53 protein-coding genes, 2 pseudogenes and 1 riboswitch (2 of these 56 only partly in view) are annotated in these 55,671 nt (G+C 72.1%); of the genes and pseudogenes, 32 read left to right on the top strand and 23 right to left on the bottom strand.

The window, feature by feature from the left end; genetic code table 11:
- Nucleotides 1-695, bottom strand: partial view of a PQQ-binding-like beta-propeller repeat protein gene (locus tag IE226_RS23730; protein ID WP_190083417.1) — the 5' portion only. It extends 82 nt beyond the left edge of the window; the window shows 695 of its 777 coding nt (coding positions 1-695); it begins with the start codon at nt 693-695; its stop codon lies off the left edge, out of view.
- Between the two features lie 255 nt (nt 696-950).
- Between IE226_RS23730 and ypfJ the strand changes: the two genes are divergently transcribed.
- Nucleotides 951-1,841 carry a KPN_02809 family neutral zinc metallopeptidase gene (ypfJ, locus tag IE226_RS23725; RefSeq protein WP_190083339.1) on the top strand — a complete coding sequence of 297 codons (891 nt, stop codon included), beginning with the start codon at nt 951-953 and terminating at the stop codon, nt 1,839-1,841.
- A gap of 4 nt (nt 1,842-1,845) precedes the next feature.
- Here the strand turns inward: ypfJ and IE226_RS23720 are convergent, their stop codons facing one another.
- The 3 genes from IE226_RS23720 to IE226_RS23710 form a co-directional block, all read right to left on the bottom strand.
- Nucleotides 1,846-3,300, bottom strand: a complete 1,455-nt coding sequence (locus IE226_RS23720; protein WP_190083338.1) for a lysozyme family protein — start codon at nt 3,298-3,300, stop codon at nt 1,846-1,848.
- 88 nt (nt 3,301-3,388) lie between these two features.
- Entirely contained in the window at nt 3,389-4,525 is a 1,137-nt protein-coding gene (locus IE226_RS23715) for an alpha/beta hydrolase family protein (protein WP_190083337.1), read from the bottom strand.
- 138 nt (nt 4,526-4,663) lie between these two features.
- Nucleotides 4,664-5,368 (bottom strand): class II aldolase/adducin family protein, encoded by a 705-nt coding sequence (locus tag IE226_RS23710; RefSeq protein ID WP_190083416.1) that lies wholly within the window; start codon nt 5,366-5,368, stop codon nt 4,664-4,666.
- Between the two features lie 857 nt (nt 5,369-6,225).
- Between IE226_RS23710 and IE226_RS23705 the strand changes: the two genes are divergently transcribed.
- From IE226_RS23705 to IE226_RS23675, 7 genes are all read left to right on the top strand, one after another.
- On the top strand, nt 6,226-7,500 hold the full coding sequence (locus tag IE226_RS23705) for an inorganic phosphate transporter (RefSeq protein WP_190083336.1): 1,275 nt from the start codon (nt 6,226-6,228) through the stop codon (nt 7,498-7,500).
- Between the two features lie 9 nt (nt 7,501-7,509).
- A complete protein-coding gene (locus tag IE226_RS23700; protein WP_190083335.1) occupies nt 7,510-7,761 on the top strand; it encodes a hypothetical protein in 252 nt (83 codons plus the stop codon).
- A gap of 141 nt (nt 7,762-7,902) precedes the next feature.
- Nucleotides 7,903-8,055: riboswitch (cobalamin riboswitch) on the top strand.
- Nucleotides 8,056-8,177: 122 nt separating this feature from the next.
- Complete coding sequence (locus IE226_RS23695) at nt 8,178-9,116, top strand: cobalamin biosynthesis protein (RefSeq protein WP_190083334.1); 939 nt, start codon at nt 8,178-8,180, stop codon at nt 9,114-9,116.
- A complete protein-coding gene (locus IE226_RS23690; RefSeq protein ID WP_190083333.1) occupies nt 9,116-10,645 on the top strand; it encodes a cobyric acid synthase in 1,530 nt (509 codons plus the stop codon). Before IE226_RS23695 ends, IE226_RS23690 begins: the two co-directional genes overlap by 1 nt.
- Nucleotides 10,646-10,700: 55 nt before the next feature.
- Nucleotides 10,701-12,779, top strand: a complete 2,079-nt coding sequence (locus IE226_RS23685) for a putative cobaltochelatase (protein WP_190083332.1) — start codon at nt 10,701-10,703, stop codon at nt 12,777-12,779.
- Nucleotides 12,779-13,387, top strand: coding sequence for a cob(I)yrinic acid a,c-diamide adenosyltransferase (gene cobO, locus IE226_RS23680; RefSeq protein ID WP_190083331.1), 609 nt, complete (start codon nt 12,779-12,781; stop codon nt 13,385-13,387). The genes IE226_RS23685 and cobO overlap by 1 nt, the downstream gene beginning before the upstream one ends.
- A complete protein-coding gene (locus IE226_RS23675) occupies nt 13,381-14,748 on the top strand; it encodes a cobyrinic acid a,c-diamide synthase CobB (RefSeq protein WP_190083330.1) in 1,368 nt (455 codons plus the stop codon). The genes cobO and IE226_RS23675 overlap by 7 nt, the downstream gene beginning before the upstream one ends.
- Before the next feature lie 65 nt (nt 14,749-14,813).
- On the opposite strand, the gene IE226_RS23670 is transcribed toward IE226_RS23675, so the two are convergent.
- Nucleotides 14,814-15,545 carry a ZIP family metal transporter gene (locus IE226_RS23670; protein WP_190083329.1) on the bottom strand — a complete coding sequence of 244 codons (732 nt, stop codon included), beginning with the start codon at nt 15,543-15,545 and terminating at the stop codon, nt 14,814-14,816.
- A gap of 197 nt (nt 15,546-15,742) precedes the next feature.
- On the opposite strand from IE226_RS23670, the pseudogene IE226_RS23665 reads away from it, so the two are divergent.
- The 3 genes and pseudogenes from IE226_RS23665 to cobC form a co-directional block, all read left to right on the top strand.
- A pseudogene (locus IE226_RS23665) lies at nt 15,743-16,138 on the top strand (cobalamin biosynthesis protein); the annotation flags it as partial.
- A gap of 80 nt (nt 16,139-16,218) precedes the next feature.
- A complete protein-coding gene (locus IE226_RS23660) occupies nt 16,219-17,061 on the top strand; it encodes a sirohydrochlorin chelatase (protein ID WP_190083327.1) in 843 nt (280 codons plus the stop codon).
- Nucleotides 17,051-18,112, top strand: coding sequence for an Rv2231c family histidinol phosphate aminotransferase CobC (gene cobC / locus IE226_RS23655; RefSeq protein WP_190083326.1), 1,062 nt, complete (start codon nt 17,051-17,053; stop codon nt 18,110-18,112). Before IE226_RS23660 ends, cobC begins: the two co-directional genes overlap by 11 nt.
- Nucleotides 18,113-18,259: 147 nt before the next feature.
- On the opposite strand, the gene IE226_RS23650 is transcribed toward cobC, so the two are convergent.
- Nucleotides 18,260-19,201 (bottom strand): SCO1860 family LAETG-anchored protein, encoded by a 942-nt coding sequence (locus tag IE226_RS23650; protein ID WP_190083325.1) that lies wholly within the window; start codon nt 19,199-19,201, stop codon nt 18,260-18,262.
- Between the two features lie 320 nt (nt 19,202-19,521).
- Between IE226_RS23650 and IE226_RS23645 the strand changes: the two genes are divergently transcribed.
- Nucleotides 19,522-20,310, top strand: a complete 789-nt coding sequence (locus IE226_RS23645) for a 2-phosphosulfolactate phosphatase (protein ID WP_190083324.1) — start codon at nt 19,522-19,524, stop codon at nt 20,308-20,310.
- A gap of 135 nt (nt 20,311-20,445) precedes the next feature.
- Here IE226_RS23645 and IE226_RS23640 read toward each other — a convergent pair whose 3' ends face one another.
- The gene (locus IE226_RS23640) at nt 20,446-21,534 is read right to left on the bottom strand and encodes an amidohydrolase family protein (RefSeq protein ID WP_190083323.1); all 1,089 of its coding nucleotides are present in this window, start codon (nt 21,532-21,534) and stop codon (nt 20,446-20,448) included.
- 59 nt (nt 21,535-21,593) lie between these two features.
- Between IE226_RS23640 and IE226_RS23635 the strand changes: the two genes are divergently transcribed.
- From IE226_RS23635 to thpD, 6 genes and pseudogenes are all read left to right on the top strand, one after another.
- Nucleotides 21,594-22,715 carry a pyridoxal-phosphate-dependent aminotransferase family protein gene (locus tag IE226_RS23635; RefSeq protein WP_190083322.1) on the top strand — a complete coding sequence of 374 codons (1,122 nt, stop codon included), beginning with the start codon at nt 21,594-21,596 and terminating at the stop codon, nt 22,713-22,715.
- 366 nt (nt 22,716-23,081) lie between these two features.
- Nucleotides 23,082-23,619: pseudogene (locus tag IE226_RS23630) on the top strand (DinB family protein).
- Between the two features lie 333 nt (nt 23,620-23,952).
- Nucleotides 23,953-24,501: a diaminobutyrate acetyltransferase gene (gene ectA / locus IE226_RS23625; protein WP_190083321.1), complete on the top strand. Its 549-nt coding sequence runs from the start codon at nt 23,953-23,955 to the stop codon at nt 24,499-24,501.
- An 80-nt stretch (nt 24,502-24,581) separates the two neighbouring features.
- Nucleotides 24,582-25,853 carry a diaminobutyrate--2-oxoglutarate transaminase gene (ectB, locus tag IE226_RS23620; protein ID WP_190083320.1) on the top strand — a complete coding sequence of 424 codons (1,272 nt, stop codon included), beginning with the start codon at nt 24,582-24,584 and terminating at the stop codon, nt 25,851-25,853.
- A 53-nt stretch (nt 25,854-25,906) separates the two neighbouring features.
- Nucleotides 25,907-26,320: an ectoine synthase gene (locus IE226_RS23615; RefSeq protein ID WP_190083319.1), complete on the top strand. Its 414-nt coding sequence runs from the start codon at nt 25,907-25,909 to the stop codon at nt 26,318-26,320.
- 141 nt (nt 26,321-26,461) lie between these two features.
- Nucleotides 26,462-27,361, top strand: a complete 900-nt coding sequence (gene thpD, locus IE226_RS23610; protein ID WP_190083318.1) for an ectoine hydroxylase — start codon at nt 26,462-26,464, stop codon at nt 27,359-27,361.
- A gap of 74 nt (nt 27,362-27,435) precedes the next feature.
- Here the strand turns inward: thpD and IE226_RS23605 are convergent, their stop codons facing one another.
- Nucleotides 27,436-28,503 (bottom strand): alkene reductase, encoded by a 1,068-nt coding sequence (locus tag IE226_RS23605; RefSeq protein ID WP_190083317.1) that lies wholly within the window; start codon nt 28,501-28,503, stop codon nt 27,436-27,438.
- 131 nt (nt 28,504-28,634) lie between these two features.
- On the opposite strand from IE226_RS23605, the gene IE226_RS23600 reads away from it, so the two are divergent.
- On the top strand, nt 28,635-29,162 hold the full coding sequence (locus tag IE226_RS23600; RefSeq protein WP_190083316.1) for a MarR family winged helix-turn-helix transcriptional regulator: 528 nt from the start codon (nt 28,635-28,637) through the stop codon (nt 29,160-29,162).
- A gap of 236 nt (nt 29,163-29,398) precedes the next feature.
- Here IE226_RS23600 and IE226_RS23595 read toward each other — a convergent pair whose 3' ends face one another.
- The 7 genes from IE226_RS23595 to IE226_RS23565 form a co-directional block, all read right to left on the bottom strand.
- Nucleotides 29,399-30,412 carry a maleylpyruvate isomerase family mycothiol-dependent enzyme gene (locus tag IE226_RS23595; RefSeq protein ID WP_190083315.1) on the bottom strand — a complete coding sequence of 338 codons (1,014 nt, stop codon included), beginning with the start codon at nt 30,410-30,412 and terminating at the stop codon, nt 29,399-29,401.
- On the bottom strand, nt 30,412-31,014 hold the full coding sequence (locus tag IE226_RS23590) for an RNA polymerase sigma factor (protein WP_229871493.1): 603 nt from the start codon (nt 31,012-31,014) through the stop codon (nt 30,412-30,414). Before IE226_RS23590 ends, IE226_RS23595 begins: the two co-directional genes overlap by 1 nt.
- 69 nt (nt 31,015-31,083) lie before the next feature.
- Nucleotides 31,084-32,124 (bottom strand): aminotransferase class V-fold PLP-dependent enzyme, encoded by a 1,041-nt coding sequence (locus IE226_RS23585; RefSeq protein ID WP_190083313.1) that lies wholly within the window; start codon nt 32,122-32,124, stop codon nt 31,084-31,086.
- A gap of 70 nt (nt 32,125-32,194) precedes the next feature.
- Nucleotides 32,195-32,920, bottom strand: a complete 726-nt coding sequence (locus IE226_RS23580; RefSeq protein WP_190083312.1) for a DsbA family oxidoreductase — start codon at nt 32,918-32,920, stop codon at nt 32,195-32,197.
- Between the two features lie 100 nt (nt 32,921-33,020).
- Nucleotides 33,021-33,536 (bottom strand): GNAT family N-acetyltransferase, encoded by a 516-nt coding sequence (locus IE226_RS23575; RefSeq protein ID WP_229871492.1) that lies wholly within the window; start codon nt 33,534-33,536, stop codon nt 33,021-33,023.
- A 107-nt stretch (nt 33,537-33,643) separates the two neighbouring features.
- Nucleotides 33,644-34,252 (bottom strand): DUF1349 domain-containing protein, encoded by a 609-nt coding sequence (locus IE226_RS23570; protein ID WP_190083311.1) that lies wholly within the window; start codon nt 34,250-34,252, stop codon nt 33,644-33,646.
- Nucleotides 34,253-34,257: 5 nt separating this feature from the next.
- The gene (locus tag IE226_RS23565) at nt 34,258-35,787 is read right to left on the bottom strand and encodes an aldehyde dehydrogenase (NADP(+)) (protein WP_190083310.1); all 1,530 of its coding nucleotides are present in this window, start codon (nt 35,785-35,787) and stop codon (nt 34,258-34,260) included.
- Nucleotides 35,788-35,920: 133 nt separating this feature from the next.
- Here IE226_RS23565 and IE226_RS23560 point away from each other — a divergent pair, with 133 nt between their 5' ends.
- The 6 genes from IE226_RS23560 (at nt 35,921) to IE226_RS23535 (ending at nt 41,432) form a co-directional block, all read left to right on the top strand.
- The gene (locus tag IE226_RS23560) at nt 35,921-36,691 is read left to right on the top strand and encodes an IclR family transcriptional regulator (RefSeq protein WP_160504308.1); all 771 of its coding nucleotides are present in this window, start codon (nt 35,921-35,923) and stop codon (nt 36,689-36,691) included.
- A 21-nt stretch (nt 36,692-36,712) separates the two neighbouring features.
- On the top strand, nt 36,713-37,186 hold the full coding sequence (locus tag IE226_RS23555) for a GNAT family N-acetyltransferase (protein ID WP_190083414.1): 474 nt from the start codon (nt 36,713-36,715) through the stop codon (nt 37,184-37,186).
- A 120-nt stretch (nt 37,187-37,306) separates the two neighbouring features.
- Complete coding sequence (locus IE226_RS23550; RefSeq protein WP_190083309.1) at nt 37,307-37,915, top strand: hypothetical protein; 609 nt, start codon at nt 37,307-37,309, stop codon at nt 37,913-37,915.
- Nucleotides 37,912-39,192, top strand: coding sequence for a sensor histidine kinase (locus tag IE226_RS23545; protein ID WP_229871491.1), 1,281 nt, complete (start codon nt 37,912-37,914; stop codon nt 39,190-39,192). Before IE226_RS23550 ends, IE226_RS23545 begins: the two co-directional genes overlap by 4 nt.
- Nucleotides 39,189-39,857: a response regulator transcription factor gene (locus tag IE226_RS23540; protein ID WP_190083308.1), complete on the top strand. Its 669-nt coding sequence runs from the start codon at nt 39,189-39,191 to the stop codon at nt 39,855-39,857. Before IE226_RS23545 ends, IE226_RS23540 begins: the two co-directional genes overlap by 4 nt.
- 126 nt (nt 39,858-39,983) lie before the next feature.
- Nucleotides 39,984-41,432 carry a peptidoglycan D,D-transpeptidase FtsI family protein gene (locus IE226_RS23535; RefSeq protein WP_190083307.1) on the top strand — a complete coding sequence of 483 codons (1,449 nt, stop codon included), beginning with the start codon at nt 39,984-39,986 and terminating at the stop codon, nt 41,430-41,432.
- Nucleotides 41,433-41,496: 64 nt separating this feature from the next.
- On the opposite strand, the gene IE226_RS23530 is transcribed toward IE226_RS23535, so the two are convergent.
- From IE226_RS23530 to IE226_RS23495, 8 genes are all read right to left on the bottom strand, one after another.
- The gene (locus tag IE226_RS23530; protein WP_190083306.1) at nt 41,497-42,213 is read right to left on the bottom strand and encodes a hypothetical protein; all 717 of its coding nucleotides are present in this window, start codon (nt 42,211-42,213) and stop codon (nt 41,497-41,499) included.
- A complete protein-coding gene (locus IE226_RS23525) occupies nt 42,210-42,572 on the bottom strand; it encodes a PadR family transcriptional regulator (RefSeq protein WP_190083305.1) in 363 nt (120 codons plus the stop codon). The genes IE226_RS23530 and IE226_RS23525 overlap by 4 nt, the downstream gene beginning before the upstream one ends.
- A gap of 2 nt (nt 42,573-42,574) precedes the next feature.
- Nucleotides 42,575-43,333: a CPBP family intramembrane glutamic endopeptidase gene (locus tag IE226_RS23520; RefSeq protein WP_190083304.1), complete on the bottom strand. Its 759-nt coding sequence runs from the start codon at nt 43,331-43,333 to the stop codon at nt 42,575-42,577.
- Between the two features lie 142 nt (nt 43,334-43,475).
- Nucleotides 43,476-44,279 carry an HAD family acid phosphatase gene (locus IE226_RS23515; protein WP_190083303.1) on the bottom strand — a complete coding sequence of 268 codons (804 nt, stop codon included), beginning with the start codon at nt 44,277-44,279 and terminating at the stop codon, nt 43,476-43,478.
- Nucleotides 44,280-44,462: 183 nt separating this feature from the next.
- Nucleotides 44,463-45,077 carry a TIGR03086 family metal-binding protein gene (locus IE226_RS23510; RefSeq protein ID WP_190083302.1) on the bottom strand — a complete coding sequence of 205 codons (615 nt, stop codon included), beginning with the start codon at nt 45,075-45,077 and terminating at the stop codon, nt 44,463-44,465.
- A gap of 130 nt (nt 45,078-45,207) precedes the next feature.
- Nucleotides 45,208-46,569, bottom strand: a complete 1,362-nt coding sequence (locus IE226_RS23505; protein ID WP_190083301.1) for a S28 family serine protease — start codon at nt 46,567-46,569, stop codon at nt 45,208-45,210.
- A 103-nt stretch (nt 46,570-46,672) separates the two neighbouring features.
- Nucleotides 46,673-47,848, bottom strand: a complete 1,176-nt coding sequence (locus tag IE226_RS23500) for a hypothetical protein (RefSeq protein ID WP_190083300.1) — start codon at nt 47,846-47,848, stop codon at nt 46,673-46,675.
- Nucleotides 47,845-48,798: a 5-dehydro-4-deoxyglucarate dehydratase gene (locus IE226_RS23495; protein ID WP_190083299.1), complete on the bottom strand. Its 954-nt coding sequence runs from the start codon at nt 48,796-48,798 to the stop codon at nt 47,845-47,847. Before IE226_RS23495 ends, IE226_RS23500 begins: the two co-directional genes overlap by 4 nt.
- A 271-nt stretch (nt 48,799-49,069) precedes the next feature.
- On the opposite strand from IE226_RS23495, the gene IE226_RS23490 reads away from it, so the two are divergent.
- The 7 genes from IE226_RS23490 to IE226_RS23460 all read left to right on the top strand — a co-directional run.
- Nucleotides 49,070-49,879, top strand: coding sequence for an NAD-dependent epimerase/dehydratase family protein (locus IE226_RS23490; protein WP_190083298.1), 810 nt, complete (start codon nt 49,070-49,072; stop codon nt 49,877-49,879).
- A gap of 296 nt (nt 49,880-50,175) precedes the next feature.
- The gene (locus IE226_RS23485; RefSeq protein ID WP_190083297.1) at nt 50,176-50,946 is read left to right on the top strand and encodes a DeoR/GlpR family DNA-binding transcription regulator; all 771 of its coding nucleotides are present in this window, start codon (nt 50,176-50,178) and stop codon (nt 50,944-50,946) included.
- 135 nt (nt 50,947-51,081) lie between these two features.
- Nucleotides 51,082-52,446 carry an ABC transporter substrate-binding protein gene (locus tag IE226_RS23480; RefSeq protein WP_190083296.1) on the top strand — a complete coding sequence of 455 codons (1,365 nt, stop codon included), beginning with the start codon at nt 51,082-51,084 and terminating at the stop codon, nt 52,444-52,446.
- A complete protein-coding gene (locus tag IE226_RS23475) occupies nt 52,443-53,396 on the top strand; it encodes a carbohydrate ABC transporter permease (protein WP_190083295.1) in 954 nt (317 codons plus the stop codon). The genes IE226_RS23480 and IE226_RS23475 overlap by 4 nt, the downstream gene beginning before the upstream one ends.
- Entirely contained in the window at nt 53,393-54,262 is an 870-nt protein-coding gene (locus tag IE226_RS23470) for a carbohydrate ABC transporter permease (RefSeq protein ID WP_190083294.1), read from the top strand. Before IE226_RS23475 ends, IE226_RS23470 begins: the two co-directional genes overlap by 4 nt.
- Nucleotides 54,259-55,248, top strand: a complete 990-nt coding sequence (locus IE226_RS23465) for a zinc-dependent alcohol dehydrogenase family protein (protein ID WP_190083293.1) — start codon at nt 54,259-54,261, stop codon at nt 55,246-55,248. Before IE226_RS23470 ends, IE226_RS23465 begins: the two co-directional genes overlap by 4 nt.
- A gap of 191 nt (nt 55,249-55,439) precedes the next feature.
- Nucleotides 55,440-55,671, top strand: the 5' portion of a protein-coding gene (locus IE226_RS23460; RefSeq protein ID WP_190083412.1) for a TerD family protein. The gene runs 1,004 nt beyond the window's last position; the window shows 232 of its 1,236 coding nt (coding positions 1-232); its start codon is at nt 55,440-55,442; its stop codon lies off the right edge, out of view.

The raw sequence follows: 55,671 nt of genomic DNA, 5'->3' as shown, positions 1-55,671 counted from the left end.
GTTCGCCGGGGCACGAGCCGCCCGAGGTCGTCCACGGCGATCAGCTGTGAGGTCCACGGCGTCGAGGCGTCGCCGCAGGGCTGGGCGACCATCAGGGCGGCGCGGTGACGCACGGAACGGGCGGGCTCGAAGGCGCAGCCCGGTTCGGCGGGCAGCACCCAGCGCAGGTCCCCGTCGGCGCTGCGATAGGCGGCGATGCGCTGCGGGGTGATGACGGCGAGCATCCGGCCGCGGGGGTCGAGCCGGTTGAGGACTCCGGCGGCGCCGCGGGCGGCAGGGGAGCCGAGCCAGGCGGCGCTGCCGGGGATGGCCCGGTGCCAGCGGACGGCGCTGCCGTCGGTCCGCGCGGTGTCGGTGACCAGGCCGTCGTCCCAGAGCGTGACGGCGTGCCCGGTGGCGGTGAGCAGGGCGAGCGGCCGGGCTCCTTCGCGCGTGTAGGTCCAGCGCGGGCGGCCCGTCGTCCTGTCGTACGCCTCGACCGCGCGGCCCCTGGTCCGCAGGCCGGGGGCGGCCGTGCCGGTGTCCACGCGCGCGTGGACGCTGACGTGGTCTCCGTAGGGGGCCGGTCGCGAGTGGTGGGCGGCGGTGATGAGCGGCAGGGCGAGGAGGCCGAGGACCACCGGGAGCGCGAGCCGGGAGCCGCGGCGGGCGGGCGCGGGGCGCACGGGCCCGGCGCCGGACGCCTCGAACGGCATTACGGACACGACGCTCCCCCTCTTCGGCATCTCTGCCGGTACCTCTGTCCACGCAACAGGCGCAGAGCGTAGCGGCGGTGTCACCGTGCGGGCCCGGGCCATGGCCGCGACACGGCGCGCCGGTCGGCAGGGGTCCCCCGTTCGGACCCCCGTCCGGCGCCGCGCGGGGTGGGGCATATCAGGATGAAGGCGCCGGTATCTCGGCACAGGGCGGCACGACGCCGCCCCGGACGCGAGGCAGAGGGTGGTGCGCCCATGCGGTTCGACGACGACGCCGACCTGGACACGTCCGAGGTGCAGGACGTGCGCGGCAGCCGGATTCCCGGCGGCAGGGCGACGGTCGGCGGCGGCGTCGCGGGCCTGATCGCACTGGTCCTCGGGCTGCTCTTCGGGGTCGGCCCGGACCAGCTCGGCCTCTCGTCGGGCGACGAGGAGCCCGCCGCGACCTCCTCGTCCCTCGCACAGGTGCAGCAGGGCTGCCGTACGGGCCGGGACGCGAACGCCAAGGACGACTGCCGCATGGTGGCCGTGGTCAACAGCGTGCAGGACTACTGGCGCCCGGAGTTCCGGCGCAGGCAGGGCACCTACTCCGCCGCGCCGACCGTTCTGTACACGAGCCGGGTGGGCACGGCCTGTGGCGCCGCGTCGTCGGCGGTCGGCCCCTTCTACTGCCCCGGGGACCGGAAGGTCTATCTGGACCTGGGCTTCTTCGACGAGCTGCGGACCAAGTTCGGTTCGAGCGGCGGGCCGTTCGCGCAGGCGTACGTCGTGGCGCACGAGTACGGGCACCACGTGCAGAACCTGATGGGGACGCTGGAGCGCTCGCAGGACGGGCGTACGGGACAGAACAGCAACGCCGTGAAGGTGGAGCTGCAGGCCGACTGCTACGCGGGGGTCTGGGCGCGGCACGCGACCCGCACCCCCGACGACAGGACGGGCAGGCCGCTGATCACCAGCCTCGACGACGCGGACATCCGCGAGGGCCTGGACGCGGCGGCGGCCGTGGGCGACGACCGCATCCAGGAGAAGTTCCAGGGCCGGGTCACCCCCGAGTCCTGGACGCACGGCTCGGCCGAGCAGCGCCAGCAGTGGTTCTACCAGGGCTACCGGGCCGGCGACATGGCGCAGTGCAACACCTTCCGGTGAGCCGCTACACCCCGCCGGTGTGCACCTGGAAGGCCGCCCGGCGCACGGCCTTGGCGAGCGCCGGGTCGGGGTGGGCCGCGGCCAGCGCCACCAGGACCTGGACCGTGCGGGGGTGGCCGATGCGCCGGACCTCGTCCAGGAGCGCGGGCACCGTGGGCTGCACCGCGGACTCCAGGTGCCGTACGAGGAGATGGGTCTCCCCGTGGTCGGCGACCGCCGCGGCGGTGTCGACCCACAGCCACGTCGATTCGTCCCGGGTCAGGACGAGGTGGACGTCCTCGGGGTCGGCGCCCTCCTGCTCGGCGAGCCAGATGAGGGCGTAGGGCCGCAGGGGGGTCTCGTCCACGACGGCACGCACCTCCGCCTCGGCCGGGGCCCCGACGACGCGCAGGGCCTCGAAGGCGAGGCCGCGCAGGAGGGCGTCCTCGCCGCGGGCCGCCTCCAGGAGCTCGGCGACGGCGCTGCCGACGGGGCGGGCCGCGAGCCACGCGCGGTACTCGGAGCGGGCCGCGTTCGGGCGCAGGCGCGCGCAGCCGCGGAGCATGTCCTCCGCGGACTGCTCGATGTTCCCGGCCGGGCTCTGCGCGGCCACGCAGATCTGCTCCAGCTTGACCCAGACGGCCCAGCTGCCGAGCGGCGTGAGCGTGGCCTGTCCTTCGGCGTACGTCAGCGCGCCGACGGCGGCGAGGCCGCGCAGTGCCCAGTCGAGGAGGGTGGCGAGGGCCGGGGTCTCGGCCGGCGCGACCGGCTCGGCGGGCTCGGGCTGCGGGCCGTAGGGGATCTCGCAGCGTTCCGTGCGCAGTTCGGTGACGCGTTGCTCGAGGAGGTCGAGGAGCTGCGGCACGGGGACGGGGCCCGCGGAGAGCTGGAGCAGGGTGAGGAGCTGCGGCATGGCCTCGACGGTCTCGGCCACGATGGCGGGCGGCAGCTCACGGGAGGCCGCCTGCGTGAGCGACCAGGCGTCGAAGAGGGCGACCCAGCCGCGCAGCACGGCGGCGTCGTCGCGGTCCCAGGCGCGCAGCCGCCAGCCGGGGCGTGCGCTGTCGCCGTGCACCTCGATGAGACCGGCGAGCCGTGCGGTGTCCCAGTCGGCGCGTACCTGATCCGGGGTCAGCGCGAGTTCTTCCGCCGCGCGTTCGGCGGTGGCGGCGGAGAGGGTGCCCCTGCCGTCGCCCGTGGCTCCGGCGCGGCCGCGTCCGGGGCGCAGGGCGGTGTCGGCCCAGCGGGCGACCCGGACGGCGTCGGCGAGGCGTCCCCGCGCCATCCTGGCCAGCTCGCCCGGGGCGGGTGTGCCCTCGGGCGGCCGGGGTGCGGGACGGCGCGCACGCTGCTGTGTCACGGCGCCGGGGGCGGTCAGGGGCCGCGCTGTACCGCGCTCCGCCCCCGCTCGCCTCTCGGCCCTGGGGGATTGAGCGCGGACGAGTCGGAGCCTTGAGTCGCGCGGGATACGGGACGTCACGGGAGCAGTCTTCCTGTTGACGGTCCGAAAACCCAAACGGAATGCCCGTACGGGGCTTCGGAGGGCCGCGTCGACGGGCCCCGGGTCGCTACATGAGGGGCGTGAGGAAGCGCCGCAGCGCCTCTTCGTAGCCCACGGGGTCGGCGTTCCACATGGCTCCGTGGGGCGCATCCGGAACCGTGTGGAGGGTGACCAGTTCCGGGCGCATCTCCGCCAGTTGACGGGACGGCGCCCAGGGGGCGATCACGTCGTCGGGGCCGTGGAAGAGAAGGGTGGGGACCTTGAGCGCTCCGGGGTCGGCGGTCTCCAGGATGCGGTCGCCGCGCAGCCCTGTACGGCCCTGGGCGGCGCGCACCGCGAGCGGCAGAAGGAGCCCGGGCGTGCGCCGGGCGGCGGCGAGCGCGCGCAGGGTGGTCTCCCAGTTGAGCACCGGGGAGTCGAGGACGAGCCCGCTGATCCTCTCGCGCAGGGCCGAGTGCGCGGCGGCGTGCAGGACCATGGCGGCGCCGGTGGACCAGCCGTGCAGGATCACGTTCTGCGCGCCGTGCCGCACGGCGTAGCGGATGGCGGCGTCCAGGTCGTGCCACTCGGTCTCGCCGAGGTGGCCGAGGCCGTCCGGGGAGCGGGGCGCGCCGAGGTCGCCGCGGTAGGCGATGTCGAGCACGGGGAACTGCTGGTGGTGCAGGAAGTCCATGACGACCATGGGGTGCTCGCGGGTCGTGCCGAGGCCGTGCACGGTGATCACCCACGTGTCGCGGACGCCCGGCACGAACCAGGCGGGCAAACCGCCGAGTTCGCCGGGGATGTCGACGTCCGCGTGGTCGATGTCCAGGGCGGCGTACGGGTCGCCGATGTGGACCTGCGGGGTGAGCCAGACCTTCGCGCCGGGTTCCAGGGTGCCGTGCGTGACGCGTTCGAGTCGGCGTACGACGGTGTCCGCCTCGTGCGGCGCGGCGTCCAGGACGGGCCCGATCACGGCATGGCTGCCGTTGCCGCTCAGGCCGTACGTGCCGGGACGCAGGCTCGCGAGGGCGCGGGTCAGGGTGATCTGGCCGTCGGCGGCCGAGTGGACCGTGAGGCGGGGCTCGGTCGGCAGCGGGCGGCCCGCCGCCGGCTTCAGGGCCGCGTTGCTGGCGAACCGGCCCGCGGCGACGGCGGCTGCGCCGCCCAGGAGGGCGGTCGTGACGGCGGTGACGGCCGTTGCCGTCGCTTTGGCTGGGCGCACCTGCCCAGTCTCCGGCGAGCGAGTGGCCACGGCCAGTGGGCGTAGCCCGCGGGGTGACGTCATGCGGCCCCGCGTACCCGCGGGCGGTGCTCCGAATCCGTGTTCCCGCGGCGGAACCACCTCGGACGCGGCGGCCCCTCAGCGCTGGCCGTAGCCCCGCAGTCTGTCCTCCGCTTCCCGCAGCTGTCCCGGGGACAGGAGCGTCGGGGCGTGGCCCGGGATCGCGCTGGCCGTCAGCCAGAGGCGGCACATCCACTCCAGCTGGGCCGTGCGGTCATACGCCTGGTCCAGGGTGGTTCCGTAGGTGAGGGTCCCGTGGTTCTGGAGCAGGCAGCCCGTGCGTTGCCTGAGGGCCCTGAGCATGTGCTCGGCCAACTCGTCGGAGCCATAGGGCGCGTACCGGGCGACCCGGACCGGGCCGCCGAGCGCGGCCGCCATGTAGTGGATGGGCGGCAGTTCGGGGACGAGGGTGGAGACGGCGGTGGCGTGCACCGCGTGGGTGTGGACCACGGCTCCCGCGTCCGTGGTGCGGTAGACGGCCAGGTGCATGGGAAGTTCGCTGGTGGGAGCGAGGTCGCCGAAGAGCCGGTTGCCGTCCGCGTCGACGCCGACCGCGTCCCCGGGTCCGAGCCGGTCGTACGGCACTCCGCTGGGGGTGACCAGGATGGTGGCGCCGACGCGCACCGAGACGTTCCCCGAGGTGCCGACCACCAGGCCGTCCGCCACCGTTCGGCGGGCCGCGGCCACCAGCGCGTCCCACGCCCGCGCGATCGCGTCCTGCTGCCCCTGGCCCGCCTGCCCCGCCACGTTCCGCTGCCCGGTCACTTCCCACTGCTCCGTCATGCCCGGCCGCCCCGCCGCGTCCCGCTGCTCCGTCACGTCCCGCTGCTCCGCCGCGCCCGACCGCCCCGCCGCGCCCGGCTGTCCCGTCACCTTCCGCTGCCCCTCGCCCGGCTGTCCCGTCACGTCCCGCTGCCCCTCGCCCGACTGCTCCGTCCCGCCCGGCTTCGTCGTGTCCCGCTGCCCCGCCGCGCCCGGCTGCCCCGTCACGTCCCGCTGCTCCGTCATGCCGTGATCCTGTCAGTCCGGGCGGCGGGACCGTAGGACGGAATTCAGGAGTCGGAGGATGGCCCCTGACCGCCCGTGCCCTCCCACGACCGCCCGTGCCCGCACATAGACCGCCCGCCGTCCCGACGCGCCGCGCGCCCGCGTCATCGCGGCCTCGGCGGCGACTCATACACTTCTCCGGCCCCCGGACGGACCCCCTCGCCGAGATTCCGGTTTCGGGGCGGGCGAGGCGGAAGGGCATGACCTCTCCTCGTGCCGGAAGCACACCGTCCGGCGGTGCCGGGCACCTCGTCCCGCAGGAGGCCGGCCACGCATCGCGTCTCGCGTTCCGGCGGTACGAAAACGGCGGCGGCGGGCTGCCGGGTGATCAGGATCTCTTCGACGGCTCGCTGAACCAGCTGAGGCGATTCGCCCGCGGACAGTGCGAGGGTGGGCAGGGTGGAACGACACCCCGGAGGCCCGGATTCCGGGCCGCACCGCGCCGCTCGGGCCGGCCTTCGACGGGGGCGCGACGGAACCGGAGTGCGATTGCCTCGTATTGGGTCACCGCACGGCCCGACCCAGTTCACTTTCCGTTCACCCTGCTTGCTTACGTTCCACTTGCCACTGACGTCCAACAGAAGCCTGGGTAAATGGAACACATCACGCTTCTCCTCGGGATCGTGATCGTTACCGCTCTCGTGTTCGATTTCACGAACGGTTTCCACGACACAGCCAACGCGATGGCCACAACCATCTCGACTGGCGCCCTCAAGCCCAAGACGGCGGTGGCCATGTCCGCCGTGCTGAATCTCGTCGGCGCATTCCTGTCGGTCGAAGTCGCCAAGACGATCTCTGGCGGCATCGTCAACGAGGACGGACTGAAGACAGAGGTGATCTTCGCGGCCCTGGTGGGCGCGATCCTCTGGAATCTGTTGACCTGGCTGGTGGGCCTGCCCTCCAGCTCCTCCCACGCACTCTTCGGCGGCCTCATCGGAGCCGCGGTCATGTCGATGGGCTGGTCGTCGATCAACGGCGGCACCGTCGTCACCAAGATCCTGATCCCCGCGATCGCCGCGCCCCTCGTGGCCGGTATCGCCGCGACGCTGGCCACGCGCCTGACGTACCGCATCGGGCGCAACACCGACACCAAGGCGACCGCCAAGGGCTACCGCACCGGTCAGATCGCCTCCGCGGGCCTCGTCTCGCTGGCGCACGGCACGAACGACGCGCAGAAGACCATGGGCATCATCACGCTCGCCCTGATCACCGGCGGCGTCCTGAACCCCGGCGCCAACCCTCCGATGTGGGTCATCGTCTCGGCCGGCGTCGCCATCGCGCTCGGCACCTACCTCGGCGGCTGGCGCATCATCCGCACCATGGGCAAGGGCCTCACGGACCTCGCGCCGCAGCAGGGCTTCGCCGCCCAGACCAGCGCCGCGACCGCGATCCTCGCCTCCTCGCACATCGGCTTCTCGCTCTCCACCACCCAGGTCTGCTCGGGCGCCGTGATGGGCGCGGGCCTCGGCCGCAAGGGCGGCGTGGTCCGCTGGTCCACGGCGACCCGCATGTTCGTCGCCTGGGGCCTCACGCTCCCGGCCGCGGGTCTGGTCGGCGCGGGCGCGGAGTTCCTCACCAAGCAGGGCCCCTGGGGCGTCGGCGCGACCGCCGCGCTCCTGGTGATCGGCTCCGCCGTCATCTGGACGCTGTCCCGGCGCAACGCCGTGGACCACACGAACGTCGCCGACGACGAGATCGGCGCCGCTCCGGCCGCCGAGCCCGCCGGCGTCGTGACCACCGCGATGGCCGCCGTCACTCCGCCGCCCACCGGGTCGGCCGTGGCGAGCGCCGACGTCGACTTCGTCAAGGCCACCATCGCGTCCCCGACCGGCACCGCGGCGGACCCCGCCCGGCCCGCCACGGTGTAAGGACACAGCATGAACATCGACTGGGCAGCACTCGGCTCCGTCTTCGGAGTCAGCCTCGCGGTGACGGTGGCCCTGGTGGGCCTGTTCACCCTCGGCATCGTCGCCCTCTCCAAGCGAGAGACGGCAACATCCGGCGCCGCCACCCCGGCAACCGCTTCCTCCGCGGGCAGCGCTCCGATGGCGGCGCGCACGGGAGCGTACGTCTGCTTCGCACTCTGCGCGGCGGCCGTGGCGTACGGGATCTATCTGATCGTCGCCTGACATCTGACCTGACCGTCGCCCGACGATCACAGCTCAGGGCGGGGTGCGGGACGCTTCGGCGGCCCGCACCCCGCCTTTGTGCGTGGGCCGGGCTGTGGGCCTCGGCACACTCTCCCGCCCCAGGTCAACGGCAAGTTGACGGGCGTACGTGGGCGTGGTGGACTGCCGGAGCCATTACGGCGGCAGGTGAGGAAGCCGGTGCGAATCCGGCGCGGTCCCGCCACTGTCATCGGGGAGCCGGGTCAGCCGGACTCCCCGGGAGCCAGGAACTCTCGCCGCCGATCTCGTCGAATCAGGGCGCGGACACCCTGAGTGAGGACATATCGCCATGCGCGGCCGCCCGTTGCCGGTTCCTGTGCCCCTGCCCGCCCGGGCCGGGCGCCTCGCTCCCCTCCTCGTACCGGCCGGCTGAAGCCATGAGTGCCGATCGCGACTTCGCGTACGGCGCCGCCGCCGGCCTCCTCGGTGATCTGTTCCTCGGCGACCCCCGCCGCGGGCATCCGGTCGCCGTGTTCGGGCGAGGCGCGAGCGCTGTCGAGCGTCTGCTGTGGCGTGATCACCGCGGGTGGGGCGCCCTGCACGCCGTGGTGTGCGCCGGGGGTGCGGCCGGTGCCGCCGCCCTGGCCTCCTCCCTCGTACGCGACTCACGCGCCGCGTCCGTCGCGCTGACCGCCGCCGCCACCTGGGCCGTGGTCGGCGGGACCTCCCTGGGGCGTGAGGCGCGGGCCATCGGCGGGGCGCTCGCCGCCGGGGACGTCGAGGTCGCCAGGGAGCGCCTGCCGCATCTGTGCGGGCGTGACCCGCAGGCCCTGGACGCCGACGGCATCGCGCGGGCCGTGGTCGAGTCCGTCGCCGAGAACACCTCCGACGCCGTGGTCGGCGCCCTGGTGTGGGGCGCGCTCGGCGGGGTTCCCGGACTCGTCGGCTTCCGGGCCGTGAACACGCTGGACGCCATGGTCGGGCACAAGTCCCCGAAGTACCGGCGTTACGGGTGGGCCTCCGCGCGGCTCGACGATGTTCTGGGGTGGCCGGGTGCCCGGCTCACCGCCGTGCTCGCGGCCGCCGCCGGGGACTCGCCGCGCGGTGCGGTGCGGGCCTGGCGTGCGGACGCCGCGAAGCATCCGAGCCCCAACGCGGGGCCCGTCGAGGCCGCGTTCGCGGGGGCGTTGGGGGTACGGCTCGGGGGGAGCCTCTCGTACGGAGGGCGGGTCGAGCACCGGCCTGTCCTGAACGGGGACGGGCGGGGCGTCGAGGTCGCCGACATCGAACGGGCCGTGAAGCTGTCGCGCCGGGTGGGGCTGCTCGCCCTGGGGGTCGCGGCAGTGGTGAGCACTATGCGGAAGGGCGGGGCCTGATGAGTGGTGGGCTGCTCGTTGCCGGGACCACATCGGATGCCGGGAAGAGCGTGATCACCGCCGGGATCTGCCGGTGGCTGACCCGTAAGGGGGTCTCCGTCGCGCCGTTCAAGGCGCAGAACATGTCCCTCAACTCCTTCGTCACGCGCGAGGGCGCGGAGATCGGGCGGGCCCAGGCCATGCAGGCGCAGGCCGCCCGCGTCGAGCCGAGCGCGCTGATGAACCCCGTGCTGCTCAAGCCGGGCAGTGACCGCAGCAGCCAGGTCGTCCTGATGGGCAAGCCCGTGGGCGAGATGAGCGCGCGCGGCTACCACGGGGGGCGGCAGGAGCAGTTGCTCTCCACCGTCGTGGGATGCCTCGAAGAGCTTCGGGGCAGCTATGACGCCGTGATCTGCGAAGGCGCGGGGAGTCCCGCCGAGATCAATCTGCGGCGCACTGACATCGTGAACATGGGCATCGCGCGGGCCGCCCGCTTCCCCGTCCTCGTCGTGGGCGACATCGACCGCGGGGGCGTCTTCGCCTCCTTCTTCGGGACCACCGCGCTGCTGAGCGCCGAGGACCAGGAGCTGGTCGCGGGGTACCTCGTCAACAAGTTCCGCGGCGACGTCTCGCTGCTCGAACCCGGCCTAGACATGCTCAAGGACCTCACCGGGCGGCGCACGTTCGGCGTGCTGCCGTTCCAGCACGGCCTCGGCATCGACGAGGAGGACGGGCTCCGGGTCTCCCTGCGAGGCGCCGTACGGGAGTCCGTCGTCGCTCCCCCGGTCGGTGACGACGTGCTGCGCGTCGCCGTCTGTGCCGTGCCGCTGATGTCGAACTTCACGGACGTGGACGCGCTGGCGGCCGAACCCGGTGTCGTCGTGCGGTTCGTGGATCGGGCAGAGGAGCTCGTCGACGCCGATCTCGTGGTCGTACCGGGCACGCGCGGCACCGTCCGTGCTTTGCAGTGGCTGCGTGAGCGGGGTCTGGCGGACGCCATCGCGCGGCGCGCGGCGGAAGGGCGCCCCGTGCTCGGGATCTGCGGCGGTTTCCAGCTGCTCGGCGAGCACATCGAGGACGACGTCGAATCGCGGGCGGGAGCCGTGGACGGGCTCGGACTGCTGCCCGTGCGCGTCCGTTTCGCGCGCGAGAAGACTCTGGCGAGGCCGGTCGGCGAGGCCCTCGGTGCACCCGTCGAGGGGTACGAGATCCATCACGGCGTCGCCGAAGTCCTGGGCGGGGAACCCTTCCTGGACGGCTGCCGCGTCGGCGAGGTGTGGGGCACGCACTGGCACGGCTCCCTGGAGAGCGACGCGTTCCGGCGCCGCTTCCTGACCGAGGTGGCCAGCGCCGCCGGGCGCCGCTTCGTGCCCGCGCCCGACACCAGCTTCGGCACCCTGCGCGAGGAGCAGCTCGACCTGCTCGGCGACCTGATCGAGCACCACGCGGACACGGACGCGCTGCTGCGCCTCATCGAGACCGGCGCCCCGTCCGGCCTCCCCTTCATCGCACCCGGGGCGCCCGCACGACCGGCGGAGGGGAACGGGTGAAAGCCGCCGCTGCCGCTGCCCCCTGCCCCGCCCCGAACCACGTAATGGAGGCCTTGTGAGTACCCCCTATCCGTTCACCGCCCTCGTCGGGCAGGACGACCTGCGCCTCGCCCTGCTGCTCAACGCCGTCTCGCCCGCCGTCGGCGGCGTGCTCGTGCGCGGGGAGAAGGGCACCGCCAAGTCCACCGCCGTACGCGCGCTCTCCGCCCTGCTGCCGCAGGTGCCCGTCGTCGCGGGCTGCCGCTTCTCCTGCGACCCGGCCGCCCCCGACCCCGCCTGCCCCGACGGTCCGCACGACGCCGGCGGCGCGTCGGTGCGGGACGCGCGGATGGTGGAGCTGCCCGTCGGCGCCTCCGAGGACCGTCTTGTCGGCGCGCTCGACATCGAGCGGGCGCTCGCCGAGGGCGTCAAGGCCTTCGAGCCGGGACTGCTCGCCGACGCCCACCGCGGCATCCTCTACGTCGACGAAGTCAACCTGCTGCACGACCACTTGGTCGACCTGCTGCTCGACGCCGCCGCCATGGGCGCCTCGTACGTCGAGCGCGAGGGCGTGTCCGTGCGCCATGCCGCGCGCTTCCTGCTCGTCGGCACCATGAACCCCGAAGAGGGCGAACTGCGGCCGCAGTTGCTCGACCGGTTCGGACTCACCGTGGAGGTCGCCGCCTCGCGCGAGACCGACCAGCGGGTCGAGGTCGTACGGCGGCGGCTCGCGTACGACGACGACGCGGAGGGATTCGCCGCGCGCTGGCACGAGGACGAGTCCGCGCTGCGGGACCGGATCGTCGCGGCGCGCGCGCTGCTTCCCCGGGTGCGGCTCGGTGACGGCGCGTTGCGGCAGATCGCCGCCACCTGTGCGGCCTTCGAGGTCGACGGGATGCGGGCCGACATCGTGATGGCGCGTACGGCGACGGCGCTCGCCGCCTGGGCGGGGCGCGAGGGCGTGCTCGCGGAGGACGTACGGCAGGCCGCTCTCCTCGCGCTTCCGCACCGGCGGCGGCGCAACCCCTTCGACGCGCCGGGACTCGACGAGGACAAGCTCGACGACACGCTGGAGCAGAACGGCGACCAGGCCGACGACGGGGACGGCACGGACGGCGACGGCACGGACGGGGACGACGACCCCGACGGCCCCGGCGGAGGCGGGCAGCCGCCGCAGGACGGGCCCGACGCCCCCGAAGCACCCGAATCCCCCGCCCCCGACGCGCACGACGCCCCCGCGGCCGACACCGAGAGCGAGGTCGGGAGGGACGACGACGCCTCCCCCGCGCAGGCCCCCGCCGCGAGCGCCGGCGAGCAGCAGGCCGTGCGGGCCTCCGAGCCGTTCCGTACGAAGATGCTGAGCGTGCCCGGTCTCGGTGAGGGCGCCGCGGGGCGCCGCTCCAGGGCGCGCACCGAGCACGGGCGGACCACCGGGGCCCGGCGTCCGCAGGGCGCGCTCACCAAGCTGCACCTGGCGGCCACCGTGCAGGCGGCCGCCCCGCACCAGCGGGCGCGCGGTCGCTCGGGGCGCGGGCTCGTCGTGCGGCGGGACGATCTGCGGCAGGCGACGCGGGAGGGGCGTGAGGGCAACCTCGTGCTCTTCGTGGTGGATGCCTCCGGGTCGATGGCCGCGCGGAAGCGGATGAGTGCCGTGAAGGGCGCGGTGCTCTCGTTGCTGCTCGACGCCTACCAGCGGCGGGACAAGGTCGGGCTCGTCACCTTCCGGGGCGCCGATGCCGAGGTGGCGTTGCCGCCCACCTCGTCCGTCGACGCTGCCGCCGCCCGGCTTGAGACGCTGCCTACGGGCGGGCGTACGCCGGTCGCCGCCGGGCTGCTCACGGCGCACGAGGTGCTGCGGGTCGAGCGGCTGCGGGACCCGGCACGGCGTCCCCTGGTCGTGGTCGTCACGGACGGCAGGGCGACGGGAGGTGTGGATCCGGTGGCCAGGGCGGGGCGCGCCGCGCGGCTCTTCGGGGCCGCCGGGATCGCCTCGGTGGTCGTCGACTGCGAGGCGGGGCCCATCCGGCTCGGGCTCGCGGGGCAGCTGGCGGGCGAGCTCGGCGGGACCGCCGTGACCCTCGACGAGCTGCGGGCCGAGTCGATCGCCGGGCTCGTCAAGGACGTACAGGGAACACAGATGAGGAGCGTGGCCTGATGCCGCAGGGACAGCCGAACGTGGTGCCGGACGACGGGCTCACCACGCGTCAGCGGCGCAACCGGCCGCTGGTGATGGTGCACACCGGGATCGGCAAGGGAAAGTCCACCGCCGCTTTCGGGATGGCGCTGCGGGCCTGGAATCAGGGCTGGCCCATCGGGGTCTTCCAGTTCGTGAAGTCGGCGAAGTGGAAGGTCGGCGAGGAGAACGCCCTGAAGGTGCTCGGGGCGAGCGACGAGGGCGGGTCCGTCACCTGGAACAAGATGGGCGAGGGCTGGTCGTGGATCCAGCGGGCGCCCGCCGAGGGCGAGCCGAGCCACGAGGACAAGGCCCGCGAGGGCTGGGAGCAGGTCAAGCGCGACCTCGCCGCCGAGACGTACTCGCTGTACGTCCTCGACGAGTTCGCCTATCTCCTGCACTGGGGCTGGATCGACGTGGACGAGGTGGTCGAGGTCCTCCGGAATCGGCCGGGGCACCAGCACGTGGTCATCACCGGGCGCTACGCACCCGATGCGCTGGTCGAGTTCGCCGATCTCGTCACCGACATGTCCAAGGTCAAGCATCCGATGGACGCGGGGCAGAAGGGCCAGAGGGGCATCGAGTGGTAGCTCGGCTTGTCGTCGCCGCGCCGTCGTCCGGGAGCGGGAAGACGACCGTGGCCACGGGCTTGATGGCGGCTTTCGCGGCGGCGGGCCTCGCGGTGTCGCCGCACAAGGTGGGGCCCGACTACATCGATCCCGGCTATCACGCGCTGGCCACGGGCCGCCCTGGCCGGAACCTCGACGCCTTCATGTGCGGGCCCCAGATGGTGGCGCCGCTGTTCAACCACGGGGCGCGCGGCTCCGATCTCGCCGTGGTCGAGGGCGTCATGGGGCTGTACGACGGGGTCTCCGGGCAGGGTGAGCTCGCTTCGACCGCGCATGTGGCCAAGCTGCTGCGGGCGCCCGTGGTGCTCGTGGTCGACGCGTCGTCGCAGTCCCGCTCCGTGGCAGCGCTGGTGCACGGGTTCGCGTCCTGGGACCCCGAGGTGCGCATCGGGGGCGTGATCCTCAACAAGGTGGGATCGGCCCGGCACGAGGAGCTGCTGCGGGACGCGCTCGGCGAGTCCGGGGTGCCGGTACTCGGCGCGCTCGGCCGGGTGGGGCAGGTCCGCACGCCCTCGCGGCATCTGGGGCTCGTTCCGGTGGCCGAGCGGCAGACCGAGGCCGTCGACTCGGTGACCGCTCTGGCCGCCAGGGTGCGGGAGGGCTGCGATCTCGACGCGCTGCTCGCGCTGGCGCGCAGTGCGCCCGCGATGACCGGCGAGACGTGGGATCCGGGCGTGGGAGCCGCGCGTACGCCGGACGAGGCTTCGAGGCGCGAGGCACGCAGGCCGGTGGTCGCCGTCGCGGGCGGAGCCGCGTTCTCGTTCTCGTACACCGAGCACACCGAGCTGCTCACGGCCGCAGGCGCCGATGTCGTCGTCTTCGATCCGCTGCACGACGAGGAGCTGCCGCCCGGCACCGCGGGCCTGATCATCGGGGGCGGGTTCCCCGAGGTGTACGCGCCCGAGCTCTCCGCCAACGAACCGCTGCGCAAGGCCGTGGCCGAACTGGCGCTCAGCGGGGCGCCCGTCGCCGCCGAGTGCGCCGGTCTTCTGTATCTGACACGGGAACTCGACGGGAAGCCGATGTGCGGCGTGCTCGACGTCCGCTCCCGTATGTCGGAGCGGCTCACGCTCGGGTACCGCGACGCCGTCGCCGTGTCCGACAGCCCGCTCGCGGCGGCCGGGACCCGGATGCGCGGGCACGAGTTCCACCGCACCGTCGTCGAACCGGGCGCGGGGGCCGCGCCCGCCTGGGGGATGCACTCCCCCGAGCGGCGCGTCGAGGGGTTCGTGCAGCAGGGCGTGCACGCGAGCTATCTGCACACGCACTGGGCCGCCGAGCCCGGCATCGCCCGGCGGTTCGTGGAGAGGTGCGGGGGGTGAGACCGGTGCGTGGGGCCGGCGGGGCAGGGACGGCGCGCGGGGCGGAGCCGGTGCGCGCCGCGGCCTCACTCCGCGATGCCCACCACCAGCCAGATGAACGCCGCTCCCGCCACCGTGCACAGCAGCGTCGAGCGCGCCGGATGGTCGTGGTGCGCCTCCGGGAGGATCTCCGCTGCGGCCAGATAGAGCAGCGCGCCGCCGAAGAAGCCGAGATATCCGCCGAGCAGTTGCTCCGGAATGGTGAACAGGAGCGTCGAGGCGGCGCCCGCCACCGGGGCCACCGCGTCCGCGAAGAGCATCGCGAGGGCCTTGCGGCGGGCGTTTCCGTACAGGCTGGTGAGCGTGTACGTGTTGAAGCCGTCCGCGAAGTCATGGGCGACGACCGCCAGCGCCACCGCCACGCCCATGCCGCCGCCCACCTGGAACGCGGCGCCGATCGCGACGCCGTCCATGGCGCTGTGCCCGACCATCGCTCCGGCCGCCGTCAGGCCCACCTGCGGGACCCGGCCGCCCGCGTGCTCGTCCGCCCCGTGCCCGGCGTGGCGGCCCGCGAGGAGACGTTCCACCAGGTGCGCGGCGAGGAAGCCAGCGACGAACAGCAGGAGCGCCGCGGGTACGCCGAAGACCGGTCCGCCCGCGGCCTCCAGCGCCTCCGGCAGCAGATCGAGGCCGACCACGCCGAGCATCAGGCCGCCCGCGAGCCCGAGGACGAGGTGGCGCCGGTCGGTGACCCGCTGGGCCGTCCAGCCGCCCACCAGGGTCATCACGAAAGCGCCGAGCGCCACGAACACCGCCATGCGCCCTTGCTAGCCGATTGACCCCCTGTCCCGCACATCCACATCCGGTCGCGGGGCACACACCGACCCGTCCCTGTCCCGTACGAGAGGAGCCCCGGCCCATGGCCGACACCGAAGCCGCCACCGGTGGGGCGACCCCGGCGATGTCCCCCGAACAGGTGGCGGCCGTCCACGGGCCGGACGCCGGGAGCGGTGCGCCGAGCCTCGTGGTGGGCGTCGGAGCGGGCAGGGGCGCGCCGGCCGACGAGATTCTCGGCCTGGTGCAGGACACCCTGCGGGACGCGGGGCTCGCCCTGTCCTGCGTCGCCGCGCTGGCGACCATCGACGCGAAGGCCGAGGAGCCCGGCATCGTCGCTGCGGCGGCCGGGCTCGGGGTACCGGTCGTGGCGTACGCGGCCGACGAGTTGGCCGGTGTCGAGGTGCCCAATCCCGCCTACGCGCCGCTCGCCGCCACGGGTACACCTTCCGTGGCGGAGGCCTCCGCATTGTGCGGCGGCGGTGAACTCCTCGTGCCCAAGCGGAAGTCGGCGCCGGACGGGCGCGCGGCCATGGCAACCTGTGCCGTCGCGCGCCACGCGTCTCCCGTACGGGGCGCCACACGCGCCACCACCTCACCCGACACCTCGTCCGACACCTCATCCGAACGAACAGGCACAGCAACCATGGAGTCCCCGTGACCACCCCGCCCGCACTGCTCATCGCCGGCCACGGCATCCGGGACGAGGCCGGGGCGCACGCCTTCCGGGACTTCGTGCGGGACCTCGCACGCCGCGATCCGGGGCTCCCGGTCGCCGGGGGCGTCGTCGGCCCGTTGCCGCCGCCGTCGCTCGCCGAAGCGGTCGCGGACCTCGCGGCCCATGGGGCGGAACGTTTCACGGCCGTACCGCTGACGCTCGCGACGACCGGGCGTGCGGCAGCCGGCGTCGAGGCGGCGCTGCACGCGGCGCTCGGCAGCGCCGAGGAGCACCACCCCGGCATCTCGTACTCCCTCGGCCGCCCGCTCGGCCCGCACCCCTCGCTCCTGGACGTCATCGGCCGCCGCCTGGACGAGGCGCTCGGCGGGCCGGCCCGCGCGCCGGGCGACCGCGCGGACGTCATGGTGCTCCTGGTGGGCGAAGGCTCCACGGACCCGGAGGCCAACGCCGACGTGCACAGGGCGGCCCGGCTGCTGTGGGAGGGACGCGGTTACGCGGGTGTGGAGACGGCGTTCGTGTCGCTGGCCGCGCCGGACGTGCCCTCCGGCCTCGACCGCTGCGTGCGCCTGGGCGCGCGGCGGATCGTCGTCCTGCCCTACTTCCTGTTCACCGGCGCCGCGCCGGAGCGGATCAGCCGGCAGACGGAGGGCTGGGCGGCGGCGCATCCGGAGGTCGAGGTGCGCTCGGCGGGTGTGATCGGCCCCGCGGAGGAGTTGCTCGACCTCGTCATGGAGCGCTACCGGGAGTCGGCCGCCGACGGCGGCCCTTCGGCGAACCGTGACCACGCCACTCGCCCGGGGGCCCGCGCACATGTCCGCTGAGCGCGACGGCGGCGGCCCCGACCTGCGGCATCACGGGGATGCCGAGGTCCGCGGCGCCGCCGGTCTCACCGACCTCGCGGTGAACGTCCGCGCCAACACCCCGCCGGTCTGGCTCAAGCAGCGCCTCGCCGCCTCGCTCGACGGCCTGGCCGCCTACCCGGACGGCCGGGCGGCACGGGCGGCGGTGGCCGCGCGGCACGGCGTGACGCCGGACCGGGTGCTGCTCACGTCGGGCGCCGCGGAGGCGTTCGTGCTGCTCGCGCGCGCCCTGAAGGTACGTCAGCCGGTGGTGGTGCACCCGCAGTTCACCGAACCCGAGGCGGCGCTGCGGGACGCGGGGCACGCGGTGGGGCGGGTGCTGCTCCGGGAGGAGGACGGGTTCCGTCTCTCCGGGGCGACGGTCCCCGAGGGCGCCGACCTGGTCGTGATCGGCAATCCCACGAATCCGACGTCCGTGCTCCATCCCTCCGCATCGATCGCCGCACTAGCCCGCCCCGGACGGTTCCTGGTGGTGGACGAGGCGTTCATGGACGCGGTGCCCGGCGAGCGGGAGGCCCTCGCGGGCCGGACGGACGTGCCGGGGCTCGTGGTGCTGCGTTCCCTCACCAAGACGTGGGGCCTCGCCGGGCTGCGGATCGGTTACGTCCTGTCCGATCCGGAGACGATCGCGACCCTGGCGGGGGCGCAGCCGCTCTGGCCGGTTTCCTCCCCCGCTCTTGCGGCGGCGGAGGCGTGTGTGGCGCCCGCGGCGCTGGCGGAGGCGTCCGACGCGGCTCTGCGGATCGCCGCGGACCGGGCCCATCTCCTGGCCGGGCTGCGGGAGTTCGCCCCCTTCGGGGTGCGAGCCGTGGAGCCGGCGGAGGGTCCCTTCGTCCTGCTCCGGGCGCCGGGGGCCACTGCCCTCCGCGACCGCCTGCGGGAACGGGGCTTCGCCTTGCGGCGGGGCGATACGTTTCCGGGGCTCGGGGAGGAGTGGCTTCGGGTGGCGGTACGGGACACGGGGACCACGGATCGGTTGCTGGCGGCGGTGCGGGGAGCGCTGGGGCGCTGAAAGCGGGGTGCCGGTTGCCGTCATCACCGGCTCCGCCGAGTTCGTCCTCAACCGCCGGACGGGCTGTTGCCGTACGGGCTATCGCCGGACAGGCCTTGCCGGACGGGCTGTTGCCGGCCCGTCCGGCGGTCGAGGGCCGCCCCGCACTCAGCCCCTGCGCCCCCGGCGCGTCATCGCCACCGCGCCGCCCCCCGCGGCGAGCAGCACGACCGCGCCCCCCACCAGGTACGGAGTGGACGAGTTCCCCCCGGTCTCGGCGAGGTTCGCCTCCTGCGGCTTCTCCGCCACCGGCTTCTCTGCCACCGGCTTCTCCTCCTTGCCGCCCTGCGGCTCCACGGGAGCCGAGGGTTCGGGCTCGGCGGCCACCTCGGGCGTCCGGCACGACGCGCCCGCGAGCGTCACCGTCCCCTCCACCTCGGCGACGTTCAGCTTCAGGGGATTCACCGACACCTTCAGCTCCAGCGCGGTGGCCGCCGCCGTACGCGAGGTCGTGTGCGTCTTCGACAGGTCGAGCCGCACCTCTCCGACCCCCGGCACCGCCACTTGGGTCGTGCCGCCCGCCGAGAGCGTGACCTTCTTGCCGAGCACGGTCACCCCGCCCAGCAGATTCGCCTCGGCGACGGGCCGCTTGCCCGCCGCGCAGACCGCCTTGGACGTGACCTGGTCGACCTTGATCAGGGACAGCAGCGGCAGGCCCGGCACGTGCACCTCGGCCCGCGCGATGTTGCTGTGCCCCTCCGCCTTTCCGTCCTCGACGCTCGCCTTCGCGGTGGCGACGTCCGCGCGCAGCACGCTGAACGGCCGGCCCGCGTTGACACCGTCCAGCTTGGCGGTGAGCGCGGTCTTCTCGGCGCTGGCCGGCGCCTGCACTTCGTTGAGCGCGACCTTGAGCGGGACGTTCAGGGTCTTGTTGAGCAGGGACACGTCGAGCCCGGTGCGCAGCACGACGGCGTCGGCGTGGCCCTTGTCGCCGCCCGTCGCCGCAGCCGGTCCCGCGCCGGCGAGCGCCGCGGGGCCCGCGACGAGGGCCGTGGCGGTGGCGATCACGCCGAGGCGGCGTGCGGGCAGGCGGAAGGTGTTGCTGTTCAAGGTGGTGGAACCCCCACAAGAGTTACGGAGCCGCCGGAAGCCTCGCGCTCCGCTGGATGGGGACATCGCATGAGCACGACACCGGCAACATCGACAGAGGGAATCTTTACGCACTGAGAGTGAATAGCCAGCGACCAAGCGTGAGTTCACTCCAAAGGGAGGTTTCCGCCCCTGCTTTCGAATCTTGCGGCACGGGCGTTCCCCGCCGTCACCCGAGTAACTCCCTGGCTCGAACACGGCGGTTGACGCCGGGTGGAGTGGCCGAATGATGTGCAACGAACGGAGGGCCCTACACGTAACGCTCCGTCAATATGAGTCCCATGGGACAGACGGAGCACACGCGTGACGGGGAATGGTGCGCCCAGAGCGCGTACGGGGTGCGGTTCGAATGGGGGCCCGAGGGGGCGCGGCGGCTCATGGCGGGCGTCGCCGACGCGGAGGCGGCGTGCCTGGTCGTCGTCGACGTGCTGTCGTTCACGACCGCGGTGTCGGTCGCGGTGGACGCGGGGACGCGCGTCTTCCCGTACGCGTGGCGGGACGAGAGCGCCGTCGCCTTCGCCGCCGAACGAAGCGCCGAACTGGCGGTGGGGCGGCGCGCGATGAGCCCCGCCTCGCCGTGGTCGCTCTCCCCCGCCGCGCTGCGCCGGGCGCCCTTCACGCCCCGCCTCGTGCTGCCCTCGCCCAACGGATCGGCGATCGCCGCGGCGGCGGGAGCGTCGGGGGTGGTGGTCGCGGGGTGCCTCAGGAATGCGGCGGCGGTGGGGAGTTGGCTGGTGGAGCAGGGTTACGGGGGTTCCGATCGGCCGGTTGCCGTGGTCGCCGCGGGTGAGCGGTGGCCGGACGGAAGCTTGCGGCCCGCGCTGGAGGATGCGCTGGGGGCGGGCGCGGTGATCTCCGCGATGCGGGGGGTGGAGGTCTCGCCGGAGGCGGCGGCAGCGGCGGGCGCGTTCACGTCGTGCGCGGATGTCGCTTCGGCCGTCGCCGACTGTGCGTCGGGGCGGGAGTTGCGGGGGTACGGCTTCGCGGGGGATGTGGCGGTGGCTGTGGAGACGGGGGGTTCGGTGGGGGTGCCGGTGCTGACGGGCGGGGCTTTTTCTGTGCCTGGCTAGACCTGGCTAGGCCTAGCCAGGCCTGACCCCGCCCTTTCCCGGCTGTGACATGGGCGGAGACTCAGGACGAACTCGGCGAGCCGGTGATGGCACGTAATGACGTGATGGCGTACCGGCACGTACAAGAGGCCCGCCCTACCCCACCACCCGCCCGTTCAGCACGACCCTCCGCGGCGCGGCAAGCACCCCCACGTCCTGCCGGGGGTCCGCGCCGTACACCACCAGGTCCGCCGGAGCGCCCTCCTCCAGGCCGGGGCGGCCCAGCCAGGTCCGCGCGCCCCATGTCGTCGCCGACAGCGCGTCCACCGCCGGGATTCCGGCGTGCCTCAGTTCGGCCACCTCGGCGGCGACCAGGCCGTGGGCCAGGGAGCCGCCGGCGTCCGTGCCCGCGAACACGGGGACCCCGGCGTCGTACGCGGATCGCACCGTGTCGTAACGGCGGTCGTACAGCCGCCGCATGTGCCGCGACCACTTGGGAAACTTGGCCTCGCCGCCGTCGGCCAGCTGCGGGAACGTCGCGATGTTCACCAGCGTCGGGACGATCGCGACGCCCCGCTCGGCGAAGAGCGGAATGGTCTCCTCGGTCAGTCCGGTGGCGTGCTCGATGCAGTCGATGCCCGCCTCCACCAGATCCCGCAGCGAGTCCTCGGCGAAGCAGTGTGCCGTCACGCGCGCGCCGAGCCGGTGCGCCTCGGCGATCGCCTCCTCCACCTCGGCGCGGGGCCAGCATGCCGTCAGGTCTCCGGCGTCGCGGTCGATCCAGTCGCCGACCAGTTTGACCCAGCCGTCGCCGCGCCGTGCCTCCCGCGCGACGTACGCGACGAGGTCGGACGGCTCGATCTCGTGGGCGTAGTTGCGGATGTAGCGGCGCGTACGCGCGATGTGGCGGCCCGCCCGGATGATCTTCGGGAGGTCCTCGCGGTCGTCGATCCAGCGCGTGTCGGACGGGGAGCCCGCGTCGCGGATGAGGAGCGCGCCGATCTCGCGGTCGGTCAGCGCCTGCTTCTCGGCCGTGGCCGCGTCCACCGGGCCGTGCGCGTCCAGGCCCACGTGACAGTGCGCGTCGACCAGGCCGGGGAGGGTCCAGCCGTCGACCGTGACGTCCGGCGCCGCCGACGGGCGGTCGTACGTCACCCGGCCTCCGACCACCCACAATTCGTCCCGTACCTCGTCCGGTCCGACGAGCACCCGCCCCTTCACGTGCAGCACCGTGTGATCGCTCATGTGCAGCAGCTTAGGAGCCTGTCGGTACGCTCGGTCCGGCAGCCCGAACGAACGAACTCGTGAGCGAAGTGAGCAGCACCGTGACACACCCCTTCCTTGACCTGGCACCCCTGAGTGCCCAGCACTTCGCCTCCATCGAGGAGCGCGTCGCCGGGCTGCTCTCCACCTCGCAGGACATCGTGATCATGCAGGGCGAGGCGCTGCTTCCCCTGGAGGGCTGTATCCGGGGTGCGGCGCAGCCCGGCACGACCGCGCTGAACGTGATCACGGGGCCGTACGGCCAGACCTTCGGGAACTGGCTGCGGGACTGCGGGGCGACCGTCGTCGACCTCGCCGTCCCCTTCCACACCGCGGTGACCGCGGAACAGGTGCGCGAGGCGCTCGCCGCGCACCCCGAGATCGACTTCGTGTCGCTCGTCCACGCCGAGGCCGCGACCGGCAACACCAACCCCGTCGCCGAGATCGGTGAGGTCGTACGCGAGCACGGGGCCCTCTTCATGCTCGACGCCGTCGCGTCGGTGGCCGCGGAGCCGCTGCTTCCGGACGCGTGGGGCGTGGACCTGTGCGTGATCGGCGCGCAGAAGGCGATGGGCGGTCCCGCGGGTGTCTCCGCCGTCTCCGTGAGCGAGCGGGCCTGGGCGCGGCTGGCCGGCAATCCGCGGGCGCCGCGCCGCTCGTACCTCTCCCTCCTGGACTGGAAGGAGCGGTGGATCGACGGCGGACGCAAGGCGCTGCTCCACGCCCCGGCCCAGTTGGAGATGCTCGCGCTCGAAGCCTGCGTGGAGCGCATCGAGGCGGAAGGGCTCGACGCCCTGATGGCGCGGCACGCCACCGCCGCGGCGGCGACCCGCGCGGGCGCGATCGCGCTCGGCGGCGGCCTTTCGCCGTACGTCCACGAGGCGCGGGACGCCGCTCCGGTCGCCACGACGCTGCGCGCCCCCGAGGGCGTCGACGCCTCGCTGCTCGTCGCCAAGGCGCTCGCCGCGGACCCGGTGCTTCCGCTGGTCGCCGGTGGCGGCGCCCTTGCCAAGGAGATGATCCGGGTGAACCACTACGGCCCGGACGCGACCCGCGGCGCAGTGCACGCCTCGCTGGCCGCTCTGGGCGCCGTGATGAGCGAGGCGGGCCTCACGGTCGACCTCGAGGCGGCACGACGCGCGGTAACGGAGGCCTGGCAGTAACCACCACACCACGCCGGCCAGCCGGACAGGCCCTGCGCTTTCACCGGCGGGCGCTGGGCCTCCGGGGGCGGACGCCGGGTCTTCGCCAACAGGCGCAGCGCCTTGACTGACAGGCGACGGGCCTTGGAGGGCGACCGCTGCGGCCTGGCGGCAGACGCGCGTCTTCACCGGCTGACGCCGGGCCTTCGGCCGGCAGGCGCTCTGCCCTCGGCGGGCAGGCGCCGGGTCTTCCGCGGCAGGACCCGAGCCTCCGGAGGCAGGCCACAACGTCTTCCCGGCCGCGCCCGTTTCATGCCGGTGCTGCGCCTTCCAAGCTCAGAGCGAACAGGGGACGCGGGGGGCGGGTCGCATGGCAGCGTGAGCCGCATGACGACCACGCTCCCGGACGGCCGTGCCGTGCCCGATCCGATCGCGGGCGAGTCGGTGATGCTGGCGGGCTGGCTCGACTTTCACCGCGAGACCCTCGCGGTGAAGTGCTCCGGGCTCGATGACGCGCAGACCCGTGTCACGGCGGTCCCGTCCTCGTCGCTGACCCTGCTCGGCCTGGTGCAGCACCTGGCCGAGGTGGAGCGGAACTGGTTCCAGCGGGTCTTCGCCGGGCGGGACGTGCCGCCCGTGTACGGGAGCGACGGCGATACCGCCGGGGGCTTTGCCCTGGAGCCGGAGCGGACGTACGGCCAGGTCCTCGCCGGTGTGGCGGCGCGAGGTCGCGGTGAGCAAGGAGCTCTGCGCGGGCCGTTCGCTCGACGACGTGGGGCGGCTGAGCGAGCCGGAGGCTGGCGTGGCGGGCAGCGCCGAGGTGAGCCTGCGCTGGATTCTGGTCCACCTCATCGAGGAGTACGCGCGGCACAACGGTCACGCCGATCTCCTCAGGGAGGGAATCGACGGGGTAACGGGGCCGTAAATGCTCTACGTAAATTCACGGACGCATTCTCACCGCTTCTTTATCCACTTTATCCAGCACAGCTTCCCGTATTCTTCTGCCCGCTTTTCCCGGACCTAAACACTAAGGTTTCGACAACCCAGAGTCTCACATTTCGGACACGCTTCCAGGGAGTTACGCTTCTGTGACGTACTCCACATCGCGCCCGTAATGTTCCCTATGACCCCATCAAATCAGGCCAAACTGCCGGGGATTCCTGCGGGCGCGCACCCACGCGTGATAACACATAGGGCGCTCTGACGTAACCCCTCTCGGCGATGCAATTGAAGAAATTGCTCGGTAAATTCAATCCGCATGACCGCTGCACAAGCCGATCTACCGACCGACCTGCAAGCGAATTCCCTGGAAATGCCCGAGGGGTTGCGCCTCGACACCCCCGACGTCGCCGACGGGGCCGCTATCTGGCGGATCGCCCGCGACTCGAAGGTGTTGGACCTCAACTCCTCGTACAGCTACCTGCTGTGGTGCCGCGACTTCGCGGCGACCTCCGTGGTGGCCAGGGACTCGAACGGTGAGCCCGCCGGGTTCATCACCGGCTACATCCGGCCCGAGCGGCCGCGCACCCTGGTGGTCTGGCAGGTGGCCGTCGACCAAGCGCACCGAGGCCGCGGCCTTGCCGGTGCGCTGCTCGACGGTCTCACCGCCAAGGTCGCCGCCGACCGGGAGCTGGTCTCGGTCGAGACGACCATCACGCCGGACAACGAACCGTCCCAGCGGCTCTTCACCTCGTACGCACAGCGCCACGGAGCGTCTGTCGAGCGCACGGTGCTCTTCGACGCGGGGCTCTTCCCCGAAGAGGGGCACGAGCCCGAGGTCCTGTTCCTCATAGAGCCAGTCGGCTGAGTTCCGCCCTCCCCCACACGCACCACGCACCACCCGTTCCCCCCACCTCCCACGTCTTTCCATCTCCCAGGAGATCTGCTGTGACCATCACCCAGCCCGACCTGAGCGTCTTCGAGACCCTGGAGTCGGAGGTGCGCAGCTACTGCCGCGGTTGGCCCACCATCTTCGACCGTGCGCAGGGCAGCCGCATGTTCGACGAGGACGGCCACTCGTACCTCGACTTCTTCGCCGGGGCCGGGTCGCTCAACTACGGCCACAACAACCCGGTCCTCAAACGCGCCCTGATCGACTACCTGGAGCGCGACAGCATCGTCCACGGCCTGGACATGTCGACGACCGCCAAGCGCGCGTTCCTCGAGTCGTTCCAGAACATCATCCTGCGCCCGCGTGACCTGCCGTACAAGGTCATGTTCCCGGGCCCGACGGGCACCAACGCCGTCGAGTCCGCGCTGAAGCTGGCGCGCAAGGTCAAGGGCCGCGAGTCGATCGTGTCGTTCACGAACGCCTTCCACGGCATGTCGCTCGGCTCGCTCGCCGTGACCGGAAACGCCTTCAAGCGCGCCGGCGCCGGCATCCCGCTGGTGCACGGCACGCCGATGCCGTTCGACCACTACCTCGACGGCAAGACCCCCGACTTCATCTGGTTCGAGCGGCTGCTCGAGGACCAGGGCTCCGGCCTCAACCAGCCCGCCGCCGTGATCGTCGAGACGGTCCAGGGCGAGGGCGGCATCAACGTCGCCCGCGCCGAGTGGCTCCGCAAGCTCGCCGAGGTGTGCGAGCGCTGGGACATGCTCCTGATCGTCGACGACATCCAGATGGGCTGCGGCCGTACCGGCGCGTTCTTCTCCTTCGAGGAGGCGGGCATCACGCCGGACATCGTGACGGTGTCCAAGTCCATCAGCGGCTACGGCCTGCCGATGGCGCTGACCCTGTTCAAGCCGGAGCTCGACGTGTGGGAGCCGGGCGAGCACAACGGCACCTTCCGCGGCAACAACGCCGCGTTCGTCACGGCCGCCGCCGCCCTGGAGACCTACTGGTCCGACGGCCCGGCCATGGAGAAGCAGACCCGCGCCCGCGGTGAGCAGGTCGAGGAGGCCTTCGCGGCGATCGCCGACGAGAACCCCGGCGCCATCAAGGAGTACCGCGGCCGCGGTCTCGTCTGGGGCATGGAGTTCATCGACAAGGCACGCGCGAGCGCCATCGCCAAGCGCGCCTTCGAACTGGGCCTGCTCATCGAGACCTCAGGACCCGAGGGCGAGGTCGTCAAGCTCCTTCCGGCGCTGACGATCACCGCCGACGAGCTGGACGAAGGGCTTCGCACCCTCGCCCGCGCGGTGCGCGAGACCGCCTGAGCGAATTCAAGCCAGCTTCTTCACCCCCGTAAGAGAAAAGGAACCAACTCACCGTGATCGTCCGTTCGTTCAAGGACATTGAAGGCACCGACCGGCACGTGAAGTCCGCGTCCGGCACCTGGGAGAGCAAGCGCATCGTCCTCGCCAAGGAGCGAGTGGGCTTCTCGGTCCACGAGACCATCCTGTACGCGGGTACGGAGACGTCGATGTGGTACGCCAACCACATCGAGGCCGTCGTGTGCACCAAGGGCGAGGCCGAGCTGACCGACGACACGACCGGCGAGAAGTACACGATCACGCCGGGCACCATGTACCTGCTCGACGGGCACGAGAAGCACACGATGCGGATCAAGGAGGACTTCCACTGCATCTGCGTCTTCAACCCGCCCGTCACGGGCCGTGAGGACCACGACGAGAACGGCGTGTACCCGCTGCTCACGGAGCCGGAGTCGGAGCCGGCGGCCTGAGCGTCGCGACCGGCGCGGGCTCGGGCGCCGCGCCGCAGGGCTGAGACACGCCCCATGAATCTCCCCCGCCGCCCTCTTCCTCTGGGCGGCGGGGGTGTACATCCCGGAAAGGGCCGTACGAGAGGAGAGGCAGGCAACACCATGACCACCGCACCCGAACGCACCGCCGACCTGTACCCGACCCGAGGCACCGAGGAGGTCCTCATCGAGCGCAAGGACCCCGTCGTGTGGTCCGAGCCGGGTACGCCGGGGCCCATCGAGGCCGATGATCTGGCGGGGTTCGAACGGGACGGTTTCCTGGCGATCGACCAGCTCATCACCCCGGACGAGGTGAGCGTCTTCCACGGCGAGCTCGAGCGGTTGATCAACGACCCCACGATGCGGGCGGACGACCGCTCGATCGTGGAGCCGCGCTCCCAGGAGATCCGCACCATCTTTGAGGTGCACAAGATCAGCGAGCTGTTCGCGAAGCTCGCGGCCGACCCGCGGGTGGTGGGTCGGGCCCGGCAGATCCTGGGGTCCGACGTGTACGTCCACCAGTCCCGGATCAACGTGAAGCCCGGCTTCGGAGCCTCCGGGTTCTACTGGCACTCGGACTTCGAGACCTGGCACGCCGAAGACGGCCTCCCGAACATGCGGACCGTCTCCGTCTCGATCGCGCTCACCAAGAATTACGACACCAACGGCGGCCTCATGATCATGCCGGGGTCGCACAAGACGTTCCTCGGCTGTGAGGGCGCCACGCCGAAGGACAACTACAAGCGGTCACTGCAGATGCAGGACGCGGGCATTCCGTCGAACGAGACGCTGACCAGCCTCGCCGCCGACTACGGCATCCGGCTGTTCACCGGCGAGGCGGGCTCCGCGACCTGGTTCGACTGCAATGCCATGCATGGTTCCGGGGACAACATCACTCCGTTCCCGCGCAGCAATGTCTTCATCGTGTTCAACAGCGTGGAGAATCCGGCCGTGGAGCCGTTCGCGGCGCCGGTCCGGCGGCCGGAATACATTGGGGCGCGGGACTTCACTCCGGTGAAGTAAGCAGTCTCGTACGCGAGTTGGCCCGGCACCGTGGGGTGCCGGGCCACACTTGGTTCAGGGGCGGCTCCCCGGCGTCAGAGCGCCGGATAGTCGGTGTAGCCCTTCTCCGTGCCGCCGAAGAACGTCGCGGCGTCCGGCGTGTTGTACGGGCCCCCGGCCTTGAGGCGGGCCGGCAGGTCGGGGTTGGCGAGGAACAGCGCGCCGAAGGCGACGAGGTCCGCGGTGCCGTCCTCGACGAGGGCGAGGGAGTCGTGCCCGGTGAAGCCCTCGGTGGCGGGGTTCAGGACGAAGGGCCCGTTGAAGCCCCCGCGCAGCGCGTTCACCAGGTCGCGGATCGGGCCCACCTCCATGACGTGCAGGTACGCCAGGTCCAGGGCGCTCAGCTCCTTCACCAGAGAGGTGTACGTCGCCTCCAGTCCGGCCTCGGGCTCCGTGATGCTGTTGTAGGGGTTGCCCGGCGAGAGGCGTATGGCGGTGCGGGCGGCGCCGATCTCCGCGGCGACCGCCCGCGCGGTCTCTACCGCGAAGCGGATGCGGTTCTCGGGCGTGCCGCCCCATTCGTCCGTACGCAGGTTGGAGCCGGGGGCCAGGAACTGGTGGATCAAGTAACCGTTGGCGCCGTGCAGTTCGACTCCGTCGAAGCCCGCGTCGATCGCGTTGCGGGCCGCGGTCACGAAGTCGTCGATGGTGGCGCGGATCTGATCGCCGGTCAGTTCGCGGGGCGTGACGAAGTCCTTGGGCCCCTCGGCCGTGTACACCTGGCCCTCGGCCGCGACGGCCGAGGGGGCGACGTTCACCAGGCCGTCGGGGAGCAGGCTGGGGTGGCCGACGCGGCCCGCGTGCATGAGCTGGGCGAAGATCCGGCCGCCCGCGGCGTGCACGGCGGAGGTGACCTTGCGCCAGGACTCGACCTGCTCCGCGGAGTGCAGGCCCGGGGTGTCCGGGTAGCCCTGGCCGATGACCGAGGGCTGGATGCCCTCGGTGATGATCAGGCCCGCCGAGGCGCGCTGGGTGTAGTACTCCGCGGTCAGGTCCGTGGCGGTGGCGCCCGCGCCCGCGCGGCTGCGGGTCATCGGCGCCATGGCTATGCGGTTGCTCAGGGGCGTGCCGGCGAGGTCGAAAGAGTCGAACGCGGTGGTCATCGGGGCTCCCGTGGCAGGTTTATTGGTCGGCCAATTAATTGAACCGAGCGCCACCCTAACTCATTCCTTGGTCGGCCAAGTTATTCTGGTGGAACCAAACCGCGCCCCCTACTTCCCGCCCAGGAGCACCGATGAAAGCCCAGGCCGAGCCCGCCTGTCCGCTGCCCACCGCGAAACGGCGGGGACCCGTGAGCCACACCGTGAGCCGGGTGGCCCGGCTGCACCGGATCGCGGCGGGCAAGGTCCTGAAGAAGGCCGGGCTCTACCCCGGCCAGGAGTTCGTGATGATGTACCTGTGGGACGCGGGGGCCGCGCGGCAGTCGGACATCATCAAGGCCGTCGGCCTCGACCCGTCGACGGTCACGAAGATGCTCCAGCGCCTGGAACAGGCAGGACACGTACAGCGCCGCCCGGACCCGGACGACCGCCGCGGGGTCCTCGTGGAGGCCACGGAGACGAGCTGCGGATTGCTGGCGGACGTGGAAGAGGCGTGGGGCGAGCTGGAGGACCAGACCCTTGCGGGCCTCGACGAGAGGGACCGGGCGGAACTGGCACGGCTGCTCGGTCGGGTGGAGGCGAATCTGCGCGCGGAGACGGCGGATTGCCCGGAGGCCGCGAGGGCCTCGGAGTGCACGGAAGCGGCTGAGGGCGGGTCCTAGCGGGGACGAGGGCCGGCGGAGGGGCGGGCCCAGCGGGGCTGCCCCGTCCCGGGGCGGGGCCGCGCCGGTATGCCCGTCCTCGCCATCCGCCTCCGGACGCGGGGCCACTTCGACACCGGAGCGCCGCGAATCGTGCTCCGGGCGGAGATTCTCGTTCGTCCGGGGCTGGACGCGGGGTGATCAGGTGGGTGGGTGGGAGAGGGCTGTTCGGACACCCGGAACGCCGGGGGGAAAGGTCAGAGCCAGGCCAGGGACGCCGCCCGGGTCAGGACGCCGGTCGCGGCGGCCTCGTCACCGGAGAGGCCCCTGGGGACCACCTCCGGATCCACCCGCCCGCCCATGAGCCGGCAGAAGTCCACCGGGTCCAGGACCAGCTCCGCGCTCACCGGCTCCGCCCCTTCGCCCAGGATCCACGAGGCCTCGCCGCCCTCGCCCGCGACGGTCAGCGCGACGGCCGGCGTCCCGGAACCCAGGGCGAGGCCCAGGATCCGTACGGCGAGGCGGACCAGCTGCCACAGGTGAGGAGTGCGGGGCGGCGGGACCGGCAGATCGAGGGCCCTGCCGATGTCCTCCGTGTGCACCCACGCCTCGAAGGCCCTGACCAGGAAGTGCTCGGTCAGCGGAAGCCGGGCCCCCATCAACGTCGTGGCCCGGCCCGCGAGTTCCGGATCGTGGGCTTCCGGCGACGACAGGAGCGCCTTCGCCTGGGCCTGCCAGGACGCGACGGTCCCGGCCGGAGCACGGCCGCGCTCACGGGCGAGCACTTCCTCCGTACGCGCCGCCCACGCCTCGCGCCACGACGCCCCGTCCACGCCGTCGAACTCCCCCGCCACCCGCAGGCCCAGGCGCACCGCGAGCGGCTCGTCCGCGGCCAGCAGATGCGCGATCGTGTCATGGACGTCCCAGTCGTGCACGACAGGAGTCCCCCAGGGCCCGTGCTCGTCCAACTCCCCCAGCAGCGCCTGGAGTCCGGCGACGGCGGCGGCGTACGGCGCGGCGTGCGAGGCCGTGCGCGGAGCCGCGGGACGCGTCCGCAGGGCGAGGGACAGGCCACGCTCGGCGGGCAGGGGTCCGGCGGTGACGGGCGGCCCGTCCAGGTCCCGTACCACCGCCCGCAACCGCGTCGCCTCCGCCGCGCACGGATCGCAGTCGGCCAGATGCGGCGCGAGGATCCGCTCGTCCCCCGGCATGAGCGCGCCGACGGCCCAGGCCCCGATAAGTTCGCGTACGGCTTCGTGATCCGTGGTCATCACGCGCCTCTTTCGCCTGGAGCGTCGGCAAGTGCCGGGTCGGGTGGTTCGGTCAGGGCTTCGGCCAGCTTGCGCAGGGCCGTGCGTAATCGGGTCTTCGCGGTCCCCTCGGGAATGCCGAGTTCCACGGCCGCCTGGCGGTAGGTGCGGCCGGCGAAGTACGCCAGATGGACCACCTGGCGCTGCGGGAGCGGGAGCCTGGCCAGCGCGGAGTGCAGGAGCAGGGAGCGTTCTCGTGCCATGACCACGTCTTCCGGGGGCGGATCCGGGGTGGGGATGGTGTGCAGGGTCGCGTCGTCGGCGTGGGCCGCCTTGCGGTGGCGCTCCTCGCCGCGTACCCAGTCCACCGCCCGGCGATGCGCCAGCATGCTCAGCCAGGTACGCAGACTGCCGCGCCGCGCGTCGAACGCGTAGGGGCGCGACCAGAGATGGGCGAAGACCTCCTGGGCGACGTCCTCCGCCCCGGCGGGGCTGCGGGTGACGCGTCTGGCGATGCGGTGGACCAGCGGGCCGTACGTGTCGTAGACCTCGGCGAGTGCCGTCTCGTCGCCGTACACCAGGCGCTGGTGCAGGTCGGTGTCCGGATAGGACTGTTCCGCCACTGACACCACCGCCTCGTGAGGCCACCCCGTCCTGCATTCCTAGTGCCCCGCCGCCCGGCGCGCCAGGGTTCAGCCGGAGAGCACGTCAAGGATCCTGTCCACATCCGCCTCGGTGTTGTACAGGTGGAACGAGACGCGCAGGTGCCCCGCCCGTGCGGACGTGATGATCCCGGCCCGGCGCAGCCCGGGCTCCCGGTCGGCGAGTCCGGGGACCGAGACGATGGCGGACTCGCCGGGCACCGGCTCGTGGCCCAGGGCCGCGAGGCCCGCGCGGTAGCGGGCCGCCAGCGCCGTGTCGTGGGCGTGCACCGCCGCGATTGAGGTCTCCTCGACGTACGCAAGGGACTGGGCAGCGCCGTGGTACGCGAGGAAGGCGGGCGGTTCGTCGTACCGCCGGGCGCCGGGGGCCAGTTCGCTGAGCGGGCCGTACGTGGAGTTCCAGCTGTCCGCCGAAGCCATCCAGCCGGCGTGCAGCGGGACGAGGGATTCCTGCGCCTCCTCGCTCACCGTCAGGAAGGACGTGCCGCGCGGGCAGAGCAGCCACTTGAAGGCGCCGGTGACGGTGTAGTCGTAGAGGCTCGCGTCGAAGGGCAGCCAGCCCGCGGCCTGCGTGCTGTCGTTGAGGGTGCGCGCCCCGTGGGCGGCGGCGGCCTCGCGGACCGCCGTGTCGTCGGCGAGGCGGCCGTCGGCCGATTGCACGGCGGACCACACGACGAGGGCCGTGGTGGGGCGTACCGCTCCGGCGAGTTCGTCGAGCGGCGCGTAGCGGATCTTGAGGTCGCCGCGCACCACGAAGGGGTTGATGATGGAGCTGAAGTCCCCTTCGGCGATGAGGACTTCGGCGCCGGGTGGCTGCGCCGCGGCGATCAGTCCGCAGTGGACGGCGACCGAGCCGCCGGTGGCCACCCGCGCGCCGGGCACGCCGACGATCCGCGCGAAGGACTCGCGGGCGGCGTCCACGATCCCGAAGTCGCCCGCACCACCGCCCGCGCCGTTGGAGGCGGCAAGGCGCTGGACCGCCTCGACCGCGCGGGCGGGCAGCAGGCCGCACTTCGCGGTGTCCAGATACGTCGACGTGGGCGCGAACTCGGCGCCGTTGATGATCCCCATGGGATCAACTCTCGCGCCCGTTCACGCCCGCGTCCATCACGCGTGTGCGCGGGAGACCGGTCGGCGGCCCTTACGCGTTCTCGGCCCCGGCCTGCGGGACCGCGCAGCCGTCGGGGCCGCAGGCGTCGCCGTCCGCGAGGGTGGTGAGCGGCGAGCGGCTGCCCCAGGCCTGTTCGAGGGCCTGGCCGAACACGTCGGCGGGCTGGGCGCCGGAGACCCCGTACTTGCGGTCGAGGACGAAGAACGGCACGCCGTTCGCGCCGAGTTCGGCGGCCTCGCGCTCGTCGGCGCGTACGTCGTCGGCGTAGCGGGACGGGTCGGCGAGGACCGCGCGGGCGTCGTCCGCGTCGAGACCGGCCGCGACCGCGAGCTCCACGAGCCGCTCGTCGTCGTCGAAGACGGAGCGTTCCTCGGCGAAGTTGGCGCGGTAGAGGAGCCCGAGCAGCTCGTCCTGCCTGCCCTGCTCCTCCTTGGCGAAGTGGAGCAGCCGGTGCATGTCGAAGGTGCTGCCGTGGTCGCGGCCCTCGGTGAGGTAGTCGAGCCCTTCGGAGGATGCGTTCACGCCGAGATTCCGCTCGGCCTCCTTGGCCTGCTCCTCGCTCATGCCGTACTTCTTGGCGAGCATCGGGATCACGGGCCCGCTGTCGCCCTTGGCGCGTGAGGGGTCGAGCTCGAAGGAGCGGTGCACCACCTCGACGTCGTCGCGGTGCGGGAAGGCGGCGAGCGCCTTCTCGAAGCGGGCCTTTCCGACATAGCACCAGGGGCAGGCGATATCGGACCAGATCTCGACGCGCATGTGACTAGCTCTCTTCAGGTCGAACGGTAGTGCGGAGGGTCCCCCCGGTCAGTTGAAGAACGTACGACCCGGGCCGCTCATTCCCCGGACACCCTGGCCGTCACCCCGCCGTCACGGCCAGCCGCATCCGCAAGTGCGTGCCCGCGCCCTCGTCCGGCTCCGCGGGCTGCCAGCCGTGCCGGGTGTAGAAGGCCCGGGCGCGGTGGTTCTCGCGGTGGACGTCCAGGCCGGCCAGCCGGATGCCGTCGGCCCGCCACTCCTCCACGCAGGCGGCGTGCAGGGCCGTGCCGACTCCGGCACGCCAGTGGTCGGGGTCGACGTGGAACTGGAAGAGCGTCACGGTGTCCGCCGCCTCGCCCCCGGGCGTACGGAAGGACGCCACGCCCACGATCCTGCCCTCGCGGACCGCGCACAGCACATGCCCGTCACGGCGCTCGACGGCCTCCCGCCACAGCACGGTCCCGTCGACGCCCGCGTCCGGCAGCCCTTCGGGGTAGTACGTGGCGCGGGCGCGCGCGTGCAGGGCGGCGAGATCCGGGGCGTCGGCGGTCAGGGCGCTGCGTATGACGGTCGGCATCGCGGTCCGCATCGTCGTGGGAAGTGCTGAGTGGATCATGCTGCGACAGACGCGTTCCGGGGGCTCCGGGTTCCGAGTCCGTTCTCGAACGCCGGACGGGCCGGACACGGTCCGTCCGGCGTTCGAGGCCGTCTCGTAGCGGGGTACTAGGACCCGTCCCTGAGGCCCCGGGGCCAGTTCGGGCGGAACTCGATCCCGTCGAACGTCACCACGCACCCCTCCCCCACCGGGGACTGCGCCATGAAACCCACCAGCGCCGCGCCGGCCGTCTTCTCCTCGCCCAGGGAGAAGATCCGGACGAACGTCCAGTGCTCGCCGTCCGCGGACGCGTGGAAGGCGAACGCCGAGCCCGTGCGGCTGACGCGGAGCCAGACGCTGCTGCCGTCGACGACGAACGCGTTCGCGTCGTCGGAGCGGCCGCGGGTGACGACCGTGCAGACCGTCGCCTCGTCCGGCGACCGCTCCAGGCAGAGCTTGGCCCACTCCCGGTCGCCCACGTGCAGGTAGAGCACGCCCGCGTCGAACGCCGCCGCGAAACCGACCGTCACGCGGGCGATCAGCTGGAAGTCCCCCTCGGGCGCGCCGAGCAGGCGGGGCGCGTCGGACGCGGGGTCGAGCGCCTCGCCCGTCGGCGGCACGAAACGGTCCTGCCGGGCGCCGGCCCAGCCGGTGAGCACGCCGTCCTCGTACGACCAGTTCCCGTCGGGACCGTACGTACGCAAGGAGAAGGGCAGTTCGGGGATGTTGACGTCCATGGACGTCAGTGTTCCAGGCGCCCGTCGTAGCGGCGCGGGAGCCCCAGCGGATTGTCGTCACGCAGCTCGGGCGGGAGCAGCGCCTCAGGCGTGTTCTGGTACGCCACGGGACGCAGCCAGCGCTCGATCGCCGTGCCGCCCACGGAGGTGGAGGTCGACGTCGTCGCCGGGTAGGGCCCGCCGTGGTGCTGCGCGGGCGCCACCGCGACCCCGGTCGGCCACCCGTTGACCAGGACGCGTCCGGCCAGCGGCGTGAGTTCGGCGACCAGCTCCGCGCCGCGCCCCTCGCCCGCGGCCTCGTCGGCGGACAGCTGCACCGTCGCCGTGAGGTTGCCGGGAAGCCGGGTGAGCACGTCAGTGATCTCCGCCTCGTTCTCGTAGCGCGCGACGACCGTGACGGGGCCGAAGCACTCCTCCAGGAGCAGGTCGTGCTCCCCCTCGGTGGCGAGCTTGGCCGCCGGGACCGTCAGGAAGCCCGGGCTCACCGTGTGCTCGCCGCCCGCGCCCGGCGTCACCGGCGCTTCCACGTCGGGCAGTTCGCCCCGCTCGCGCACGCCCGCGACGAAGTTGTCCCGCATCCGGTGGTCCAGGAGCACCCCGGCCTCGGTGTCGCTGACCGCCTCCGTCAGGGACTTGAGGAACCGGTCGCCGCCCGTGCCCGCCGGCGCGAAGACCAGGCCGGGCTTGACGCAGAACTGACCGACGCCGAGCGTCATCGAGCCCGCGAGACCGGTGCCGATCTCCTCCGCGCGCTCGGCCGCCGCCGCCTCGGTCACGACGACCGGGTTGAGGGAGCCGAGCTCGCCGTGGAAGGGGATCGGCACGGGGCGGGCCGCCGCCGCGTCGAAGAGGGCACGGCCGCCGCGGATCGATCCCGTGAAGCCCGCGCCGGAGACGAGCGGGTGCTTGACCAGCTCGACTCCCGCCTCGAAGCCGTGCACGAGGCCGATGACGCCCTCGGGGATGTCGTGCCGGGCCGCGGCCCGGCGCAGCGTCGCCGCGACCAGTTCGGAGGTGCCGGGGTGGTCCGGGTGCGCCTTGACGACCACGGGGCAGCCCGCGGCGAGCGCGCTCGCGGTGTCGCCGCCGGGCACGGAGAAGGCGAAGGGGAAGTTGGACGCGGAGTAGACGGCCACCACGCCCAGCGGGATCTTGTAGCGCCGCAGGTCCGGGATGGGCGGGGTCGCGCTGCTGTCGGGGTGGTCGATGACGACGCCGAGGAAGCCGCCCTCGTCGACCACGTCGGCGAAGGCCCGCAGCTGATAGCAGGTGCGGGCGAGCTCGCCGGTGAGCCGGACGGGGCCGAGCGCGGTCTCCGCGTCCGCGGCCTCCACCAGGTGGTCCTTGGCCTCGTCGAGCAGTTCGGCCGCGGAGCGCAGGAAGGCGGCGCGTACGGTGCGGTCGGCGAGCGCGTCGAGGGCGGCCAGTGCGGCGCGTACCGCCTGATCCACCTCTTGGGCTGTGGCTTCGACCGCAACCTGTTCGCGCTGCTTCCCGGTTCGGGGGTCGACACTCCAGACTGGTGCTGCTGCCACCGCGGGTCCTCCAGAGGTGATGCCTCAGATGTGCTGCCACCCACCTGGGCTGTTCGATATGCTGAACGCTGTCTCCGATGATGAACCGGAGACTTCGGAGACTATTTCTCGTCGAACTAAGGGGTCAAGGGCGATGTCGGCTGGCGAGACTGGCGGAGCACAGGTCAAGTCCGCGGTGCGGACGGTGGAGTTGCTCGAATACTTCGCGGGCCGCCCCGGAATGCATTCTCTGGCCGCCGTGCAGGAGGCCGTCGGGTACCCCAAATCCAGCCTGTACATGCTTCTTCGTACGCTGGTGGAGCTCGGCTGGGTGGAGACGGACGCCACCGGCACGCGGTACGGCATCGGGGTACGGGCCCTGCTTGTCGGCACGTCGTACATCGACGGCGACGAGGTGGTGGCGGCGGCGCGTCCGACGCTCGACCGCCTCTCGGACGACACCACGGAGACGATCCACCTCGCGCGCCTGGACGGCACGAACGTCGTCTACCTCGCCACGCGCCAGTCCCAGCACTATCTGCGCCCCTTCACCCGGGTGGGCCGCCGGCTCCCCGCGCACTCGACGTCCCTGGGCAAGGCGCTGCTCGCCACACACACCGACGAGCAGGTCCGCAAGATGCTCCCGGAAACGCTGCCCGCGCTGACCGAGCACACGATCACCGACCGCGAGAAGCTGATCGAGGAACTGCGCACGGTCCGCGAGCAGGGCTTCGCGGTGGACCGCGAGGAGAACACGCTCGGCCTGCGCTGCTTCGGCGTCGCGATCCCGTACCGCACGCCCGCGCGGGACGCGATCAGCTGCTCCGTGCCGGTCGCGCGGCTGACGCCCGCGCACGAACAGATGGTGAAGGACGCGTTGTTCGACGCACGGGACCGTTTGACACTGGCGACTCGTAGGCTCTGAGCCATGGTGAGCACGGAAAGCATCGATATCAGTCTGCGCCCGGTGCACGACAGCGATCTCCCGGTCTTCTACCGGCAGATGAACGATCCCGAGTCGAACCACGTGGCGGCCTTCACCTCTCCGAAGACGGCCGACCGGACCCTCTTCGATGCCCACTGGAAGAAGCTCCGGGAGTCGCCGGACGTCGTCGCGCGTACGGTCCTCGCGGACGGGGACGTGGTGGGCAGCGCGTGCGTCTACGGCGAGCCGGGGGAGCGGGAGGTCACGTACTGGATCGACCGCGCGTACTGGGGTCGCGGCCTCGCGACGGCGGCGCTGCGTGCCCTCATCGCGGAGGTCCCGGAGCGACCGCTCTACGCCCGTGCGGCCGCGGACAACACGGGGTCCCTGCGGGTGCTCGAGAAGTGCGGGTTCCGGGTGACGGCACGTGCCAGCGGGTTCGCGCACGCGCGGGGCGAGGAGATCGCGGAGGACGTTCTTCTGCTGGAGGGGTGAGTCAGGCGTCGTTTGCCGGCGGGTGAGTCCGGCGTCATTCAGCCCCCTCCCCCGCGCGGCGGACCCGGATCATCGTCGCGCAGGACGTGGCCCGTGCCCGGTGACGGGAGCGTGGAGGGCATGAAAGCCCTCCGCGCCGTGGCCATCGCCGCCGCTCTCCCCTACCTCGCCCTCAAACTCGGCCTGGCCCTCGGCGCCCTGTTCGTCCGCTACGCACGCGACCGCTGGGGCCACCTCTGGCGGGGCCGGGTCCCGGACCTGTCCCGCGGCGGTTCCGGGCGGGGCGTCGCAGTCGCCGCCTCCCTGCTTGCCGTCGTCCCGGCCGCCCTGCACCTCCTGTGGCTCACCGGCTCCGCCTTCGCCCTGAACGAGGCCCGGATCGAGGAGCGTACGACCGACTTCTACGTCCTCGAAGCACTGGACATGGTCTACCTCGGCTCCGCCGTGGCGGGCGGGTTGCTCATCGCCTTCCGGTGGGCCCCCGCGCTGCCCGTCATGGTCCCGCTCGCCCTGGCCTGGCTGGGCTCGGGGGCGATCGTCTGCTGGGGCGGCCGGCTGCTGCTCGCCTCGTTCGTCGGCGTGGACGACATCGCCCGGCAGCCGACGGCGGGAATGCTCCTGACCTACGCTGTGCAGATGATCGTCGGGACGCTCGTGGCCATCCTCGGAGCACACTTCCTCGGGGAGCGCTCGGGCGCGGTCACCACGGCGGCGCGGTGCCCCGGGTGAAGGCTTTTCCGGCGGCCCTGACGGTCCTCTTCGGGCGGCGGGCCCGGCGCCGGTGGGTCCATCTGATCCTCGGCGGCGCGCTCGCCATGCCGTACGTCTTCGTGGGTTCCGTCGTCGTCGGGCCGCTGCTCGGCGAGGAGAACGTCTTCGGTTCGTTCACCTCCCAACTCGGCTCCTTCGCCGTGGGGTTGCCGCTCGCCGCGGTCACCGCCCTCTTCCCGCTCACGCGGCCCATGTCGGTGGCCGCCGTACGCGCGCTGTGCGACGTGCCGGGTGATGTGCTCGCCGACGGGCCCGCCCGGTCCCGGCAGACGCGCGGGCGCACCGTCGCGTGGTTCACGCTGCATCTCGGGTTCGGCGGAATCATCAGCGGGATGTCCCTCGCCCTGCCGCCGTTCGCGGCGGTGCTGGTCGTGCTGCCGTTCGCCGCGGCGGTGCGGGGCAGCCGGGTCGGGATGCCCGAGGTCTTCGGCGAGGGCTGGCTGCTCGCGCTCTCGCCGATCGCCGGGATCCTCTTCCTCGTCGCGCTCGCGGCGTGCGCGGCGGCGGCCGGGAGCCTGCTCGCGCGCTGGGCGCCCGCTCTCCTCGGGCCCTCGCCCGCCGACCGGCTCGCGGCGGCCGAACAGCGCGCCGCGGACCTCGCCGTACGCAACCGGCTCGCGCGGGAGCTGCACGACTCGGTGGGACACGCCCTGAGCGCCGTCACGCTCCAGGCGAGCGCCGCGCGCAGGGTTCTCGACCGCGACCCGGAATTCGTCCGCGACGCCCTGGCCGCCATCGAGGAGACGACCCGGCGCACGGTGGGCGAACTCGACGCGGTCCTCGGAGTCCTGCGGGAGGGCGGCACCGGCGAGGCGAGCCCGACGGCGCCCGCCCCCACCCTCTCCGCCGACCTGGACGGGCTCCTCAAGCGCACCCGCGCGGGCGGCCTGCGGGTCAGGGCGACGGTCGAGCTCGGCCCCGGCGGCCCGGACGCCCTGCCCGCGATGGTGTCCCGCGAGGCCTACCGCATCGTCCAGGAGAGCCTGAGCAACGCGTTGCGGCACGCGGGCCCCGACGCCCCGGTGACCCTCCGCATCGCCCTGGACGCCGCCGACCTGGAGATCGTCGCGGAGAACCCGCTGCCCGCCAAACGCCCCGCATCCCGCCCCGGCGGCGGCCACGGCCTGCGCGGCATCACCGACCGGGCCAGGCTCCTGGGCGGCACCGCCGAGGCGGGACCGGTGAACGGCAGCTGGCGGCTGGACGTACGACTTCCCCTGAAGGGACCCGCATGACCGAGACGGCAGTCGGCCCGATCCGCATCGTGCTCGCCGACGACGAGCGCATGGTGCGCACCGCCCTGCGCGTGATCCTCTCCGCCGAGCCCGGCCTGGAGGTCGTCGGCGAGGCGGCGAGCGGCGCCGAGGCGGTGTCCGTCGTGCGCGAGCTGCGGCCCGACGTGGTGCTCATGGACGTGCGCATGCCGGAGATCGACGGCATCAGGGCCACCGAGCAGATTCTGCGGACGCTCGCCGATCCGCCGCGCATCGTGGTCGTGACGACCTTCGAGAACGACTCCTACGTGTACGAGGCGCTGCGCGCCGGGGCCTCCGGGTTCCTGCTCAAGCGGGCCGACGCGGACTCCCTCGTCCAGGCGGTGCGGCTCGTCGCGCGCAGCGACTCGCTGCTCTTCCCGGCCGCGGTGCGCGCCCTGGCCGCCGAGCACGGGCGCGCGAAGCCCGCGCCGCCGGCCTGGGTGGCCAGGCTGACAAGCCGCGAGAGCGAGGTGCTGCGGCTGATGGCGGCGGGCCTGACCAACGCGGAGATCGCCGGTCGGATGGGCGTCGGCCCCGCGACCGTGAAGACGCACGTGGCGTCGGTGCTCGCCAAGACGGGGGCGCGGGACCGTACGCAGGCGGTGATCGCGGCGTACGAGGCGGGCTTCATGAACACCGACTGAGGCCGGGGCCGCCGCCTGTCGCAGTCTGCCGACATGCCGCCGAGCCACCGAGCCGCCGTATGAAGAATCTCTGAGAAAACCGGCAGAACGGAACGAATACATCCGCGCCGCTCGTCCTTTCACGGGATGAACAAGACGATCAGGCGCGCCTCGGTCTTCACCCTGCTGCTCGTGGTCGCTCTCCTTGTGCGGGCGACCTGGGTGCAGTTCTACGACTCGAAGGCGCTCGCGGACGACAAGCTGAACCGGCGCAACGCGATCGAGCAGTACGCGAACCCGCTCGGCGACATCATCGTGGGCGGTGACGCGGTCACCGGCTCCGAGCGGACGAAGGGCAGCGACCTCAGGTACAAGCGCACGTACAAGGACGGCGAGCTGTACTCGTCGGTCACGGGCTACAGCTCACAGGTGTACGGAGCTACGCAGCTGGAGGGCATCTACAAGGACGTCCTCGACGGCACCGACACGCGGCTGAAGAACCCGCTCGACACGGTGACGAACAAGCGCGCCGATCCGGGTGACGTGGTCACGACGATCGACCCGGCCGTGCAGAAGGCCGCGTACAAGTCGCTGGGCGACAAGAAGGGCGCGGCGGTCGCCGTCGATCCGAAGACGGGCAAGATCCTCGGCATGGTGTCGTCTCCCTCGTACGATCCCTCGGACATCAGCGGTTCCTCCGACTCCGATGAGTGGTCGGCGCTCCTGAAGGACAAGGAGAAGCCGATGGTCAACCGCGCACTGCGGCAGCCGCTGCCGCCGGGTTCCACGTTCAAGCTGGTCGTCGCCGCCGCCGCGCTCGAAGACGGGCTCTACGACTCGGCGGACGCCGGGACCGACAGCCCCAACCCGTACACGCTGCCCGGCACGACCACCGTCCTGAAGAACGAGAGCGCGAGCGCGCCCTGCGAGAACGCCACGATCCGTACGGCGTTGCAGTACTCGTGCAACAACGTCTTCGCGAAGCTGGCCGTCGACCTGGGCCAGGACAAGGTCAAGGCGATGGCCGAGAAGATGGGCTTCAACACCGACAAGCTGGATGTGCCGGTGCGCGCCTCCGAGAGCGTGTACCCCTCGGACATGGACAAGGCCCAGACGGCGCTGACCGGCATCGGCCAGTTCGACGTGACGGCGACGCCGCTTCAGATGTCGATGGTCTCGGGAGCGATCGCCAACGGCGGTGAGCTGCTCTCGCCGCACATGGTCTCGCAGATCACCGACTCGGACGGCGATGTCCTGGAGTCCTACGACGACGCGGACTCCCGGCGGGTGATGAGCGAGGACACGGCGAGTCAGTTGCAGTCGGCGATGGAGACGGTCGTCGAGAAGGGCACGGGCACGAACGCGCGCATCAGCGGCGCGGACGTGGGCGGCAAGACCGGCACGGCCCAGCACGGCGAGAACAACAGCAAGACGCCGTACGCCTGGTTCACCTCGTACGCCAAGGGCGGCGACGGCAAGGAGGTCGCGGTGGCGGTCATCGTCGAGTCCTCGGACGCGGCACGGTCGGAGGTGAGCGGCAACGGCCTGGCGGCGCCGATCGCCAAGGCGATGATGTCGGCGGCGCTGGACCGGTAGCCGCCTCCCGCGGGTCCGGGGCGTGAGCGGGGTGCCGGTCGGGAGACACGGCACCCCGCGCGGCTCAGCGGCGCGAGCGCCGGACCTGCCGGCCCCAGAGGGCGGCAAGTGGCACCAGCGCCCCCACCACCGCTCCCCCGGCGAAGCCGAGCCCCGTACCGGAGTCCGAGTCGTCCAGGGCCGCGGTGACCACCGCCAGGACGAGGGCGACCAGCGCGAAAGCCACCAGGAGGTAGAACCGCCCGCTGAAGAACCGCCCCCGCCCCGGCGCCTCCGGCGGCTCGGAGATCTCCGCGTCTGGCCCGAGGCTCGCGGCCACCGGCCGCTTGAACCACGCGTACACGAGCCAGTTCCCGCACGCCTCCCAGCCGTCGGGGGCGAGCCGCTCGTCGAGCCCTTCGCGCCCCCGCGTGACCAGCTCGCGCCGGTACTCCCACCGCTGGGGCCGTTCCAGGTCCCGGTGGCTGACGAAGCGCCCGAGCGCGTCGACCCGCTCGACCTCCCACCCCTCGCCGCCGAAGCGGTTCAGGAGCTCCTCGTCGACGTACGTGTCGGCGGTCCACCGCCACGTCTCGACGTGCGCGTCCGGGGCCTCGGGCCCCCGGCTCCCCGTGGGCGCGAGCTCGCGGGCGAACTCCTCCGCGGGCCCGAACTCCGCCTCCGGGTCCGCCCCGCCCGACTCCTCCAGGTGCGCCGCCAGATCGGCGAGGGTCGCCTCGACGTGGTCGGCGGGCATCCCCCGCGTCCGCAGCCGCTCGGCGAGATCGTCGAACCAGGTCATCGCACACCCGCCTTCGCCAGGACCTCACGTACGGAAGCGTCGAAGGCGAGCCACAGCCCGCCCTGCTCGCCGAGCGTGGCGCGCCCGGCGTCCGTGAGGGAGTAGTAGCGCCGGCCGGGCCCCTTCTCGGTCGCCCGGAACTCGGCGGCGACCAGGCCCGCCTCCTCCAGGCGGTTGAGCACGGGGTAGAGCGTGCCGCCCTTGATCTGGCCGAAGCCGGCGGCGCCGAGCAGCTTGGCGATCTCGTAGCCGTAGCTCTCGCCGTCGGTGAGGCTGGCGAGCACGAGCAGATCGAGGACACCCTTGAACCAGCTGGCCCGCCGGTCGGTCTTCGCGCCTCCGGAGGCGGGTGCGGCCATGGTCAGTTTCCCTTCGGGGCGGGCACGTGCACGGGCACGCTGCCGATCGGCTCCGGCTCGGGGAGCGTCAAGTCCCGTACGGAGAGGGCGACATGAATGACGACGGGCAGCAGCAGGCTTCCGGTCGACACATAGACCCCGGCGAACAGCGCCCCGACGAGGCCGAAGGCGATGAGGCCGCTGCGGCCCTGGTAGAGGCCCGCGACGGCGTACACGAGTACCGAAAGGGCCGCCGCGGCGTAGACGTCGAGGCCGAGCACGCCGACACCGAAGGCGATCAGGAGCCCGCGGTAGACGAGTTCGGCGCAGATGCCGTCGGTCACGGCGACGGCGATCGCGAGGCGGCGCTCCTGTGCCGTGCGCGGCAGCATCGCCTGGATGGAGGCGAGCCCCGGCACGTTCCTGCCGCCCTTGGCGAGGGCCCGCATCTTCCGCCCCGAGCTCACCGCGACGGCGATGAAAACGGCGATGACGACGGTCGTGGCCAGCGGCGATTCGGGCACCGCGATGCCGAGGTCGGCGGCGGTCATGTCCGGCGAGAGCAGCAGGGCCGCCGCGGCGAGCGCGGCGAGGACCCACCAGAAGACGAGCACGAAGGTGAAGTAGCCGACGAGGGCGCGGGGTTCGGTGTCCCGGCGGCGGGCGAGCGAGCCGTACAGACGGCGGCCGAGCCAGGGCTCTCCGAACAGCAGATAGGCGCCGACGGCGGCCGTGACAGCCGTGGAGGCGGTCGAGAAGTCCGGCGTGATCGATATGGCCATGGCGGGGTCCCCCTTCCCGAAGGGGCCGCGCGGCGCGTGCCGCACGACCCCATGAGCATGTGAGCTACCTAGACCGTAAAGCGACCTAGTCAGGAATGCAACCTATCTCGCGATGCTCACCACCGCTCCGCCGGGCAGCGGACTACTCGACGAAGTACGTCGGGTTCGGGAGCTTGTACGTCTTGTCCGCGTAGCCGCCCGCGAGGTCGGAGACCTGGTCGCCGAAGCTGCCGACGATGTTGTAGCCGGTCGACTCGATGTGCTTGCGGGTGCCTTCCTTGAACTGCACGGTCGTGCACTCCCACTTGGCGGGGGTGGCGCAGTGGCCCAGATAGGCGGGCGGGGCGGTCTTGTTCTTGGTGAACACGTGCTTGGTGTCGAGCTGCGTGTCGTACCCGGCCCTGGCGAGGTTGGTGACGGCGCCCTCGCGCTGGGCCTCGCTCAGGCCGGTCAGGAAGAAGACCTCGATGCCCTTGCCCTTGGCGTACGAGACGAGTTCGGGCATGCCGAAGACGGCGGGACGCTTGGCCTCCTTCACGTACGCGTCCCAAGTGGCGCCGTTGTACGTGTAGTTGGTGGACTTCTCGTAGTCGAAGCTGAGCAGCGAGGTGTCGTCCACGTCGAGCACGATCGCGGGCTTCTTGCCGTGCCGGGCGCTCTTCGCGCCGTGCGCGGCGGCCTTCCTGATGTCCTTCTTCGCCTTGGCCTGGATGCGCGCCAGGTCCTTGGCGTACGGGCTGTCGGGCGAGGACCGCCAGACGCCGCCGGCGTCCTGGTGCGCGCCGTAGTAGTCGTCTATCTCGCCGACGAGCAGGCCGATGTTGTGGGGTTCGGCGGTGTGCCGTGCCGCGGCATTGTCGGCCGTGGCGGCACCTGTGCCGTACAGCGCGGCGCCGGCGACGGCACAGGCGGTGGCGATGCCGGCCACCCGTAGGGACTTGCGCATGGGTCGAATTCTCCGGATCGGGTCGGGGCCCTGGGGCCTGTTCAGGGGCAACAAGTTCGAGCAGGTCAACGCCTGTCTACGCGCACTGTCTACGCGCATCACACGCTTCGCCGCGAGACCCTTTGCCCGATCGATACCTGATCCGGGGAAAGCCCGGTACTTACGACGCCCCCGGGGCGCGCCCTACGCCGCCGGCGTCCAGCCCGGGTCCCGGCCGCTGAGACCGATCACGCGGTCGAGGCGCGAGGCGTCGTCAGGCACCGGGAAGACGGCCCCGAACAGACTGTCGCCCGACCTGGCGGCCTCCGTCCCCTCCCCGCCATCCTCCGGCTCCTGCGGTGTCAGCAGGGCCTTGGCCACCCCGAGGCTCATCGCGTCGGGCTCGTACGCCTGGCCCGTCGCCCGCGCCAGGTCCCAGCCGTGCACGACGAGCTCGTCCAGGGCGACGGCGCCCGCGACGGCACCCGGCAGATCGACGCCGCCCGCGCGGGTCATGCCCTCCCACGCGGCCGGGTCGCGCCAGGCCTCCACCAGTTCGTCGAGCAGCTTCGGCAGCTCGGCACGCCAGCCGGGGCCGATGTCCGGCACGACGCTGCCGGGGTCCCGGTCGAGGCGGGGCCCGAAGTCCTTGCGCGCGGCGTCCCGGAACGCGCCGGTCAGACCGATCAAGTGGCCGAGGAGATGGCGCACCCGGTACTCCGGACAGGGCGTGGCCCCTTCGAGCTGCTCGTCGGTGACGCCTGCGGCGACGGCCGCCACAAGCCGGGCCTGCGGCGCGAAGTCGATCATCTCGGTCATGAATCCTCCCGAATCCCGGCGGCCCCGCCCCCGCGGACCGCTGCCTTGCCCTGTAGACCGGTCCGACGCGCGGAACTCATCGCCGGACCGGCCGCCCGGGACTCGGGGCTCGGGACTCGGGAAGGCAGGCCTACTTCACGTCGGCCCAGCGCTTGATCGTCGCGGTCACCTCGGCCTGCTCGGCCGCGGGGAGCTTGGCGATGGAGGCACCGTGGTTCGAACCGGGGACCTCGTAGCGGTAGGAGTCGCGGTGGCTCGGGGTGAACTTCTCCGCGCTCCACGGGTCGTTCTCGCCGTAGATGAACATCATCCGCTGGCCCCGGGTCTTCACCCAGCGGTCGACGTCGGCGATGGTCCTGTTGTTGTACGAGCCGCGCATCTCCTCGGGAAGGACCGAGTTGGGCTGGTAGATGTCCGGGTAGCGCCGGACGTCCTCGAGGTGCTTGAACTTCAGGTCGGCCCAGCCGAGTTGGGTGGCGGCCTGGCGGTAGTAGGGGCCCGTGCCGTTGGTGCCGAGGGTCTCGTCCTGGTAGACGCTGAAGCCGTGCTTCTTCGACCAGTCGTAGAGCTCGTCGTCGCCTGCCTTCTTCGCGTCGGGCACGGTCGGGCAGTTGTCGACGCTGCCGCTCTGCCAGAAGTTCCACACCTGGTCGAGCACCGCGAACTCGTAGGCGCGGTCGGTGGTGCCGAGCGTCTCCTCGAAGGTGTCGCCCGCCGCCTTCGCGTCCGCCTCGAACTTCGGCAGCAACGCCTCACGACGTACGAGCATCTCGCGCTGCACGGCGTTCAGCGCGCTGCGGCACTCGGCCGTGCCGACCGCCCTGAAGAAGCGTTCGTAGCCGCTGTCGTCCCTGTTGTTCGCGTCGTTCGGGGCCACGAACGCGACCACGGCGTCCAGGTCGCCGGGGTAGAAGCGCTCGTGGTACGTCGCCGTCATGCCGCCCTTGCTCGCGCCCGTGCCGAGCCACTTGCCCTTCTCGATGCCGCGCAGCGCCTGCGTGAGGCGGTGTTCGTCGGCGGCCTCCTGCTGGACGGTGAGCTTGGACCAGTCGGAACCCGCGGCGCCCGCGGGACGGGACCGCTCGAAGTAGCGGTGCTCGACGCTGACCTGGTTGGCGTCGATCAGCTTGGTCAGGGCGGTGGTGTTCGAGGCGAGGGTGTAGCCGCCGGTGTAGAGGACGGTCGGCTTGTCCGTGGCCTTGTGCCAGAGCGTGGCGCGCTGGGTGAAGGTGCCGGCGCGGGGGTTGCCGTGGTCGACGGGCTGGGCGTACGTGAGGGTGTAGAAGGGGTGGCCCTCCCTGTCGGCCACGGAGACGACCTTCATGCCGGGGATCTTCTCCAGCTGGTCCCGGATGCCGCTCGATGCGCCGGCCTGCCTGTCACCGGCCTGCCCGTCACCGGCCTGCGCGGCGGCGGGCACGGCCCCGCCGAGTACCGCCGCGCCCGCCATGAATCCGGCGCAGACCAGCGCCGATATCCCCTTGTCGCGCACCTTGTCTCCTCGTACTGGAGCGAAATGGTTGCGCGGATGGTAACCGCTTCCACTTCTGGTACGACAGAGGCTTTTGCTGCTGCGACAGGTGCTATTCCTGTTGCTACAAGGGCTGTTCGAGGTGCTCCAGGGCCTTGGTCACGTGCGCCAGATCCGCGTCGGAGGCCAATCCGGCGTGGTAGAGCCGCAGTTCGTCGGCGCCCAGCGTGCGCGCGTGCGCGGCGTCGGCGGCGAGGGTGGCCGGGCTGCCGCCCATGCCGGAGACGACGGTGAGGTTCGCGGCGAGGGTGGTGCGGGCCGTGCGGTGCGCGTCGAAGGGCTTGAGGGCTCCGGCACCGCCCGTGCAGGGCACGACCACGCCGTCGGCCACGGAGAGGATGTGCTCCGGGTCCACGCCCGCGTTGGCGCCGCAGTGGTACGCCACCGGGTCGGCGTGCAGCAGCACTCGGAAGCCGTCCGGGGCGGCGGCACGCACGGCCGCGATCGCCTCCTCCTGGAGTGTGCGGGCGGTTTCCTCGCGCCACGCGCGCGTGGCGGCCGCCGTCTCGGCGCCCAGAAGCTTCTCCACAGCTTCCCAGCCGCCGGCGGGCTCCTCGCCGCGCCACACGGGCTCCAGGGCGCGACGGACTCCGGCCGCGAGGTCGTCTGGGGCGAGCCCCCGCGCCGCGTACCCCGCACCGCAGTCCGCGCAGAAGCACAGCGACATGAGGTACTGCCCGGCTTCCCCGAGCGGCACCCCCGCGATCTTGTCGTGGGCGTGCAGATGCGCGAGGCCGTACCAGCCGAGGGACTCCAGTTCGGTGCCGCGCGCGCCGGGGCGTACGGCGGCCTCCGCGGCGAGGTCGACGAGGTACGCGCGCGTGGCGGGCCGTGCGATGCAGGGGGCCCAGGGGTAGCGGTCTCCGTAGGCGTTGACGACGGAGGTGTCCGGGTGGTCGGCGCCCATACGGGAGTTGTGGGCGAGGACCACCCAGGTGTGCACGTCGAGCCCGGCACCCGCCAGCGCGTCGGCGGCCTCTCCGTAGGCGTCGCCGGGGGCCCAGTGGCCCGCCGCGTACGGGCGCAGCTCGCGGCCCTGCCACCGGTCGCCGGGCTCGTAGAGCACCGCCGCGTGCTCGGCGGTGACGATGCGGTGGCGGGGGTGGCGCGGGGTCAGGGCGCGGGTGGAGTGGTAGGCGGAGGCGAGGGTGACCTGCCGGACGCCGAGGCCGGCGACACGGGCGGGCGCCCCGGGGTCGCCGACGACGTCCCAGGGGTAGAGGAAGGCTGAGGCTCTCACGCGCTCTCCTCCCGCAGCAGGGCGCGCCCGCGCTCGGTCAGTTCGGCCAGGCGCTTGATGTGCTCGTCGGCGGGTTCGTGCAGCGGCGTCCGCACCCCGCCGACATCGAGCCCGGCCAGGCGCACGCCCGCCTTGACCAGCGACACGGCATACCCGCGACCCTCGCTGCGCAGCTCCACGAAGGGCCGGTAGAACCCGTCGACGAGACGGTTCACCAGGGCGTCGCCCTCGGCGGTCCCTGCGTTGAAGGCGCGGTGGAAGGCGAGCGCGATGTCGGGCGCGAAGCAGAAGGCCGCCGACGAGTAGAGCGACACGCCGATGCCCCGGTAGGCGAGCCCGGTCAGCTCGGCGGTGGGCAGGCCGTTGAAGTAGAGGAAGTCCTCCGGGACTTCCTCGCGCACGGCACTGACGATGCGCTGCATCAGGTCCATGTCGCCGAGGCCGTCCTTGAAGCCGATGATGCCCTCGGTGCGGGCGAGCTCGACCACCGTCCGCGGGGTGAACACGGCGTTGTCGCGCTGGTAGACGATGACGTCGAGGGAGGTCGCCGCGGCCACTTCGGCGTAGTGGGCGAGCAGCCCCTCCTGCCCGGCCACGACGAGATAGGGCGGCATCGCGAGCAGCCCGTCGGCGCCCGCCTCCTCGGCGAGCTTCGCGTACCGCACGGCGAGCGCGGTGCCGTACCCGGCGCCCGCGACGACCGGCACCCGGCCCGCCGACTCCTCGGCGGCCGCGGCGACACACGCCCGGAACTCCTCGGGCGTCAGGGCGTGGAACTCTCCGGTGCCGCAGCAGGCGAACACGGCTGCCGCACCCGCCTCGATCCCCGCGCGCACGTGCGCGCGGAAGACGTCGAGGTCGACGGAGCCGTCCGGGCCGTAGGCGGTGACCGGGAAGAACAGCGGCCCGCTGGGGATGTTGAGTCGAGCGGCGAGGGGTGCTGACGTCACGGGCTCTCCCTTAGCGTGCACGTTTCTGATCCACGTCTATATTTCTGAACGCCCCCACGCTAAGCCGCCCTTCGAGCCCCGGTCAAGCCGCAAGGTCGACAAGAGAAGCGTGATTCGAGAGCGGATTCGCCGCCTCCGTACGACACTTGACGCGAGGGAATATTGATCCCTAGATTGTCTACGGATGTGAACACTGTACGTACATGCGAATGTAGCGCCGAGCTGCCGATGAGGCGCCGCTGAGCCCCAGCTGATCTGAGGAGACTCCCTCATGCCCGCTCCCCGCACCATCCTGCTCACCGGCGCCGCAGGCGGCCTCGGCACCTTGATGCGGGGGCTCCTTCCGGCCCACGGTTACGCGCTGCGGCTGCTCGACGTGCGGCCCGTCGAGGGCGAGCCCGACGCGATCACGGCGGACCTCGCCGACAAGAAGGCGCTGCGGGAGGCCGTGCGGGGCGTCGACGCGGTCATCCATCTCGCCGGGATCTCCCTGGAGTCCTCCTTCGACAAGATCCTGCGGGCGAACATCGAGGGCACGTACAACCTCTACGAGGCGGCACGCGAGGAAGGCGTTCCCCGCATCGTGTTCGCCTCCTCCAACCACGCGGTGGGGTTCACGCCCCGCCCCGTCGGCGACGATCCGCTGATCCCGGTGGACACGCCGCGCCGCCCCGACACGTTCTACGGCCTCTCGAAGTCCTTCGGCGAGGACCTGGCCCAGTTCTACTGGGACAAGCACGGCATCGAGACGGTCTCGGTGCGGATCGGCTCCTGCTTCCCGGAGCCGACGAGCGTGCGGATGCTGTCGGTCTGGATGAGCCCCGGTGACGGCGCCCGCCTCTTCCACGCGGCGCTGACCGCCCCCGGGGTCGGCCACACCGTGGTGTACGGCTCGTCCGCCAACACGCGGCTGTGGTGGGACCTCACGTCGGCGCGGGCGCTCGGTTACGAGCCGCAGGACGACTCCGAGCAGTACGCGCAGAAGCTCGTCGCCGAGCAGGGGGAGCTCGACCCCGCGAACCCGGACCACGCGCACCTCGGGGGCCACTTCTGCAAGAACCCGCCGGTCTGGCCCTACTGAGTCGCGCACTCGTCCAGCACTCGGTCCCGTACTCAGTGCGGGCGCCTGCCGGAAGGGCAGAAATCAGCCCTTCCGGCTGGGCGGATGACCTTCAAGAACCTGAATCGGGCAGGAAACGGGCGACCTCTACCCCCCGAACGGGCAGCCCTTCCGCCCGGAACAGAGGCCGTGGCGCTGCCAAACGGGCAGAGACGGGCACCATCGCCCGCACTCCGAGCCTGTTCACACACCGTCCCCCGCTGTAGAACTTCCCCACAGGGCCCGAACGGGCACAGCGAGGGAAGGAGGCGGCATCCATGACCGCGGAAGAGCGACAGCGGGAGATCGTCAAGGCGGCGCGGACCTCCGGCTCCGTGGACGTGACCGCGCTCGCCACCGAACTGGGCGTCGCCAAGGAAACCGTCCGCCGTGACCTGCGCGCCCTGGAGGACCACGGGCTGATCCGCCGCACCCACGGCGGCGCCTACCCCGTGGAGAGCGCGGGCTTCGAGACGACCCTCGCGTTCCGCACCACCATGCACGTCCCCGAGAAGAGAAGGATCGCCACCGCCGCCGCCGACCTCCTCGGCGACGCCGAAACCGTCTTCGTCGACGAGGGCTTCACCCCGCAGCTCATCGCCGAAGCACTCCCCGAGGCCGCCAAGGGACGCCCGCTGACCATCGTCACCGCGTCCCTGGCCACCGCCGGCGCCCTCGCCGAGGCCGACAACATGTCCGTGCTTCTCCTCGGCGGCCGCGTCCGCCCCGGCACCCTCGCGACCGTCGACCACTGGACGACGCGCATGCTGGCCGGCTTCGTGATCGACCTCGCCTACATCGGGGCCAACGGCATCTCCCGCGAGCACGGCCTGACCACGCCCGACCCCGCCGTCAGCGAGGTCAAGGCGCAGGCCATCCGCGCGTCACGGCGCACCGTGTTCGTGGGCGTGCACACCAAGTTCGGGGCGACGAGCTTCTGCCGGTTCGGGCACGTCGGCGAGCTGGAGGCGATCGTCACGAGCACGCAGCTGCCCGCCTCCGAGGCACACCGCTACTCGCTCCAGGGACCGCAGGTCATCCGCGTCTGACACCCCCGCCCGGCCTCCCTCACTGCCCCGCCCCTCACGGCACATCTCGTGATGCCGCACGCCCGAAAACCCCCTCCCGACGCCCCGACGCACCCCTCACCCCACCCACAAGTCCCCATACGTCCAGGAGCATTCATGCGAACCCAGAGCCGACGGAGGCCGCGCGTACTCGCCGCGGCAGCCGCAGGGACGCTGCTTGCCCCGCTGCTCTCCGGCTGCTGGGCCGGGGCGGGCGGGACCGGTTCCGGCGACTCCATCAACGTACTGATGGTGAACAACCCGCAGATGGTCGAACTGCAGAAACTCACCGCCGCCCACTTCACCAAGGAAACGGGCATCAAGGTGAACTTCACCGTCCTGCCCGAGAACGACGTCCGCGACAAGATCAGCCAGGACTTCGCCAACCAGGCGGGCCAGTACGACGTCGCCACGCTCTCCAACTACGAGATACCGATCTACGCGAAGAACGACTGGCTGCACGAACTCGGCTCGTACACCAGGAAGGACAAGGCGTACGACGAGAAGGACGTACTGCCGTCCATGCGCCAATCCCTCACGGGCGACGACGGCAAGCTCTACGGACAGCCCTTCTACGGAGAGTCGTCCTTCCTGATGTACCGCAAGGACGTCTTCGAGAAGGCCGGTCTCACCATGCCGAAGAACCCCACCTGGCAGGAGGTGGGCAAGCTCGCGGCCGAGGTGGACGGCGCCGAGTCCGGGATGAAGGGCATCTGCCTGCGCGGTCTGCCGGGTTGGGGCGAGCTGATCGCGCCCCTGACGAGTGTGGTGAACACGTTCGGAGGGACGTGGTTCGACAAGGACTGGAAGGCCCGGCTCGACTCCCCCGAGTTCAAGAAGGCGACGCAGTTCTACGTGGACCTCGTCCGCGAGCACGGCGAGTCCGGAGCCGCCCAGTCCGGCTATGCCGAGTGCCTGAACAACCTCACCCAGGGCAAGACGGCCATGTGGTACGACGCCACGGCCGCCGCCGGTTCCCTGGAGTCCGCCAAGTCACCGGTCAAGGGCAAGATCGGCTACGTACCCGCGCCCGTGGAGAAGACGAAGAACTCCGGGTGGCTCTACACCTGGGCCTGGGGCCTGCAAAAAGCCTCGCGCAACCCCGACAAGGCCTGGAAGTTCGTCTCCTGGGCGTCCAGCAAGGAGTACGAGGAGCTGGTCGGCGAGAAGATCGGCTGGTCCAACGTCCCCGCGGGCAAACGCTCCTCGACGTACGACAACCCCGAGTACGTCAAGGAAGCCGCCGCCTTCCAGGACGTCACCCACGACGCCATCGAAGGTGCCCGGCCGAACGACCCCGGCGTGCAGCCCCGGCCCGCGCCCGGCATCCAGTTCGTCGGCATCCCCGAGTTCACCGATCTCGGCACGAAGGTCTCCCGGGAGATCAGTGCGGCCATCGCCGGGCGCCAGTCGGTCGAAACGGCCCTCGAGAAGTCGCAGAAGCTCGCCGAGAAGATCGCCGAGGAGTACGAGGGACGATGACCGTTACCGCGAGCACCACCACCGTCGCACCCGCCACCGCGCGCACCCCCGCACCCAGGGCGCCGGGAAAGCTGCGCGCCTGGGCCACCAGGGCCCCGCTCCTGCCCGCCCTGATCTTCATGGTCGTCGTCACCCAGCTGCCGTTCGTGGCCACGCTGGTGATCTCCTTCTTCGACTGGAACGCCCTCTACCCCGACGCCCGCAGCTTCGCCGGGCTCGACAACTACTCCGAGGTCCTCACCGACCCCGACCTGCGCAAATCCGTCCTGACGACCATCGTGCTCACGGCCACCGTGGTGATCGCGAGCCTGGTCATCGGGCTCGGTCTCGCCCTGCTCCTCGACCGGAGGTTCCGGGGCCGCGGAATGGTGCGCACGCTGCTCATCGCGCCCTTCCTGCTGGTGCCGGTGGCCGCCGCGCTGCTGTGGAAGCACGTGCTCTACAACCCCGAGTACGGCCTCTTCAACGGCCTGCTCCACTGGTTCGGCGGTGACGGCGCGGCCCAGCCCGACTGGGTGTCCAACACCCCGCTGCTCGCCATCGAGGCCTCCCTGATCTGGCAGTGGACGCCCTTCATGATGCTGATCCTGCTCGCGGGACTGCAGAGCCGTGACAGTGAGCTCATCGAAGCGGCCCGGATGGACGGCGCGGGCAACTGGCAGATCTTCCGCCACCTGACGCTGCCCCACCTGCGCCGCTATCTGGAACTCGGCGCGCTGCTCGGCTCGATCTACATCGTGCAGAACTTCGACGCCGTCTTCACGATCACCTCGGGCGGCCTCGGCACCGCCAACCTGCCCTACACCGTCTACCAGAGCTTCTACCAGGCCCACGAGAACGGCCTGGCGTCCGCCGCCGGTGTCCTCGTCGTCATCGGCTCCATCATCATCGCGACCTTCGCGCTGCGGGTCGTCTCGTCCCTGTTCCGTGAGGAGGCGGCCCGCTCATGAGCACCGCTGCGACGCGCGTACGCACTCAGCCCGGCAGCCGCTTGCGCATCCGGGGCTCCGCGGGGCTCGGTCTGGCCGCCTGGCTGGCCGGCATCCTGTTCTTCCTGCCCATCGCCTGGATGACGCTGACGTCCTTCCACTCCGAGGAGGACGCGGCCACCAACCCGCCCTCGCTGGCCGCCTCGCTCACCCTGGACGGCTACCGCGAGTTCTTCGGCTCGGGCGGCGGCGCGAGCCCCTGGCCCTCGCTGATCAACTCGACCGTGGCGTCGGTGGCGTCCACCCTCCTCGTGCTGCTCCTCGCACTGCCCGCCGCGTACGCCCTGTCCATCAGGCCGGTGAAGAAGTGGACGGACGTCCTGTTCTTCTTCCTGTCGACGAAGATGCTGCCGGTCGTGGCGGGCCTGCTGCCGATCTATCTGTTCGCCAAGAACACCGACATGCTCGACAACATCTGGCTGCTCGTCATCCTCTACACCTCGATGAACCTGCCGATCGCGGTGTGGATGATGCAGTCCTTCCTCGCCGAGGTGCCGGTCGCGATCATCGAGGCCGCGCAGATCGACGGGGCGCGGCTGCCCACCATCCTCGGGCGCGTGGTGGCCCCCATCGCGCTGCCGGGCATCGCGGCGACCTCCCTGATCTGCTTCATCTTCAGCTGGAACGAACTCCTCTTCGCACGGGTGCTCACCGGCGTCGTCGCCCAGACCGCCCCCGTGTTCCTGACCGGCTTCATCACCAGCCAGGGCCTGTTCCTGGCGAAGGTGTGCGCCGCGTCGCTCGTCATCTCCCTGCCGGTGCTCGCCGCGGGGTTCGCCGCCCAGGACAAGCTGGTCCAGGGCCTGTCGTTGGGAGCAGTCAAGTGAAGGCCGCCATCATCGAGTCCGTCGGCAAAGCTGTGGTCGGCGAGGTGCCCGACCCCACTCCGGGGCCGCGCGACGTCGTCGTCGAGGTCGCCGCGTGCGGCCTGTGCGGAACCGACCTGCACATCCTGCAGGGCGAGTTCGCGCCCACGCTGCCGGTGGTGCCGGGGCACGAGTTCGCGGGCGAGGTGGTGGGGCTCGGCCGCGAGGTCACGGAACTCGCGGTCGGCGACCGGGTGGCCGTCGATCCCTCGCTCTACTGCTACGAGTGCCGCTACTGCCGCACCGGCCACAACAACCTCTGCGAGCGCTGGGCCGCCATCGGCGTCACCACGGCGGGCGGCGCGGCCAAGTACGCGGTGGCGCCCGTCGCCAACTGTGTGCGGCTGCCCGAGCACGTACGCACTCAGGACGCGGCCCTCATCGAGCCGCTGTCCTGCGCGGTGCGCGGCTACGACGTGCTCCGCGCCCAGCTCGGCGCCCACGTCCTGATCTACGGCTCCGGGACGATGGGCCTGATGATGCTGGAGCTCGCCAAGCGGACGGGCGCCGCGAGCGTGGACGTGGTGGACCTCAACGCGGACCGCCTCGCCACGGCGCGGCAGTTGGGCGTATCGGGGTCGGCCGCCGGGGCGGACGAGCTCGACCGGCCGCAGGGCTGGGACATCGTGGTCGATGCCACGGGCAACGCGAACGCGATCCAGGACGGCCTCGGGCGGGTCGCCAAGGCGGGTACGTTCCTGCAGTTCGGCGTCGCCGACTACGCGACGCGGGTCGAGATCGACCCGTACCGCATCTACAACCAGGAGATCACCATCACCGGGTCGATGGCGGTCCTGCACAGCTACGAGCGGGCGGCGGAGCTGTTCGCCGCCGGTGTCCTCGATCCCGACGTGTTCATCAGCGACCGGATGCCGCTGGACTCGTACCCCGAGGCGCTCGACCGGTTCGCTTCGGGTGTGGGCCGGAAGATCGTGGTCGTGCCGTAGGAGCGTTCCCCGCGGGGCTTTCCCCGGTCCCGCCCCTTCCCGAAACCGGGGCTCCGCCCCAGACCCCGCTCCGCAAACGCCGGAGGGGCTGAACTTTCAGTCCCTCCGGCGTTCTGGGGGCACGGGAAAGAAACTTCCGTGGGTAAGGGAACGGCAAAGCCGGGACGTTCGTTACCCCGGACATGACCGCTATGACACCCGGCTCGAACATCCCTCTCACCGCCACCCGCGTGGCGGTGGACGTCGCCGCACCGGTGCGGCTCGACGTATCGGGCCTGCTGCTCACTTCCGACGGCAAAGTGCGCTCCGACGACGACTTCATCTTCTTCAACCAGCCCGCGGGCCCCGGCGTGACCTACCAGTCGGGCGGCGGCACCACCCCCGACAAGATCACGGTGGACACCGCCGCCGTGCCCGCAGGCA

Source organism: Streptomyces longisporoflavus, assembly GCF_014649775.1.
Taxonomy (GTDB): Bacteria; Actinomycetota; Actinomycetes; order Streptomycetales; family Streptomycetaceae; genus Streptomyces; species Streptomyces longisporoflavus.
The sequence above is the reverse complement of the archived record's forward strand: the minus strand, read 5'-3'. Positions and strand labels throughout refer to the sequence as shown.

What these genes read in the sequence shown, in the direction of transcription:
- IE226_RS23705 (WP_190083336.1), top strand. Translation starts at nt 6,226, where the DNA reads ATGGAACACATCACGCTTCTCCTCGGGATCGTGATCGTTACCGCTCTC.
- IE226_RS23710 (WP_190083416.1), bottom strand. Translation starts at nt 5,368, where the DNA reads ATGACGGAGCAGTGGGAAGTGACCGGGCAGCGGAACGTGGCGGGGCAG.
- IE226_RS23535 (WP_190083307.1), top strand. Translation starts at nt 39,984, where the DNA reads ATGAACAAGACGATCAGGCGCGCCTCGGTCTTCACCCTGCTGCTCGTG.
- IE226_RS23640 (WP_190083323.1), bottom strand. Translation starts at nt 21,534, where the DNA reads ATGAGCGATCACACGGTGCTGCACGTGAAGGGGCGGGTGCTCGTCGGA.
- IE226_RS23690 (WP_190083333.1), top strand. Translation starts at nt 9,116, where the DNA reads ATGAGTGGTGGGCTGCTCGTTGCCGGGACCACATCGGATGCCGGGAAG.
- IE226_RS23585 (WP_190083313.1), bottom strand. Translation starts at nt 32,124, where the DNA reads ATGGGGATCATCAACGGCGCCGAGTTCGCGCCCACGTCGACGTATCTG.
- IE226_RS23475 (WP_190083295.1), top strand. Translation starts at nt 52,443, where the DNA reads ATGACCGTTACCGCGAGCACCACCACCGTCGCACCCGCCACCGCGCGC.
- IE226_RS23520 (WP_190083304.1), bottom strand. Translation starts at nt 43,333, where the DNA reads ATGGCCATATCGATCACGCCGGACTTCTCGACCGCCTCCACGGCTGTC.
- IE226_RS23575 (WP_229871492.1), bottom strand. Translation starts at nt 33,536, where the DNA reads ATGATCCACTCAGCACTTCCCACGACGATGCGGACCGCGATGCCGACC.
- IE226_RS23670 (WP_190083329.1), bottom strand. Translation starts at nt 15,545, where the DNA reads ATGGCGGTGTTCGTGGCGCTCGGCGCTTTCGTGATGACCCTGGTGGGC.
- ypfJ (WP_190083339.1), top strand. Translation starts at nt 951, where the DNA reads ATGCGGTTCGACGACGACGCCGACCTGGACACGTCCGAGGTGCAGGAC.
- IE226_RS23595 (WP_190083315.1), bottom strand. Translation starts at nt 30,412, where the DNA reads ATGACCACGGATCACGAAGCCGTACGCGAACTTATCGGGGCCTGGGCC.
- IE226_RS23515 (WP_190083303.1), bottom strand. Translation starts at nt 44,279, where the DNA reads ATGCGCAAGTCCCTACGGGTGGCCGGCATCGCCACCGCCTGTGCCGTC.
- IE226_RS23540 (WP_190083308.1), top strand. Translation starts at nt 39,189, where the DNA reads ATGACCGAGACGGCAGTCGGCCCGATCCGCATCGTGCTCGCCGACGAC.
- IE226_RS23550 (WP_190083309.1), top strand. Translation starts at nt 37,307, where the DNA reads ATGAAAGCCCTCCGCGCCGTGGCCATCGCCGCCGCTCTCCCCTACCTC.
- cobO (WP_190083331.1), top strand. Translation starts at nt 12,779, where the DNA reads ATGCCGCAGGGACAGCCGAACGTGGTGCCGGACGACGGGCTCACCACG.
- cobC (WP_190083326.1), top strand. Translation starts at nt 17,051, where the DNA reads ATGTCCGCTGAGCGCGACGGCGGCGGCCCCGACCTGCGGCATCACGGG.
- thpD (WP_190083318.1), top strand. Translation starts at nt 26,462, where the DNA reads ATGACCACCGCACCCGAACGCACCGCCGACCTGTACCCGACCCGAGGC.
- IE226_RS23700 (WP_190083335.1), top strand. Translation starts at nt 7,510, where the DNA reads ATGAACATCGACTGGGCAGCACTCGGCTCCGTCTTCGGAGTCAGCCTC.
- IE226_RS23645 (WP_190083324.1), top strand. Translation starts at nt 19,522, where the DNA reads ATGGGACAGACGGAGCACACGCGTGACGGGGAATGGTGCGCCCAGAGC.
- IE226_RS23470 (WP_190083294.1), top strand. Translation starts at nt 53,393, where the DNA reads ATGAGCACCGCTGCGACGCGCGTACGCACTCAGCCCGGCAGCCGCTTG.
- IE226_RS23480 (WP_190083296.1), top strand. Translation starts at nt 51,082, where the DNA reads ATGCGAACCCAGAGCCGACGGAGGCCGCGCGTACTCGCCGCGGCAGCC.
- IE226_RS23490 (WP_190083298.1), top strand. Translation starts at nt 49,070, where the DNA reads ATGCCCGCTCCCCGCACCATCCTGCTCACCGGCGCCGCAGGCGGCCTC.
- IE226_RS23570 (WP_190083311.1), bottom strand. Translation starts at nt 34,252, where the DNA reads ATGGACGTCAACATCCCCGAACTGCCCTTCTCCTTGCGTACGTACGGT.
- IE226_RS23560 (WP_160504308.1), top strand. Translation starts at nt 35,921, where the DNA reads ATGTCGGCTGGCGAGACTGGCGGAGCACAGGTCAAGTCCGCGGTGCGG.
- IE226_RS23485 (WP_190083297.1), top strand. Translation starts at nt 50,176, where the DNA reads ATGACCGCGGAAGAGCGACAGCGGGAGATCGTCAAGGCGGCGCGGACC.
- IE226_RS23525 (WP_190083305.1), bottom strand. Translation starts at nt 42,572, where the DNA reads ATGGCCGCACCCGCCTCCGGAGGCGCGAAGACCGACCGGCGGGCCAGC.
- IE226_RS23695 (WP_190083334.1), top strand. Translation starts at nt 8,178, where the DNA reads ATGAGTGCCGATCGCGACTTCGCGTACGGCGCCGCCGCCGGCCTCCTC.
- IE226_RS23605 (WP_190083317.1), bottom strand. Translation starts at nt 28,503, where the DNA reads ATGACCACCGCGTTCGACTCTTTCGACCTCGCCGGCACGCCCCTGAGC.
- ectA (WP_190083321.1), top strand. Translation starts at nt 23,953, where the DNA reads ATGACCGCTGCACAAGCCGATCTACCGACCGACCTGCAAGCGAATTCC.
- IE226_RS23510 (WP_190083302.1), bottom strand. Translation starts at nt 45,077, where the DNA reads ATGACCGAGATGATCGACTTCGCGCCGCAGGCCCGGCTTGTGGCGGCC.
- IE226_RS23580 (WP_190083312.1), bottom strand. Translation starts at nt 32,920, where the DNA reads ATGCGCGTCGAGATCTGGTCCGATATCGCCTGCCCCTGGTGCTATGTC.
- IE226_RS23600 (WP_190083316.1), top strand. Translation starts at nt 28,635, where the DNA reads ATGAAAGCCCAGGCCGAGCCCGCCTGTCCGCTGCCCACCGCGAAACGG.
- IE226_RS23530 (WP_190083306.1), bottom strand. Translation starts at nt 42,213, where the DNA reads ATGACCTGGTTCGACGATCTCGCCGAGCGGCTGCGGACGCGGGGGATG.